This is a genomic window from Gramella sp. AN32 (assembly GCF_023718305.1).
GTDB lineage: Bacteria > Bacteroidota > Bacteroidia > Flavobacteriales > Flavobacteriaceae > Christiangramia > Christiangramia antarctica.
On the sequence record NZ_QEYO01000004.1, the window covers coordinates 230,685 to 288,355 of the forward strand.

The window sequence follows — 57,671 nt, forward strand, 5'->3', positions numbered from 1 at the left end:
GGACCGCAGCTAGAAAAGCAGTGATATTGCAAAGAATGGTCACAAAGGCAAAAAATTGACGAAGTGTATTATTAAAACGCTTTTCCAAAAATTCCGGTATGGTAAAGGCTCCGGAAGCAAGCAGAAAAGGAATAAAAAACCAAATTAATAAACTAAAGGTCCAGATGTTTCGCCATTCACTAGTTGCTACCACAATACCATAGGTAAATGCAGCTCCTACCATTCCAATAAAATGTTCCGAAGAAATATTGGAAGCAATGAATGAACCACCTACTGCATACCATGGTAAAGATTTTCCCGCAAGGAAATAATCTTCTGAATTGGTGCTCTTATGTCTTCCAACCCATAAACCTATGACGGTCAATACAACAAAATATAATCCAAAAATGATATAATCTAACCATTCCAGCCCAGCTTCTGCTGAACTTTGTATTCCCGGTATACTACTTAACAAGATATGGTTCATGAATTATACTTTTAATCCTGCGCCCTTAGCTACAGCGAATAATTGATTTACGAACCAATCATTAAAAAAAGCCGGTTTAGGACCTCTGATAGTGGCATGGGCTATTACACCTTTGGCTTTAAGAATTTCCTTCCAAAGACAATGGTTCGCTACATCTTTTTCATAAGCTGTTAAGCGTGAGAAACCTGAAAAATAAGACACTGCTTCCTGATAGTGATCATCTGCAAGTAAATCCCAGGTATTCCGGAAAATTTCCGGCATGTAACAAGCTGGCATGGTACCGCAACACCCGGCCTGATATTCCTCAGGCAGAAAAACACCGCTATTTCCACCAAAAACTCCATCTAATCCCGAATCAGGATGAGCTAGTAATTCTCTACCTTTGTGGATAATATTACCGGATTCCAGTTTTATATATTTTAAATTGTCAAGATTATGAGAAAGTTTTGCCAGAAAATCAACGGGCAGGGATATATCAGATAATTGATGATCTTGAAGAATAATGGGAATCTCCAGGGCTGAGTTGAGCATTCCAAAATAAGTTTCCACCTCTGAAAGTCCGGCTCTCCATCTACCAAAGAAGGGGGGCATGCACATAACGGCATCGGCACCCTTGGAGGCCGCATATCTAGACATGTTAACAGCACAATAAGCTGATGGATGATTAACAGTTACGATCACCGGTATTCTTTTCTTAACTTTCTCAATAACAAAAGCTAATAATTCCATTTTTTCATCGTCAGATAGTAAATGACCTTCCGAGGCATTCGCAAGCGTTACCAAACCATGGGCTCCCTGGTCAATACAATAATTGATCAGTTTTTCCTGACTTTTATAATCAATGCTTTCATCTTTATTAAAACAGGTGGCCAGAATGGGATAAATACCGTGAAAGTAGGGTTGGGATCTCATAATGTGATTGTATTTTTTAACTAAATAATTTTATAAGTGAAACTAATGACGAGGCAATCAAAAAAACAGTAACCGTTTTTTTGAAAACCCCATTGGATAATTGCCGAAATGACCAGAGGCCAAATGCATATCCTATTATGGAAGGCAGTAGGACTTTTAATAATAAGCTCCAGGTATCATTGGAGAAATCTTGTTGCCAGCTCATGAGTATTACTCCCATGCCCATGATAACAAAGAGGTATGCCAGCATCGTCGCTCTAGTGGCAATTTTATCTTTTAATGTAGCATTAAGGTGTAATGCTACCAGTGGTCCATTAATACCGGTTGAGGGCGTGAGCACCCCACTTAAAAAGCCACTAAACCAGACCATTCGGCGATGAGCAAACAGACTCTGGGTTTTTGATAACGATAATAATGAGGCTATCAGAATTACAACCAGAGTTGCTTTTTTTAAAATTACTGAGTCTACCCATTCAATAATAAATAATCCCAGAATTAGTCCTACAAAAGCGGTCAATGCCAGTCGAATTAAAATACCCCGATCAATCATTTTTAAATTTTTCCCTGATAGCATTGCAATAACCGCAGTTGTTAGGGACATAGATAAATTTAAAAATACGAGTGTCGTAAAATTCATATTGTTAACCAATAACAATGTGGTGGCAACAGCAAAACCAAATCCAATTACACCCTGAACCCAGCCGGCTATAAAAAACACCAAACAAATAAGAATGATTTCAGACATGCTATCTATGGTGTCATTTTCGAGGTAAGTGAAAGACCACCGTCCATTAATATGGTGGAACCGGTAATACTGGTATTGTTCAGGTCACTCAATTGCCAGATTTGCCGAACGACCTCCTCCAGCGGAATCAAACGATGAACCGGAATGGCCTCAAGATGTCGCTGACGCAATTGCCCATCCTTTTCCTGATTAGCTTGAGATAGCCCGCCTGAAACTATTCCAGGAGCGACCTCATTGACTAAAATGTTGTATTCGGCCAATTCTAATGCTAAAGTCCTAGAGAGCATACGAACTGCAGCCTTGGATATACAATAAGCTCCAATTCTTACAGTGGGGCGTTCAGCTGTCCAACTACCAATGAAAGTGATTCTTCCTGGTAATTGCATCTTCTTTAGAAGTCGAGATGCATGTACTGAAACATAATATGCCCCCCAAAAATTAACTGCTATTTGCTTTTCAATATCTGTAGCCTGCAATTCATCACTAGTTAATGCTCCTGCAACAACAATTCCCGCGTTTGGTATAATAATTTGCGGCACGCCCCACCGATTTTGTACGACTTTCAACCAGTTAGAAACAGCTTCTTCACTAGTAACATCCACCTGTTGATAAAAGACCTGGTGACATCCCTGCTGTTGTAATTGTTGTAATTTTGGTTCAGCCTGATCTGGAGATATTTGATCGGCAATTGCTATCCGGCACCCTTTTTTCCCAAAGTATGCAGATGTTGCAAAACCAATATCCCCCAATCCTCCAGTGATTAAAACTATAATGTTTTTCATTTACCGCTTAATCTGCTAAGTTTGGATTAATATTTACTTCACCTTGTGGGATTGGCCAATAGTTATCAATTCCTTCACGGAAATTTTTTGTGGTTACATACCACCTGCTGAAAGGATCTTCCGGAGCACTGGCATCTTTTTTACGAATTTCTGTTTCCGCATCAGGATAAGGATGTCCATAAAAATCACCTACTAATTCTTCAGATCCAACACCCCATCTTAATATATCCCAATACCTTAATCCCTCTAAAGCTAATTCAACTCTACGTTCATTCCTTAAAATAGGACGGAGTAAAGAAGAATTTGTTTCGGTAACTGGGGGCATATTAACTGAAGATCTGCCCCGCACTTGGTTAATTGTTTGATCTAATAAGCCTTGATCAATAGCATCTCCTGCTTCAAGTTTTGCTTCTAAATAACTAAGAAGAACTTCAGCATATCTAATCACAGGAATATCTGCGCCGTTAGCTCCATAATAATCTCCAGTAATCGATTCATCCATATACTTTCTAATACTATATCCAGTCTTAGAATTCAATCTCATTATTCTATCTGGTGAATTGGAATCTGGATGAGAAATGTATTGTATACCATCCCTAATTGTAGAGCCATTATAATAAATGGAATAGCTCAATCTCGGATCTCTGTTTTCACCAATATCCTCTGGATTATATCTTGGATCATTATATGAAAATTCTGTTCCATCAGTAAATTGATAGGATTCCACAAGATCTCCAAGTGGATTGATAAAACTATATCCGCCAATAACACGTGGACCATTATATTGCATGAATCCATTGGCTAGTAATTGAGGGATAAATTGGATGCTAAAAATATTCTCAGCGCTATTTTCATTAGATTCTATAAAAAGGGATTGATAATCAGGATCTATGATGTTGTCACCAAAATCAATAATTGTCTTGTATGTATTTGCAGCATCAGCAAAATAACCTTCTGCAAGTTGAATACGACCAAGAAAAGCTAAGGCTGCCTGTTTACTCGCCCTTCCTCTTTCACTATTAGGAATATCCTTAAATTGTGGTAAATCTTGGATTGCCACAGTAAGTTCATCAATAACAAAATCCACAAGTTCCTGATGTGATGCTTTGGAGACATTATTAGCTTCTTCTTGGGTAAGAGTTTTAGTCACTAAAGGAACAGATCCAAAATACTGAGAAAAATAAAAATATTGAGAGGCCCTAATAAATCTAGCCTCCGCGATAAAGCGGTTTAGATTTTCAGATTCTAATGGTGCCTTGTCAACATTTTCCAAAAAATTATTAGTTCTAGCGACACGCCTGTATCCATTATCCCAATAATTGGATAAGATCCCGATTCCACCCGCTGTAAGAGTCCCATTAGATAATCTATTCCATCCAAGATTTTCCCCCTGACCATGGTAAGCATTATCGCTAGCTAATTCAAGATACAATAATCCATTTCCAGACCACCAGTCATTGGCACCTCCACCCCATGCATTAGCAACAATGTTTCCCCTATAAACAGCTGACAAAGCTAATTCTACATTTTCTTTACTATTCCAAAAAGTGGCATTATCAAACTCATCTAAAGGAGATTTTTCTAATTGGTCTTCACAAGCAATAAATGATGATGCAAGTGAGATATATAAAAGAAATGATATTAATCTATATGTTTTCATAATATTTTTGTTTTAAAATGAGAGATTAAGGCCTAAGGTGTAGGTAGTATAAATAGGATAAAATTCACCATCAGTGCTTATTTCAGGATCCCATCCTTGTCTGTAATTACTAAAAGTACCTAAGTTCTCACCACTAATGTAAATTTTTAAATTAGCTATCCCTGTACTTTGTAAGAAGTCCTCAGGTAGGTTGTAACCTAATTGAGCATTTTTTATTCTCATGTATGAGGCGTCAAGTAACCAATAAGAGGATAATATTGTATTAGGAGTTCCACCTCCAGGTACAGTTTCTAAACGAGGATAAACTGCGTCTCTATTTGGATTTTCGGCAGTCCAGTGACCTTCGTATTGCCAACGCTGGATATTTCCCGTAGTGTTATAAAAAGCCCAGCCAGCATATCCAGAAAGCCTCCCTTTTACACCCGCAAAACCCTGTAGCAGCATACTAAAGTCAAAACCTTTGTAGCTGGCTCCTAAATTAATTCCATAGGAGTATTTCGGAATTCTACTGCCTAAATAGGTCCTGTCGTATGTATCATCTACTTTTCCATCTGGCACTCCTTCCGGACCACTTAAATCTTTATATCTTACATCGCCGGCTTGTACATTCGGGTTTATTTCAGATTGATCTGCATAAGTGTCCACATCGTTTTGATCTACGAACAAACCTTCGGCAATGTATCCATAATAAGTTTGGATGGGATAACCTACAAATAAAGAACTACCATTTCCAACAAGTCCATTTGGTTGCTCAACATTCCCAACTCCAAGACTAAGTACTTTATTATTGACAATGCTGTAATTAGCCCCAATATTATATGAGAAATCCCCAAGATTATTATTATGATTTAACGTGAATTCCCATCCTGTATTTTCTAATTCTCCGGTATTTTGTTCAGATATTCCAAAGCCTAAAACTCCTGATACGCTGGAGGCAGGACTATACAAAATATCATAAGTATATCTATCGTAATATGCAGCAGAAAAATTTAATCGATTTTTAAAAAGACCTACTTCTAATCCTAAATCTTGAGTCCGTGTTGATTCCCATTTTAAATCACTGTCTTTTATCGTACTAATAGCAACTCCTTGTGAAATTGTTCCTCCAAAGGAATAAGCGTAAGATGTAGAGGAATTAAGAGTATTTTGATAAGCATAATCTGAAATGTTCTGGTTTCCTAATACCCCCCAAGAGGCTTTTAATTTAAGTTCATTAATCCAGGCAAAATTATCTTCAATAAACTTTTCTTCACCTATTCTCCAACCCACGGCTACCGATGGGAATATGGCATATTTATTTGATGTGGGAAACCTTGAAGAACCATCTCTTCTAATTACTCCTTCAATAAGATATTTACTTGCGAAATTATATTTTAATCTTGCAAATTGAGATTCCAGGGTAGTTTCAGAACCCGATCCACTAGCTCTCTGGTTGTCAGGACTACCAACGTCCAAAACGGACAAGTCATTGCCAGGAAAATTATCTCTAAATGCGTAGAGATTTTCGCGGTCATAATCCTCAAATGAATATCCTAGTAGAAGCCCAATCTCATGTTTATTGAATTTTTTATTGTAATCTGCAAGACCCTGAATTGTGTAATATGAGTTTTGATTAAAATATTCACTTAGTTCATTTGGGCCTAATAATATATTTTCATTTATACGCTGGGTCGATCGAAATCTTTTTGCCCTTCTATAATCCCTAATGTAAGAGGTGATAAACGACATTTTTAGATTCGGTATTATAGAATAGTCCAATCTTAAATTCCCGTTTAGATTCAAAGAATTTTCTGTATTGAACGAATCACTATCTAAATTAGAAATGGGGGTTCCACTTCCAGCCAGCCCTTGACCATAATCACCATTTTCGTATTTACCCACGAATGTTCCAGGCAATCTGGCAGCTTGTTGAATTATTTGCATCATATACCCATTAAATCCTCTTACTCCTGCGGGGGAAAGAGGCTCATTAAGGTCGGAATTAATCGCCGATAACCGAGTCGTCAAGTTCAGTTTATCACTAATTTTTGTATCCAAATTTAGTCGGATATTGTACCTTGAAAAATCATTATCTATTACCAACCCGTCTTGATGTAAATACCCGAGAGATAATATATAGGTATTGCGATCCGTACCACCACTTATTCCTATCCGATGACTATTTTGAATCCCATCTCTAGATAATACAGATCTTAAAAAATCAGTATTTGGGTATTCAGGATCATTTTGCGCACGATATAGATCAACAATATTTTGTTGATCCTGTGTGAGGACAGAAGAATTATTTTCGGCTTCAAAATAGGCTTCCTGATACTCCCAGGAATTAACATAATCGGGAAAGGCAGTAGGTGTTTCAATCCCTAAATACCCTTCATATGTAATTTTCGGTTTTCCGGAAGTCCCAGATTTAGTAGTAATAAGTATAACACCATTTGCAGCCCGGGAACCATAAATAGCTGCAGAAGAAGCATCCTTTAATACGGAGATCGTTTTTACGGTACTAGGGTTGACATCATTAAAGTTATCTACGGGTATACCATCAACAAGAATCAAAGCTTGCGGACTAGCTCCAAATGACCCTACACCTCTTATGCTAATACTTCCGCTTGGTCGTCCAGGACGACTAGTGTTGTCGGTTACTGTCACCCCTGCCATTTGACCAGTAAGAGCCGTTCTAAGTTGCGCTATGGGGCGATCTTCAATATCCTCACTTGAAATTTGTGCAACCGAACCAATTAGTTCTTTTCTATTTTGGGTACCATACCCTACAATGAGTATTTCATCCAGCCCTTCAGAACTTTGCTTTAAAGTGATATTAAAAGTAGTTTGTAAATCTACCGCTATTTCTTGCGGTTGATAGCCCAGAAAAGAAAATACCAAGACAGCATCCTTAGGTTCAGAAACACTTAAGGAAAACTCACCATCAAAATTGGTGGCCGTTCCCATTGCTGTTCCCTTAACCATTACAGAAACCCCGGGTAAAGGTATTCCCTGATCATCGATAACTGTACCAGTTACAACCTGTTGGGTCTGAGACCAAACCTGACAGGAAAATATGTAGACCAGAACTAAAAAACATGTACGTAAATCATTTTTCATAATAAATGTTTTTGTAAAAAGGATTAGTGTAGAGTAAACCTTGATTTGTACACGTTCAGGAAGAAGTTTTATTTCATTTCAGATAATTTCTTTTTAAGAGTTTTTAACTTTTCAAATATAACAAAAAAAAACAATTCAAATAAAAAACTAACGTAAATAATCCTTAATTAATTAAGAATTATTCATTTATTAAATGTTTTTACAGGATTATTAAATTCAATTTTAACAAAAAGCAATCGAAACAAGAATTTAAATAATAAGTAAAATATTAATAATAAAGGCTTGTCTTAGAATACTAGACAATAGTAATCTTGATCCCAAAATTTTCTAGTTCGCTTTTACTGAAATTGGAGATCTGATTATCGGTAATTATTTCATCAATATTGTCAAAGCCACAAATTCTCCCAAACCCTCTTTTTCCAAATTTTGAGGAATCAACTAATACAATAGTTTTTTGAGATACCTTTATCATTTCACGATTAAGACGAGCTTCTGCTACATTTGCGGTAGTCAGGCCAAATTCCAGATCTATACCATCTACACCCATAAAAAGTTTCGTACAGGAAAAATCTTTTAAATTTTCTTCTGCAAACATTCCGGTAACTGAGGAGGATCTTTTCCTAAGGATTCCCGCTAACTGAATAACTTCAATTTCACGATGTTGATTAAGTTCAATTGCTACATTTAAAGCACTTGTAATAACTGTTAGATTCTCAAGAGGGCTAATATTTTTTGCAAGTGCAAGCACTGTGGTTCCTGATGCCATTAATACAGAATCATGAACCGTAATAAGCTTAGAAGCAGCAATACCAATCCGCATCTTTTCGTCAAGGTAAAGCTTCTCCTTTTCGTTTAAATGTCGATCTATAGCATAAGGATTAGAAAGTGTGGCACCTCCATGCATACGGTACAGCATTCCCTTTTCTTCTAAAAATTTTAAATCTTTGCGAATGGTCACAGATGAAACATCAAGTTCCTCACAGAGCATTTGGCTTTTAACCTGTCCTTTATGATTAATTTTGTGAATAATTTTCTGGTGACGCTCTACAGTATTCATGAAGTTTAGAAAAATTAATTAAATAATCTTAAAGCTTACTCAACAAGTACCGATGCTTTAAAGGGAGCCGCTGGTAAGCCATAGGTATTCTTCAATCCAGTTTCGACACAATCCCCATAACCGTAGCTTAGAAATCTTGGTTGTAGACCATCAATAGACAAAAGCACATTTCCATCATCACTTATTCGAGCCTTAGCAGTTTTGAATTTTTTTCCATCATCACTTAGATAAAATCCTTTCAGGTTCTTTTGCCGAATGAATCCCGATGCTGCATAATTAAAATAGACTTTGACTTCACCAGTTTTTTTTTGCAAAACGGCTTTTTTGAAAATTGGACTTTGATATGGTATGAGTATTTGATAAGTATCCGCAAGAGCCCAATATGCCAGACGATCTCCCACCACCTTCTTTTGAGACGGATGAACATCCTGGCAATCACCCACATCCATAGTAACCACCATACCAGTCCCAGAAACACTTAGATATGTTTGTAACTGCGCTTCCCGTACACGAGCCGCATCCCCGCCAGGAACAGGATTTAATGCATCATAGGAAAAAGGAGCAATCTGAACAAAATAAAATGGCAATTTTGAATCATGCCATTGCAATCGCCAGGAATCAATTAACTCCACGAATAATTCCTTATAATTGGTAGTTTCTCTATCAGACTCACCCTGATACCATAGAAATCCTTTAATCGCATAATCCTGTAGGGGCGAAATCATTCCATTATATAAAGATGTGGGCGTGGTGCGTTTATCTTTACCCGAATCCCCCAAAACTTTAGGAATAATTAATTCGGAGAATTTTGTAGCCGAATCCTCCCCAAGCCATGCCTGAACTTTGGATCCGCCCCAGCTTGAAGTTATAATACCTATAGGCACATCCAGCTTGTCACGAAGTTGATCCGCAAAAAAATAAGCTACTGCACTAAACTCCATGGCATTTTCTGGACTGGATATTTTCCACTCGCCACTCATATCAGATGCTGGACGCAAAGTTGGGTTTCTATTGACTCTAAAGAATCGTATTTCATGATGGTCTGCATTTGATAGAGCATCAAGTGCCCCGTCAATTGGAGTATTACGATAACCCTTCAAGGGAATATTCATGTTGGATTGCCCAGCAGCAAGCCAAACCTCTCCAAGTAAAATATTATGAATTGTATCTAGATTACTTCCCTGAATATATATATTGTAAGGTCCGCCAGCTTCCTTAGTTGGAAGCATTACACGCCATTCACCCTTCTCGTTAGTTTTTGTTGCTACCTTATATTCCCAAGAAGTCGTTATTTGGATTTTCTGCCCTGGTTTATCTAAACCCCATATGGGAACCGTATCATTCTGTTGTAAAACCATATTATCTGAAAAGAATTGGGGTAATTGCTGAGAATGTCCCATTAATCCTAAAAAAAATAAGACATAAAAGAAATTTTTATTCATTTTTTAATATTAAATAATACATACTAAGGTTTCATATTATTCTTAAATATTTCACTTTTTTTGTTAAAATAAAAAAATAAAAACAATAATATAATGTTTTAAAACTTTTTTTAGTTTCTCTTAGGGATAACATTTAAAGGCAAACTAATATGGAGAATTTAAGCGCTAATAATTATCGCAAGCTGTTTACCTTACTATGCTCAAAACTCTATTAAGACTACTTATAGACCAAAAAGCTGTCTTGTTCAGGTAGTAAACTGTTCAGAAGGTATCTCGATACATCTTGCTAGGAAATAGTATTACCGCACGAGCTCACTGGAATGAACTATTACAGTTGACTATAGCAATAAACAGGGGGATTTCTGGCGATCCACTTTTGGAATCTTGAAAAGACTTGATGAAGTAACCGAAGGACAACCCTCAAAAATATTCCTTTTAATTGGTATTAATGATATTCAAAAAGCTTTCCCGATACTTTACCCAATGTAATATTTATAGCTAATGAGTGAATCAACAGAAAACGAACTTTAGAATACCTTACCGGGGCTTTTTAGATTAATTCTCTTACGGCACAAGGTTCGTAGGAGACAATATTAATAATTTGAGCCGGGAGAGATTGTATTATTAGGAGAAAACCTGCCACATATGTGGTTAAATGATACAGATTATTACAGGGAAGAAACTAAGCTGAAGCAGTAGCCGTACATTTTAAGCTCGATTTTCTGGATGATGATTTGTTCAATACTCCTGATTTTTTTCAAAGCAATACTTCTGCTACATCGCTCCAGGCAGGATCTTTTATTTTCTGAATTAGACAGAAAAACAACAAAACAAATAAAAGGAATTCTTTCCACTAGCGGTATCCAAAGGGTCATCAACCTAATAAAATCTTGCAATCCCTGGCAGAAAGCGAAAAGTTTAAATATCTAGCGAGTGAAGGTTTTGCCAATTCTTTTGACCAGGCAGATTCAAATAATTTGAAAAAGGTTTATGAATATATATTCAACCAGAAACTATCTGGAAAAAGGAGAATCAGTATTACTTACCGGAACCACAGGCTGCGGAAAGAGCTTCTTCACCCCGGCTTTAGGTCATCAGACCCGTAGCCAGGGAAATAAGGTGCTATACCCAGAAGTTACTGATGAAGCCCAAAAATACTCGAATTGATGGAAGCTTCTTAAAATTCTTTGATAAATTGGCAAAGGCCAACATATCCTTTTTACCAAAATCCTTGAATAGGGAATCAACATCACCCGAATATCTATTGATAAGAAGATAGATTAAATCTTGTTTTGTTTTTTATAAAACATTTAATTTTTAGTTTCTTTCTGATATTTTAATACATAAGAATTTGTACCATCACTTCCATCTAATGCAACCCCACTTGGACAATAAAGGTATTCAGGTTCATTATTAGCATCCAATAACAACTGAGGTCTTTCAAACTTTACTTTTTTACCACCATAACGTACATTAGCTCCTTTTGGGAAACTCCCTTTAAGATAAAAATCTTGATAATTATGGAATCCAGATAAAGGTTTTGCATTAAATTTAACTCCGTCTTTTGATACCCAAAGCAAACCACCCCCTTTTTCAAGAATTCCATGATTATCAGTGGTCATTAAGCAAATTTGGTTTTTCCATAAAAAGGCATAACCATCTTCTATTCTCACTTCATTAGTAGTAATTGGATTTGGCTGAATAATATACGGTCCCACTAATTTTTCTGAAATAGCAAGCCCCATACTTACTTTTGCTCCCGTCCCTTTAGCCCCTGCCATTGCTTTAAAATATAAAAGATATTTTCCGTTAGGATGTTTTATTAAACTAGGGTTATTTACCCCCACACCACTACCAGAACACCAAATAGCATTGTCGTTTGGGGGGCTTAACAAAGGTTCGTTTTTATTTGGAATTTCTTTCCAAGGGCCATTTAGGCTATTACTTATAAGCATTCCTATTTTTTGGCTAGGCCCATGGTTTTTTGCTCCATCGTTAGCAATATATACCAAAACATATTTATCATCAATTTTTCTAAATATTAGGATTGTGAAATCCTGCAGCATTCCAAAAACCATCTCCTTTTCCCTTTCCCACTACTTCTACGAACTGAAAAGGACCTTCAGGTTTTTTGGCTACATAATGTGCTATTTCGCTATTATATCGCCAAGCGGTTTTAAAAGGAGTTTCAGAAGACCATCTGGCAGAAAAAAGATGTACATTTCCTTCTTTGTCTCTTATTGGCGAGCTTCCCCAAACATCATAACCCGGTTCGTTTACGGCTTCTCCAACAAATTTCCAATGATCTGACATGGCAGTAGGAGTTTGAAACTGTTTTTGAGAGCCTTCACTTTTCTTGCTTTTTGCCACTTGACAAGAAATAAAAAAAGGTATTACAATTACTAAAAATGTTATACTAATATATTTCATTAATGTAAATTTTTAAGATTGTTGTAAATTCTATGTACTTAATTTATTGTAAAACACATGGTATAACTTATGTAGTTTAACACCTTTGTTATCAATAATTAAACATTAAAACTTCTCCTTTTTCAGTTTCTATTTCTTTTACAATGTCTTGATAATGCAGCTTTAAAGTGTTTCCTAATTTAGATTTAATGATTAACGTTTTTAACTTACCTAATTCCCATTCCATATCAATTTCAAAACCTTTTTTAGCAACAATTCCTTTAATGCTTCCAGAAGCCCATGCGGTTGGTAATGCGGGTAATATATGAACCTCATCATTATGACTTTGCATTAACATTTCTGTAATTCCAGACACCACCCCAAAATTACCATCAATTTGAAAAGGCGGATGCACATCTAAAAGATTGGGCAACGTTGATTTTTTTTGCAAGGCTAAAATATTTTTATAAGCTTTTTCTCCTTCTAACAAACGAGCATAAAAGTTAATAATCCAGGCTCTGCTCCACCCAGTATGTCCACCACCATGGGACAATCTCCCTTTAAGTGTTTTTTTAGCAGCTTCAAACAATTCGGGTGTTTTTGATTTTGAAATTTGATTAGATGGATGTAAAGCGTATAAATGTGAAATATGTCTATGTCCTGGTTCAGCTTCTTTAAGCTCTTCTACCCACTCTAACAATCTTCCATCTCTACCAATTTTAAGCGGAGGCATTTGTTCTATTTTATTTTTTAAAAGATTACTAAAATCTTTGTCAATCCCTAGGATATCTGCTGCCTTAATGCAATTACGAAATAATTCAAAAATAATTTCACGATCCATGGTTGGTCCCATATTTAAGGTAGCTTTTTCACCATCTTTGGTTAAAAAGTTGTTTTCTGGGGATACAGATGGTCCTGTAACTAAAAGTCCTGTTTTAGGATCTTTAACCATAAAATCAACAAAAAATAAGGCAGCTTCTCTCATAATAGGATAAGCTTGATTTTGTAGATATTCTCTATTCTCTGTATATTCATAATGGGTAAATAAATGCTGACAAGCCCAAGCAGCTCCCATAGGCCACATCCCGTATCTTGCTTTTCCAAAAGGGGCGGTAGAATGCCAAGCATCACTGGTATGATGTGCTACAAAACCCCTTGCATTATATATTTTTTTAGCAGTTATACGCCCCATTTCTCTTAAATTACCTATATATTCTAAAAAGGGCTCATGGCATTCGGCAAGATTTGTCATTTCTGCCATCCAATAATTCATTTGAATGTTGATATTGATATGGTAATCGGAATTCCAGGGTGGGGTAAATCCATTTGCCCAAATTCCTTGTAAATTCGCTGGTAAATTACCGGGTCTAGAACTGCTAATTAATAAATAACGTCCAAATTGATATTGCAACTGTGTTAAGTAATTGTCTGTAGCTCCTTGCTCTACTTTTTTTAACCTAACATCCATTGGTAATTCTTCGCCTGTTTTGTCAGATATTTTAAAATCAACTCTGTTAAATAGAGATTGGTAATCTGAAATGTGTCTATTCAAAAGTTTTTCATAAGAAACACCTTTTAATTTATTTAATGTAGCATCACATTCTTTTTCAGGATCTAAACCTCTATAATTGCTCGTGGCAACCACTTTAATTAATACTTCATCTGCATTGGCAATTATTAATTTATCGTCTTCAACTTTTGATACACCTCCTTTATTTTCAAAATAAACAATCGCATGAAATTTAACACCATGACCATCACCAACATGTTCTGAAAATTCAATACGATTTTCTGACACCAAAATTTTAGTCTGTGCGCTACGTTTTATCCACGATGAGATATTAATTTTCCCTTGTTGATTAGCAGAGTATTTATAAAACATTGCTTTGTCTGGAAAACTAGAAAAATATTCTCTTTTAAAATCAGTATCATTACTTTTAAATGTTGTGGTTACTAATGATTTTTGAATATCTAATTCACGCCTGTAATCGCTTACCGAATCTAAACCTGGAGTTTCAACAAATAAGTTAGCCAACATTTGATAGGTGCTTTTTCCAGTGGGCAATCTATTTGTTAAAATCCTTTTTTGAACCATTTCTTCAGCAGCCATATATTTACCATCAAATAACATTTTTTGAATGGTATCAATATACTTTCCTGCATCTGTTTTATCTCGATTGTAATCTTTACCCCCGGTCCAAATTGTTTCTTCATTTAAACAGAAAATTTCCTTTTTTGGTGTACCATAAATCATAGCTCCTAAATTTCCATTTCCTATAGGAAGTCCTTGATTCCATTCATCTGTAGGTTGTTCAAACCATATTTTTAAGGGTGTTTTTTCCTGAGACTGACTCATTAATGTACCACAACATAAACTAACAAAAAAGACTAAAATTTTTTTCATGTATCAATATTTGATTACAAATAATAATTGTCCAAATACACATCGATTAAAGCCAACTAAAATCTCAATTACATTCTATAAATGTTGTATATGAATCAATTTAAGCTCAAAATGTATTATTAAAGAAAGATTATTTTTATACCATAAAACCCTACATTCAATGCTTTAAGCTTTTATCAATCAGTATTTTGCAATGGCATAAAAATAGTATAAGAATCATTCCCTCTTTTTATTGCAAGACATAGAACAGCGGGATTATTATTTTCTAAATAAACAAAAGGACGTTCCATACGATTTGGAAGTAGGAAAGAACCATCCTCAAGTAGTATCCTCTTACTAGTTATCTTATAGTTTTTTGCTTTTTCCCAATTCACCCCATCAATAGACATCATTAATCCTATGTAAGAATGTGCATGAAAAACAGCATAAAATTTATTTTGTTTTGTATCATACCACATAGAAACATCTTCTGTATCCAAATTACCTATAACAGGATTAGGCTGTATTGTAAAAGGCCCTGTTGGAGAATTAGATACAGCAATTGCTTGATTTCTTATGAATTTTTTTTCATTGGGTTTATCTCCTTTAACTATTAGATAGTATTTACCATCTTTTCCCTGACTAATTGCTGGGTTTACTGCTATGGTTTCAATAGGACCAGAAGGCTCTATCAATGCTTTATCCATTCTTTTCCAAGGCCCATTAATGGATTTAGAAACTGCTACTCCTGTTCTTTGATTTTTACGAAGTATTCCTCTTTTTTTGTTCTTTAATGACGCCGTGCTTAAGCTTATTAAATCTCGGTGTGTATATTCTTCACCTCCTAAATTTGTAGCAATGTAATACAAGTAGTAATTACCATTAAAATATTTAATTTTAGGGTTATGAGCTGTAATTTCATCCCAATTTCCATTATCCTTGCCTTTTAAAATAGTTTCTTTATATTTCCATGGCCCGGTGGGAGTCTCTGAAACAGCATGAGCAATTTCAGAAAAGGTTAACCATGCATTAAAAGTGTATTCTCTTTTCCATCTTGAATAAAACAAATGATATTTACCTTTTTTATCTTTAATAACGGAGCCACCCCAATTGTAATATAGAGTATCACGAAAAACACCTTCTTTTTTTAAAGGTTTGATCATTTTACCAATATTTAGAGTGTCTTTTATTTGTTGTGATTCAACATGTAAAGGATAACTCAACAATAATATGAACAATATTTTTGTAAGAATTTTAAAAGTTTGTTTGTTCATTTTAGTCATTTTTTTTCTGACTAAAAAGCCAATCAATCAATCCTGGGTTTTTCCATGCTAACTCATACGATTTATGTCCTACACCTTTATAAATTGTTAATCGAGCTTGGTGTTTTTTAAATCTATTCAACGCTTTAACCATCTCCATTGAGCCAGATAATGGCACCGTTGTATCTTTATCTCCATGAAAAGCCCAAATAGGAAGGTTTTTAATATTCTGAGCCATAGATGGATCTCCTGCACCACAAACGGGAACGGCTGCTGCAATCATTTTGTGGTAACGTGTAATAAAATTCCAAGTACCATATCCTCCCATTGAAACTCCTATTACATAAACACGATCTTTATCTACTGAGTTTTCTAAAATTACCTTGTCTAAAATCTCTTTTGCTAATTTCATAGGAGTACTAAGTGGAATTTCCTTCATATTGTAAGATCCGTTTTTCCAAGGCACATTTACCCATTGTTCGTTGCTAGGACATTGTGGCATCAAAATAATACACGGATGTTCTCGTTGTACTTCTTTATCTATCCATCCTGCCACCCAAGGGCATAATTGTTTTAGATTGTCATTTCCTCTGGAGCCCGCTCCATGAAGTGAAAGAACCAGTGGATATTTTTTATTAGGATTGTAATCTGCTGGCAAAAAAAGTCTGTAAGACATGGTATTCCCTTTGTCATCGGAATATTTATAAGCTGTTGTGTTTTTTACATAAAACTCTCTATCGTGTTGTGCGATGCTGTTGCCCTCCGAAAAGCCATCAACATATGATATTTGACCCAATACAAATTGTGTGAATAGACAAAAAAATAGTAGTGTAAAATATTTCATTTTTATTTTATTTTTCTAGCTATTTTTTTCGCCAATACTTTGTATCCTTTTTCGGTAAGGTGCACACCATCCCTTGTATATTTAAAACTCTTGTTCATCAATTTATTTACATCTATCAATTCTACATCCTGCTCTTGGGCTATTTCTTTAATAGCGGGAATCACCCATTTATGTAACTGCTCTATACGTTCTTTTGTTTTTGGGTCTCTGTTTTTAGGATGCTCGTAAATAGGTAGCGGAGTTAACACGTATATTTCTGCATTTTTATTCTTGTTTTTGTAGGTATTTATCAATTTAACGTACTGACTTTTAAACTCTTCTTTTGGAGTTCCTGTAAATTCTGTTTTTCTATTTTTATCTAAACACCACTTTACATTTGCATCGTTTGTTCCAAACATTATCAAAGCAATATCTGGAGTAAATTTTAATGATTTTTTATATTGCTCTGTCTTAAAATATGGATAGGTTGTTCCCTGAAGCAATGTCGCACCTCCTTTTCCAAAATTTTTTACCTGATATTTATCCCCTATTCTTTCTTGTAAAAACTTAGGATATTTAGCTTGTGTATTGCTATCTCCAATACAAGATACTTGTTTTATATTTTTGTTTATGGTCGGCTTTTTTTTCAGATATCCCAATTTTTCTAAATACACATCTGTTTGATAGGTTGTTAAATTAAAGTATTTGTTTCCTGTTCCTTTTCTAAAAAAATCACCATTAAAAAAACCATGACCAGCATTTTCTACAGCTATTAATTCACATTCGTTCCCAGCTTTTTTCATTAAATTGGTAAAGCGTTCCGCATTTTCAAAAGGTACCGTTTCGTCTTTAGTTCCATGAAACAATAATACGGGAGGCATATTCTTTTTTATTTGATGACAGGGAGATATTTCTGTTTCTCTACCAGCAACTTTTCCATATCCATATCCTTCTTTAGTAGTATCTAAAACAGGATTATACGCTACCACAGCATTAGGAACAGAACTAATGGATAGATTTTCATTAGGGTTGTCTAACCCCTCTATTAACGCTGTTGTTATTGCAATATGTCCTCCGGCAGAGCCTCCACTAGCAACAATTTTAGTAGGATCAATATTTAATTCTTTTGCATGTTCACGAACCCAACGAATGGCAGATTTTGCATCTTCAACAGCATCAAAAGGCGTAGTTCCGTGTGTGTTTTTTATTCTATATTCTGCAGATATGGCCAGCATTCCTCTAGAGGCAAAATACTTGCTTTGCTGATAAAATTGTTTTGGATTTCCAGAAACCCATCCACCTCCAAAAAAGAACACAATAGCCGCAGTTGGTTTTGTAGTCTTTTGGGGGTTAAAAATATGAAGTGATAAACTGTCTCCTTGAATTTCTTTATAAACAACTTTTTTGTCTGGAACAATGTTTTGAGCTATTAGATTTAGGGCTGTAAAAATTACAAGTATTAAGCTTAAGATTGCTTTTTGTGATTTCATTATTTCATTACATTAAATACTCTTTTATCTGTTTTAAATATGCTAATTATATCTATTATACTAAAAAGAGTATATTTTATTAACTAAATTTTTAAGGGAGTATTTATGTAAAAGAGTTGTATTAATAGAATTATTACATTTAGAATACTTCTATTTTTGATTATTAAATATAAATGTTTCATAAGAATTTAAACTACTCAAAACTAATTTTAAATACATGAGAACTACTACCATAACCAGGTTTCACTTGAACACCTGTAGCCAAATATAAATAAGCTGGTTTGTCATCAATAAAAAGTATTTGTGCACGTTCTAGATGTCCGTCTTTTTTACCTCTATATGAAATAGCATCTTTTAAATACTCTTCTCCAACATAATGTTGTAAATCTTCATAAGCACGTACAGTCTTTTCAGCAGGAAATGAAAAACCATCCTCAGATTTCCATAACAAACCACCACCTCTATTTCCTAGAGCACCTCTAAAATCACGGCTTAACATATAAACAGAATCATTCATAGTAAATGCAAATGCATCTTCAAGAGGCATTTTAGGATCGGTTACTCTTGTAGGGGTATGTATATATGGCCCTTCTACATTATCAGCAACTACGACCCCGTATACATAAACATATCCTTTAGTCTCTTTTTTAACCACAGATTTATGATATAGAAAATATTTACCATTATATTTTATTAAGGATGGGTTAGAAACTCCAAGCTTGGCAGTATAATTCCAAGTATTAGGATCCTGAGTTTTACGTAAAATGGTACCATCTGGCTCTGCTCCTTTAGCAGGTCTCCAAGTATCGTTAAGATCGTCAGCAACATACATTACTATACGTTGTGTTTTTAAATCGTTATCCTCATTTACAATAAAACAAAGTTGATACTGACCCTCTATATTACTAATAGTTGGATTATGTGGAGAATTGAATAGACCATCCTTATCTGGTACTGCTACACCTACATATTCAAAAGGCCCTTCAGGATTGTCACTTACATAATGCCCTATTTCACAATCTTTAAACCAACCACTAAAATCAGATTGTGTTTTGGTTGGCCATTGAGCTGCAAACAAATGTGTTTTTCCGTTTTTACCTTGTACCGGGGAAGATCCCCAAACATGCATTCCTTCTTGTTGAGCTGCATCTCCAATGTATTCGAATGTCATTTTATCAGTACTGACTTTAGCTACTTCATTGGCATCATTATTTTTTGTTTTTTTAACCTTGTTATTACAAGCTAAACAAATAAGTACAAGTGCAAATAGTGATATTTGATTAAATTTCATTTTGATTTGATTTTTTGTAATATATTTATCCAAGAAGCAGTTTGTAATTTTATAATTATTATTCTTTTACTTCATCTTCAACTTCACTTCCCCACCAGTCTTTATTCGGTTCCCAATTTTGGCTTAACATTTGTTCGCGTTGTTTTTCTAGTCTAGGTAATAATTTTGTTTTCTGGTTCTCTAACCATTTTTCACGAGCTTCTTCATCCCATTCTGGATCTACTTCTGCATAGTGTGTGTCTGTAGAATCTAACCAATCTAACAACTGAGTTTTCATCTGTTTTGTAATTTCAGGATGGTTATCTGCAACATCATTACGTTCCCCTAAATCAGCTTCTAAATTGTATAACTCGGAATGTAGATCTTCCCAATAATAAATCAATTTCCATTTTCCTTTTCTGATGATTGAACTTGGTTCTCCACCTTGATTTCCATAATGCGGATAATGCCAATAAAGTGGCCTTTCTTCAATATCTTCTCCAAGCAAAAGGGGTTTTAAACTTACACCATCCACATGTGCTTTTGGTTGGAGCGGTAAACCTGCCAAATCTAATAATGTGGGATATAAATCTGTACCTGATACAGGAACTTCAATATTAGCTCCGTTTTGTTTTATCCAAGGAACATAAATAAAATATGGGATTCTAACTCCACCTTCCCATTGGTATCCTTTTCCTCCCCTTAAACTAAGTTGGTTGGTAGAGAAGTTATCCCCAGAAGTAACCCCTCCGTTATCTGATGTGAAAACAACAATTGTATTCTTATCTAAATTTAAATCTTTTAATGTTTTCATCACCGTACCAATAGCTTCATCTACATGCTCAATTAAACCAGCATATACCGGATTGTCCTGATATTTTCTTGCAGGTAAAACCCGTTCCATTTCAAATCCACTTTCATGAATACCCATTTTTTCTGCCTTGTTACGGTATTTTGTCCATTTTTCTTTAGTTGTTTGTATCTGACCGTGAACTGCATAGAAAGAAAGGTAGGCAAGAAAATGATTGTTTTTATTTTCTTTTATAAACTTACTGGTTTCATTTGCCAATTTCATAGACAAGTTCAATCCTTTTTCTTCTGGTAAATTTGGTAAATTTGGGTTTTTATATGGAGAAAAATATCCACCACTAGGACTTCCCGCAGCGTTTCCACCAATATTAACATCAAACCCATGATCTGTAGGCAATGATCCCTGTTCCTTGCTACCCAGGTGCCATTTACCTGCAAAAAAAGTAGCGTATCCTTGTTCTTTAAAAGCTTCTGGTAATGTTACAGCATCGAAATCTAAATGATGTTTATACTCTGGGGGCAATAATTTGGTATAGCGTTTACGTTCTTTCCAGGATTGCCCACTATTTCTATCTCCTTCAAACTGGGTAATTCCATGTCTTGCAGGGAATTGCCCTGTCATTAAACTTGCTCTGGAAGGGCTACAAACCCTGGAAGCCGCATATCCGCTTGTAAAAACAGTTCCTGAATTTGCAATTTTGTCGATGTTTGGGGTTTCATAATATTTACTTCCCATCACACTTAAATCGGCATAGCCTAAATCATCAACCAATATAAATAAGATATTAGGCTTTTTAGGGGCTTTCACTTTTTTGCTACCTGGATCACAGGATAAAAACAAAAATAATATTGTAACTATTATTACTATTTTACTCATATATTTAATTTTAAATTGGTGTAATCCACATACAATGGCCTCCACCTGGCGCCATTACCGCTTTTACCACATCACCTTTTTTTAGTTTCCCTTTTCTTACCCGGTAGGCTTCAGGATTGGTTTTGCAATGGGTTTCTTTAGTGTCTTCATAGTAAGTCACCTCGTATTCCTTGCCTTCCTCTAAGAAATCGAGTTTTATATCCAGTGTTCCCCCTTGTTGGTTATAAACACTCCCAATAAACCACTCCTTGCCATGCCGCCTTGCGGTGCTAATGTATTCATCCATTTTAGAATGGAGGATGAGGCTCTCGTCCCATTTTCCAACCGGCATCTTTTGAATAAATTCAAATAAATCGGCCTTAGCTGCATAAGCCTCCGGGGCGTCGGGGATGCAGACCAGGCCACTGAAAATGATCAGCGTACGTGCCGCTTCAGAAGCTACCGTGGAAAAATAAGAGTTTGTTTGGCGTGGCCCTTTTTCGCGTAATCCGCGGTTGATGCCCGTTAGATCAAAATTACCATTATTCAGGTCTAAAGGCCCGGTGATGGCATTTATAAGGGCCATTTTAATGAAGGATTCAGGGGTAAAAGCACGCCGTGAGTCCTGTTGGGCATGCCCGTATTCCCGGGTGATGGCATTAGGATAAGTGCGACGTATGCCGGTTAAGGGTACGGGGCCGTCGTGAAAATCTATCAACAATTTGCTTTTTGCGCTTTTCTCTATGGCATCCCTGGTAAATTCCACATTATTGCCCATAAAGCCGTATTTGATGCCTTTCATTCCCAAAGACTGATAATAAGGAAAAAGCTCGTCATCGCCATACTCCCCGTGCCTCCTGTCGTAGTACAACATTAAATCTACCTCTTTTTTTTCCGCATAATCGATCACTTTTTCAAGGTTCAGCTTATCCGATAGCTCAAAGTTTCCTTTGGTGACTTTCTTATACCAGGCATCATCGATAAGGAAATAATCAATATCATTTTCAGCGGCAAAATCAATAAAACGGAAATAACTTTCGGTATTGATACCATACACAAAACCATCTGGCGCAGTGTAGCCGTGAACACGCCAGTCCCATAATGTTTTTCCCGGTTTTATCCAGTCTGTATTTTCCAGTTTGGAGGGTGTTGCCAGATTCACAGGAACGGTATTCACCACAAGATCGCCGGCCGATTTTCCAAAGAGGATCACCCTCCACGGGCTTGTCCATTCTTTTTCATTTAATGCTACCTTGTTTACAGATTCGATCTTTCCTTCTGTCTGGGTGATACCAAGGCGCATGGACTCAATCCCCTTTGCGGCATATAAATCGGATTCTAAAAGAGCCATATGTAATTGATTGGGAGATTCAACAACCAGGGGAATACTAATTTTTCTTTTTCTCGCACCCTCCTCTTTTAAGAAATCGGTTAATCCACCGAAATCCACGGGGCCAAGAGGTTCACTTTCACCGGCAGGGGTGTAATAGTTACTCCCTTGGGGGAAAGCGTATTCAATTTTCAAATTGGCTTCCTGTGGTTTTTCACCTTTATCCAGGACAAAACGGAAAGCGACCCCGTTGTTATAAGCCCTGGCCAGTAGTTTCCCGCCTGTACCATCAACATCTATATCTAACTGCAGTTCTTTAAAATTGTTACGGATATTACTTTGCTGTCCCCAAACCGGTTCCCAGCTGGTATCTTCAGAAGTTATTTTTGATTCCAGGATGGAGATATGGGCATTAGGAAGTATTGATAATTGCGATGAACCCACAATTTCCTGTCCCTGCCATTGCAATTGATATTCCAAAACACCGGCTGTATCGCTAAACTCAATTTGTACTGATTCATCAGGCGATTGCACCCGAAGTTTGCTGTTTTTTTCGTTTTCTGAACAGGCAGATAATAAAAGTGCTATCAGTAGAAAAAGCATCCCTATTTTGTATCGTGTACTCATTAATTCTTTAATTTAATTTCTTCTGCAGAATGGCCAATTATATCTATTTTGAACCCCGGACTAATTTAAAACCCTGTATAAAGGGCAGCTCTCCTTTTTGCCTGTTAGGCTTGCCGATCTTAACACCCCATTCGGGCATTTCTCCTGTTCCGCTTTGGGTGAAAGCTTCCGGACGATAAGCGCCACCGGCCGTTGGGCTATTTTCCAAATCGTATATTTTGGTAAAATGAATCCCATCATCTGCATACCGGATAGTATTGGTAATATGTTCCGGCCCAACTGTTCCGATCATTGCTGCCACGCCTTTGCCTTGGGGCCATACCAGCACTTCATGATTACCGGGAATAACCGGGTTTTCCTCATGCTTTACATACGGACCTTGCGGATGGTCGGCAATGGCGACCCCCATCTTTGTTTCTCGTGCACTTTTCCCTAATTGCCGTCCTTTGTAATACAACAAATACCTTCCTTCTCGAACGATAAGGCAGGCGTCATCAACAAGGTGGCTGTCAAACTCCTCTCTATTATTACTGTTCTTAAGCACCGGATTGCCGGATATTCTTTTCCAGGGGCCATTGGGTGAAGTGGAAACCGCAATTCCAATTTTAGAATCCGGACTATAAGGTTTTTTTTTATAGTCTTTGGAAACTCCTGTATAGAACAACCAGTATTTACCTTCGGCTACGAGAATATTAGGGGTAAAAACACTATTTTCTTCCCATGTTTCCGGTTTACCTTTTCCCAGAGCCATACCCTGTTCTTCCCAGTTTTTTCCATCGAGCGAGGTAGCATACCAAATAGTGGCATCGTAACCCGAAGAAATTTTGCCTTTTGAATACCAGACGTAAAATAAATCTCCAACTTTTATAATATCGCTGGGATCTCTACGCATAACATCGTTTTCCTTCCCTATACCTTTCAGGTTATAGTCTGAGGTTACTACTGTTTGTAAATCCTGTGCCAGGACTGAGATAGACAACAGTAAAAAAACTACTACAATATTTCTTCTTAAAATATTCATTTAATGAGGTGTTTCACTTTTAAAATCTTTGTTTTTCTGCGGCATCTCGGCATTCGATTTTTTTTGCCAGCTTTTTAACTTCTCCAGTAGCTCCCCTGCCTTTTGAGGATGCTTTTCAACAAGGTTTTCGACTTCCCCCAGATCTTTTTTGAGATTGTACAGATATATACTATCGCTTTCAAAATCCTGAATGAGTTTCCAGTCCCCTTCTCGTATAGCTGCTCCCATGTCCTGACCTTCTTTTCTATAATGTGGAAAATGCCAGTAGAGAGGTCTATCCTTCAATTCCTTTTGATGTAAAAGCTCTGGCAACAAACTGATTCCTTCCATATGATCAGCAATCGTTGATTTATTATTTACAACCTCCATGATTGTTGGGAATAAATCTATGCTTGTTACCGGTGTTTCACTTTTTCCAGGTTCTATTTTTCCGGGCCAGCTTATGACAAGAGGAACTCGTACTCCTCCTTCGTGTAAGGATCCTTTATTACCTCTAAGTGGCGGGTTACCCCACAAGCCACCATTATCTGAATAAAAAACCACCATGGTGTTTTCCAACAAATCGTTTTGTTTTAGATGATTCATTAGCTTACCCACATTTTGGTCTAGTTTTTCAATCATAGCATGGTAGGTATTTCCATCGTTCTTTTTAACTACTTGCTGCGGAGCTTTCAATGGCGTATGTACTGTATAAGTGGATAAATACAGAAAGAAAGGTTTGTTTTTACTTTTCGTAATATAATTAACAGCTTCATCTCCCATTCGATCAGTGAGATATTCGCCTTCTTCCTTTTCAGGAATCGTAGCATTATTATAAGGCGCAAACCAGCTACTGGGTTGTCCGTAGGCACAGCCACCAATATTTACATCAAAGCCCTGATGCTGGGGCTGGAATTTCTCGTTAATAACACCTTCACTATTGCTACGGGCAGAGCCGGAACCCGATAAATGCCATTTCCCAAAAAAACCCGTTTTGTAACCATGGGATTTAAGTGCTTCAGCCAGAGTTACTTCTTCTAATAGCAGATGATCTATAAAGAAAGCTTCTTTCAATGATTTTCCTTTGTGCTGACGTTCGAGATATTGAGCCATTGGTAAACCAGGAATGTGACAGGTCAATTTAAGTTCGGCTGGAGATTTACCGGTTAGAATACTTGCCCGGGTAGGGGAACAAACAGGTGCCGCAGCATAGGCCTGGGCAAATATCCTCCCATTTTTAGCAAGCTGATCAATATTTGGGGTATTCAAACCCTTTTTGTAACCCATATACCCCACATCAGAATATCCCAAATCATCTACAAGGATAAAAACTATATTCGGTGAATCGGGTTTAGTATTATGCTGACATTCTCCCTGGGCAAGGGAGAGTAAAACCAACAGTGATATACAAACTCTTAGAATCATTATTATTCGGATTATTCAATAAGTGGCTGAATTTGTTTCCAGTCATCCATTCCTTCATTTTCCTGAACCACCCCAGGTGTACTCCTTCCATCGAGAATAATTTTTTTAAGCGCGGCTTTTAACTCCGCCGCTTTCTCTGCATATTCAGCTATAAGATTGTGTGTTTCTTCAATATTTTCTTTTAAGTTGTACAATTGCATAGGCGGTAAATCAAGATTTTGTTGCTTGATATCCTGGGGCCGGGGATAGCTCCATCCTCCGGAGCCAGGGCAAAGATTTAACTTCCAATCCCCCTGCCTGATAGCAAAAGATCCGTTTATGGAATGATGCACGGTATATTCCCGAATATCGGCATCATTTTCACCTGTTATCAACGGCAACATACTGTAACTGTCTTCTGCTTCGGTATCAGGAATTTCATACTCCGTTAATTCCGCACAGGTGGCAAAAAAGTCGGTGGTACAAATGGTTTTTTCAGAAACTGAATTTTTCAGTGCTTTTGCAGGCCACTCCACAATAAATGGCACGCGGTGACCGCCTTCAAAAATATCGGCTTTTGTGCCTCTGAAAACATAGCTGGGATCATGGTCTACTTTGGCAAGCTCTTCAAAATCGGCTTTTGGCGAACAGCCATTATCACTGGTAAAAACCAACAATGTATTTTCTGAAATACCTTGTTTTTTAAGTTCCTCTCGAATCTGACGGACCACATCGTCCACCTGCATCACAAAATCACCATACATATTCGTATTGCTCCTGCCCAGGAATTCTGTGGTAGGCAAAATAGGGGTATGTGGTGCGGGCAGCGGGAAATATAAAAAGAAAGGTGATTCCGCTTTGGCATTTTTATTAATATAATTCACGGCCTTATCGGTTAAATCCTGCAGTACGTTGGTATGTACAAAATCATCAGAAGTAAGCCCCTTTCTCCATATTCCTTTTTCATCTACCGAAATTGTAGTTTTTGTTGGCACCATAGTAGGCATGTCATTTTCCACATGTACATAAGGCGCCATGTCCAGCGAGCCACAAAAGCCAAAAGAATAATCGAACCCATGTGTTTTAGGACCATTTTTTACCGGTGCAGTAAAATTCACCTCCGGCCGGGCATTCAGGTTATCAATATTTTGTGCAATACCCTCCTTCTCAAATGCCCAATCCCAGCCCAAATGCCATTTACCAATATAAGCTGTAGCATATCCCTGTTTCTTCAGCATTTCCGCAATGGTAGTACGTTCCTGGGTAATAAGGGATTTCGAATATCCGCTTAATACGCCACTCTTTAACTCACTTCTCCAGTTGTACCTTCCTGTTAATATTCCGTACCGGGTGGGCGTACATACGGCTGAAGAGGTATGGGCATCGGTAAACATGAGGCCATTGGCAGCCATAGCATCTAAATTCGGTGTAGCGATTTTTCCTTCGGGATTAAAGCAGTTAAGATCACCATAGCCCAAGTCGTCCGCGAGAATATAGATAATGTTAGGGAACTGGTCTTTCCCTTGCTTTACTTGCGAATGACCACAGAATTGGGTAAGAATGAGCAGTACGGGAATGAAATTTATAAATTTTTTCATGGTTCAGAAATCTTTTGAGTGGGTCGGTGAGCGAATGAATACATGCTTTATTTAAAAATTATCTTTGAAATTTACAGGATAAATGACGCTTTTACTACCTCAAAAGTAGCGTTCTATGATACTTTTTTTGCCTTATTGCAGGTAGAAAGACCAATTGAGTAAAAAGGGCAGCTATACCTTATTGTCCTTTTAAACTAAAAACTAATTCAACACATGATTTTTAACTGAAATATTTTCTAATGTTACCGCTTACAATTGAGTAAATAATCCTCGGACCAAGCCCCGAGGCATTTCAATCTTATTTGATAATTAAACCCACTTGAGATTAAACATTAGAACTTCTAACTCTAACCATATTAAAATTACTATTTCTTTTTACTTTTCTCAAGTCTTAGCATTGCCGCCGGATTAGCATACTCTATGAGCTTATTCTGCATTAGCTGCCTATGTATATGGTAGGTCACATCCATCCAACCTCTCTCTTCAACCCATAAAGGTGGCATTAGTCCTGATTCCCATTCTTCAAACTCATTTAGAATATTTTGCTGAATTTCCGGTTTGCTCCCAGACAAATCTGTAGTTTCTTCCAAATCCTTTTCCAGATCGTATAATACGCTACCATAACCTTCCAGGGATATCATTTTATAATTGCCTACCCGGGCGGCAGATTCTTCAAGCTTTCGCCAAAATAATTTTTGGTGTGGTTCTCCCCTCTTTTCTCTTTTTAAAAATGGGAGAAGGTTTACTCCATCAAGTTTTAATGTACCAGGGATACTAATTCCTGCTGCTCCTACTGAGGTTGGGAAAATATCCAATGCTGAAGTCAGTCCATCAAATTTTCTTCCCTGTTTTATCTGAGAAGGCCAGCTTATCACAAATGGCACGCGATGTCCACCTTCAAATTTATTTCCCTTCCACCCTTTTAAAGATCCATTCTTCGATTGATTATTATAAGCACCGCCATTATCGCTAATAAAATATATTATGGTATTTTCAAGCAAACCTAAATCCTTTAACTTTTTTCTGAGTTTCCCCACATTTTCATCCAGAGACCAGGTCATGGCTGCCAATTCCTTGCGCGGGTGATCTTTATATTTTTTAAGATCCTCTTGCTTAGCTTCCATGGGAGTATGTACGGCGTTAAATGACAGGTACATAAAAAACGGATGCTCTTTATTTTCCTCGACAAATTCCACCGATCTGTCTCCAAGAACATCGGTCATATAGCCTTCAAATTTCACACGTTTTCCATTATGCTGAAGCATTTTCATTTTTGATGGCTCTTCTAAAGGAAAATAAGAGCGACTTCCGGAAAGAAACCCATAAAACTCATCAAAACCTCTATTATTAGGATGGTCAGAAGATTCACCTCCCAAATGCCATTTCCCTAAGGCAATGGTTTTATAATTATTATTTTGAAAAACGGTCGCCATGGTAGTAGCGCTATCAGCCAGGCCAATATCCCCTGAATTACCATAACCGGTGCCATTAGCTTCAAATCCCATTCGTTGCTGATAGCGTCCCGTCATTAAACCTGCACGTGAAGGAGCACATACGGTCGCGGTTACATGGGCGTCGGTAAAAACTACCCCAGCATTGGCCAGGGCATCAATTTGAGGTGTATCAAGATCTTTGCTCCCCATAAAGCCAAAATCTATATAACCGGCATCATCGGCAACTATAACAATTACATTCGGTGGTGGTGTTTTGGTATTCGATTCAAAACTGGCTTTATTCCTATCATTGCTTTTACACGAAAACAAACACAATAACACACTAATAACAAAAAAGTTTTTAAATTTATTTCTCATGTTACTTTCTTTTAAGAGCCTCAAAACCACTTTCAAAATCAGGGTTCAATTTTTTCGGGATTGGTGCTCCCACAACTTCCCTCCATTTATTTAAAAGAGCTAATAGTTCCTTAACTTTTTCAGGGTTTATAGCAGCAAGATTACTTCTCTCCCCAACATCATCTTTTGGATTATATAACTCCCTTTTTAATCCTATTGAGAAGTCTCATTTTCTTCTACTTTTAATTCTTTCAGCCAGTAATTCACCATTTGCTCATCGGTATAATCGTTGGGCAGTCCTCTCTCCTTCAACATCCTGCTTCTTCTTTTTAGAGCTTCTTCTGATGCCGCCTTTATTTCGGCAGGAGCTTCAGGGTATGAGCCCAGGTCATAATTTTTGACCCATTTGTTTAGGATCTCTTTATATTTTTGAAGCTCTTTCTGATAGGCTTCGACCTCAGCAAGATTATCCATCTCGTAAGGGTCTTTAACCAGGTCATAAAATTCCTCTTCAGGACGTGCATCACTAATAAATTTTTGTTGTTGCTCAGTAAGTTTTCCCTGTTTATTCAAAACCCGCAACAATGGTAGTGCGGGATAACGCATTTCCTTATAAACATTAGACTGAGTATATGGTCTTTCCGGATAATAATTCCTGATATATTTAAATCTTTTACTGCGAACTGCCCTGATCCTATCTACTGTTTCATCCCTCCTGTCGCGCATAGTAAAAACATAGTCCCTTTTATTTTCATTCCGAATAAAGTCCTGTCCCTGCATATAAGAAGGAGGTTCAATTCCTGCTAATTTCAGGGTAGAAAAAGGAATATCTATATTGCTCACGAGTTCTTTTGAAACGGTCCCTGCAGCTTTCCCTTCAGGCCACCGAACCATTAAAGGAGTGTTCGTCCCAGAATCATATAAAAATTGTTTGGCCCGCGCATGCGGTCTTCCCTGGTCTCCAAAAAAGAAAATTATGGTCTTGTCAAGCAGATCATCTTTTTCCAACTGATCCAGTACTTCCCCTACCTGACGATCTGCAAGCTGAACAGTTTCCAAATACATGGCCCAATCTTTTCGGATAAGTGGATGGTCTGGATAGTAAGGTGGTATTTTCACCTTATCCGGATCAACAGGATGTATACTATCCCGATGAAATGGGCGATGCGGAAAAAATATTTGTATTTGAGAAAAGAATTTAGTGTTATCTGGCCGCTGTCTCCAATGTCCTCCATCGAACATCTCAGATGTATGTTTAAAGTTATAATCGGTCTTAGCCTTCCGGGCTTCAGGGTTTCCATTCCCGTTAGTCACAAAATATCCGGCCTTCCTGAAGTATTCGGTTATAGGTTTTATACTATCAGGCAATTCTTTTTTATAGCTTGTGCGGTGCTGATGGGCATTGATACTCACAGGGTACATGCCGGTTATAATCCCTGAACGACTGGCCGAACACACTGCTGCGGTAGTGAACATGTTTTTATAAACCACCGATTCGGAAGCCAGCCTATCTAAATTTGGTGTATAGATATTTGTTCCGTAAGATCTAATATCCGTTCCCAAATCATCAGCAACGATCCAAAGTATATTATAATCATCTTTAGCAATTGTTGGGCTTTGGTCAGTTTCTTTTTTTAAGTCAGATTGTGCATTCCCAGTAACAGAAAATAGAATTAGTGCCACCACAGAAAATTGATAACTCAAATAACTCAAAACTCCTATAAACTTAACTTTATACATAAGTGTTTCAATTTTTCGATTGGCTAAGCTTTAAAAAAAAATCATCCATTTTTCTACTTCAATAAATTCTCATAGAGATTAACCAGTTCTTCCAGTTTTGAAGGTTCTTCTTCAGCCAAATTATTTTGCTGGCTCCTATCATCTTTAAGATTATAAAGCTGATACTCTGATGAAATACCTGTTTCTATACCAACATTTTGGTTAACCGCATTTCCTTTGTAGGGTGGAATCATCAACCAGTCCCCGCTGCGTAAGGCAGTTCTCGAATTTGCTTCAATTATTACATGGTCACGCCCCTTTTTTGATTTCCCTAAGAACGTACTCATCAAATTCTGGCTATCGGTTTTGTTTCCTTCTACCTCAACAAAATCGGCCAGAGATGCTGATAAATCAACCTGACTTACAATAGCATCTGACACTCCCGGTGTTATTTTCCCTTTCCAGTAAGTAATGAAGGGCACACGAGTACCTGCCTCAAAAAGACTGTATTTACCTCCCCGCAAACCACCTTTCGGATCGTGATCACCTAGTTTCTCTACGGCATCATCATAATAACCATCATTTAATACCGGCCCATTATCACTGGAAAATATAATCAACGTATTTTCCAGAACCCCTTCATCCTCGAGGGTCTTTACAAATTCACCAATACACCAATCTGCTTCTAAGATAACGTCACCTCTTGGCCCCATACCCGATTTACCCGCAAACCGGGGATGTGGCGTTCTCGGCACGTGCGGTTGCTGCATCGCATAATAAAGAAAAAAAGGTTCTTTTTTATGTCTTTTTACGTAAGCCTGCGCTTTTTGCAAAAAATGATCAGCCATATCGATATCCTTCCATTTGGCAGCTTCTCCACCTTTCATAAACCCAATTCTTGGCATTCCGTTTACAATACTATTGTTATGGCCATGATGCCATTTCAAAGTCAACATTTCCGGGTTTGATTTCGCCGTAGGTTCTCCTTCAAAATTCTTTTTATAACTTACCTGGATAGGGTCATTTTTATCCAACCCGACAACGTTTCCGTTTTCTATATATACGGTAGGCACCCTATCCTGGGTAGCTGCCATAATATAAGATTCATCAAAACCTACTTCATTTGGGCCGGGCTTAATGGTGTCATTCCAATTTACATCGCCTTCTCCTAATCCCAGGTGCCACTTTCCAATAATGGCGGTTTGATATCCTGCTTTAGAAAGTAACTTAGGTAATGTTTGTTGTTGTGGAGAAATTAGCAAAGGAGCATCACCAGCTAAAATTCTGGCTCGCTCATTACGCCAGGGATACTCTCCTGTTAGTAAAGCATAACGACTGGGAGTACAGGTTGCAGAAGTAGCATAAGCATTGGTAAATTTCACCCCTCCGTTTGCCAGGGCATCTATATTGGGGGTTTCAATCTCTGTAGCCCCGTATGAACTCAAATCTCCATACCCCAGATCATCCATATAAATAACAACAATATTGGGTTTTTCTTTGGTAGTTCCTGTAGGCTTTGCAACATCTTTAGATGAATCTTTGCAACCCAGGTTTATCAACATTAGAAATGTGAGTAATAAGAGATAATTAGTTTTAAAATTTATCATAATTCGTTCAAAGTTTTGTGAAGTTAAGCTATACTCCAACTTCACTATTAATAGGCCTGGTCGCTTTTACTTGTTCGTTTTAATTAAAAATAATTAGTTCTAATTCTTAAACTTCTATTTTTCTAAAGATAGAATATAAGAATAGCTATACGTGTCGTCCAGCAACCTGTATTGATCGTGAGGTAATCGTCCCCAACTGTTATCACCCCCTACTCCGCGCTGTTTTAGGTCTATATGCAGGAATACTTTATCCTGAGGTTCTAAATCTGTAGGATGACGTTGCGCTTTCTCCATTCCGGGATCCAATTGCTCTGTAGGAATATTCAAAGCACTGAATCCAATAGGTTGCACTCCTTCAACCTTTAATTTATCACCATTATGATTTTGAAGGCTTACCCAGCGAACATCGGTATGATAACCGGCCTCTTGCGGACGGATATAAGTCCAGGTATATTGATTTTCAACTTTGTCCTGATATTTTCCTACGAATGAAGCAGTGTTCCTATCCGAATAATTTTCCCAGGGGCCTCTCCCGTAATATTCCAGTTCGTTAAACTCCCCTGGCAGCAACATGCGCATGCCAAATCTTGGCAATTCCGGCAAGTTATTTTGGGTCATATCTATGCTGGCCGAAACCTTGATTTTACCATTAGGCTGAATTAGATACTGCACTTTATAAGGAACTTCAGTGCTATCAGATAATTTATACTGCACAGTGATAGGCAATCCTTCTGAGGTTTGTTTTCCTACCACAACATCTTGTACTTGCTTGAGGTAAGTAGCTTCTTTCCAGAAAGCTGCTTTTTTAGGCATATGGTTCCCAAAATCATTATCGGTGGGGGCTCGCCAAAAATAGGGCTCAGGATATTGAGCTATCATATTTTGTACTTCCCCTTTAAAATGATACTCCTGAAGTGTTCCCTTTTTTAAATTAAACACGCCTTCAACACCCTGAGTAGAAAAGCTAATTGTTTCATTTTCCTTTTTAATCTGAAGTTTTCCTTCAACTTCCTCTTTGGCTTTAAAATAACTTCCCTCTCCTATTTTAAACTGTTCCCTGGCTACTTCATGGCCTTTGGGTACTAAGGGAGATTCATTTTTTGTATAGGCATACACGTTTAGGAAATATTCATGATCTTCAAGCTTTGGAAGCTGTAAATCGACAGTCTTTTTTTCTCCCGGCGCAAGCGAAAGCTCAAACCTTTCCCCGAAGTTTTTCTCTCCATCAGCTAGAAGTTCCCATTTAAAATAATAATCATCAAGATTGGTGAAATTAAACCTGTTTTCAATCTCCAAAGTATGCTCTCCTTCCAGCTTAAAATAGACGTTTTGATGTACTTTTTTAACTTCCTTAAGAGCAGGGTGTGGTTTCCTGGCTGCATCCACTAGCCCATTGGCATTAAAATTCTGATCATTTTGAAGGTTTTCACCACCTAAGTCGCCACCATAAGCCCAAAACATTTCACCATCTTCGGTATAGGCTTCAAGTCCCTGGTCTACCCAATCCCAAATAAAACCACCTTGCATATGCGGACTACTGTCAATTATATCCCAATATTCCTGAAAATTCCCATTACTGTTACCCATGGCATGCGAATATTCACACATAATAAAAGGCCTCTTTTTATCATTAGATGCCGCATAAGACTTCATATATTCTATTCTTGGATACATAGAAGCTACAATATCTGTATTCCTTTTTTCCCCGGCCTGTTCAAACTGAACCATGCGTGTAGTATCTCTTTCTTTAATCCAGTCATAAGCATCAAAAAACACCGGCCCATTTCCACTTTCATTTCCTAAAGACCATATAATGATAGAGGGGTGGTTTTTAGTACGCTCTACCATTCTTTTTATCCTGTCCATATGCGCTGACCTCCATTCTGGCAAATATGCTGGATGTACCGACTTATCAAATTTCCCTTGCAATTCCGCACCCATGCCGTGGGTTTCAATATTAGCTTCGTCTACCACATACATTCCATATTTATCGGCCAGACGATAAAGTTCAATACCGTGTGGATAATGGCTCATCCTTATAGCATTGATATTATTTTTTTTCATCAACTCAATATCTTTCACCATCATCTCCCTATCGGGAACATGGCCTTTAGTCCCGTGGTGTTCGTGCAAATTCACACCTTTAACAGTAATAGGCTCCCCGTTTACCATTAGCTGAGCATTTTTAATTTGCACTTTTCTAAAACCGGTTTTGCCTGAAATTACACCAATACTATTTCCTTTTTCATCAGAAAGGGTGAGCACATAAGTGTAAAGATTAGGAAATTCCCCACTCCATTTTTCTACATTTTCAATGCTGGTATTAAATTGTACATTTTCATCAGCTTTTAATTTCTTTTTTTCTTCTGAAAAAACCTCTTTCCCCTCAGCATCAAAAAGTTCAATTTTTACTGCCGGATTTTTTATTTTGCTGCCCTTAAATTTTCGAAGATCTACATTTACATTGAAGATTCCGTTTTCATATTGCTCATCCAAATCACTGGTTACCCAATAATCCCAGATGGTGGTTTTGGGCATAGCCTGTAGGTAAACATCGCGTTCAATACCACTTAACCTCCAAAAGTCCTGATCTTCTAAATAACTTCCGTCGTGCCATCTAAAAACCTGAACCGCAAGAAGATTTTCGCCATTTTCTAAAAACGAAGTAACATTGAATTCAGCCGGGGTTTTTGAGGCTTTGGTCATCCCAACTTCTTTTCCATTAAGGAAAACCCTGGCATACCCTGAAATAGAACCAAAATGCAGGATAATTTCTTTTTCATCCCAATCTTCAGGAATGGTAAAATTTGTCCGGTAACTGCCTACCGGATTATAAATTTCTCCAGTAGAGTTTTCAGCATTCTTTGGAATATTTATATTTTTGGCAGGAGCCTGATCCGGTGCACTAGATATTGCAGTGTTTCCAATGAAGGGAGGGTTCTTAGGAAAAGGATATTTTACGTTGGTATAAATTGGGATATCAAACCCCTCTAATTCCCAGTTTGATGGAACTTTAATATCTGCCCAATCCTTATCATCAAGCCCCGGCTCATAGAAATTTTCAGGCCTATTGGAAGGATTTTTTACAATATCAAACTTCCAGGTACCATTTAAGCTATTATAATAACTCGATTTTTCTTTATCATAACTTTTAGCATTTGCCAAATTCTCAAACAGAATAAATTGCGCCCGTGCAGATTCTTTGTTTCTATCCACTACACCAGGGTTTTCCCATTCATTAGGCTGGGTTTGGGCAAAAACCCCCGTACACACCAGGCATATGAGGTATAAGAATTTGAATTGTTGCATATCTTTTATTTGCATATTAAAGTGGTAATAGATTTTTCCGGGATTGTAATAAGATTACCTGAAGCTATAGATGTCTTCTCAAGATCTCTATCTGAAGAAGTAACGTAAGAAGATAATATATCTAAATGAGTATCTTCTTCTTTTACCTGAATAGAAAGTTCTTTATTTTTTGAATTTACAATCACAATAACTTTTTCACCATTTTCCGGATTTTTATAGGCTGAAAACAGAACATCTTCATCAGATGCCGGTGAGTTTATTTTAATCCTCTCATATCCCGGCCTTATAAAACTGCTGTAATTTCCAAGCGCCCAAAGCATTTTACTTTCGTAAAAATTGCCGTCTTCTTTTTTCTTATCAATATAAACCAGGCCATCCTTATAATCATATGGAGATATCGCTAACCACCAGTGCCACGCAGAAGCCTGGGCAATGGTAAGGTCTGTGTTAATTACACGCGCCACATAAAGTGCGGGATCAATACCTAAATCACGTCCTTTCCCTCTTATTTCACCATCATTTTTACCCAATATGCAGTATTCCGACATCCAGTACTTTAGATCCGGTATATTTTGAATAGCAGCATTTAATTCTTTTCTATGGTTAAGCATATTGGGGTATGGTGAAGTTGTAAAATAACTGTGCCCTGAAATTGCCTTGCTGACATTCTCCAGGTTCCCGATATAATTTTCTGAAGTTTTATTAAAAAAATCCTCTATTTGCGTGGATCTTCCTGGTTTATTTCCTTCTTCATACAGGTAATTGATTTGTCCGGCTTCCGGAACATCTATTTTTGCCTGAATATTTCGTTGAGTTAACTCTCTATCTAAAGCTTTAATAATTCCGGCAATTTCATTATTCCAGAACGGGGTACCTTCCTGGTTGGCATTTGTCCAGTCCCACTGTGGTTCATTCACCGGACTAAGATAATCTACCTGAAGCCCTTTTTGTTGAAGTCCTTCCACAACATCAGCTAAATAGGTTGCAAACTCACCATATTTTTCAGAAGATAAATTTGACTGATCGGGCTTACTCGCATAGGCTTTCCCATTCCTGGTCATGGTAACCGGAGGAGTATTGGTAAAAAGAAGTAAGTCTTCTACGCCACGGGTTTTAGCCGCATGGGCAAACCATGCCTGCCCGGTCATCTTATTCCAATTATATTCCCGGGTTTTATTAGGTTCGATAAAAGATTCACCTCTTCTCCAGGGGTCACCGATACCGCTTTCTGCACCCTGAGCCTTACTACCGCCTCCTAAATTATATCTCCATAACGACAAACCAATACCTTTGGGATTCCCCTGCTGGTCTAAGTCTTTGCTAAAAAGAAGATCTGCGATGGCATTTTTCTTTTCTGAAGGCCAGTTTCCTACAAATTGTGTAGACCAGGCATCTGATGCTCCAAAATTATCTATGGTTTGATAGGTTATATCGCTATTAATATTTAAAACTATCTTCTCTCCTTCAGCTTCATTTTCTCCATCATTTGAATTTTTCTTCACTTCCGGATTTTCCCGCCAGGCTGATAAAATGGTTAAAAGCAGGATTGGAATAGAACAAATTGCCAGGGCCTTGAATGGGAATTTTCCTTTAAATTTCATTGTATACGCAGTTCTGTTTATTTTACTAATATTTCATCAACGAAAAGATTCTTATTATCTATCAATTCTAATGTTATGGTATTAGCCCCACGGTCTATTGGAATAGCTGTTTTTACTGTGTTCCAGGCATTACCCAGATTAGCAGTATTTGGTAATAAAAACTTGTTTTCCACTACTTTATCATTCACAGTAAGTTTAACAAAACAACCCGCAGCGTTTTGATTTTTAGTGCTATAACGAATAAACAGATTAACATTTCCGGTGCCTCCGTCATTTTCCTGGTACCAGGAAATAGCAGCTCCTGGTTGCTTTAAACTAACATAGCCTTTACCATTATAGCCGCTCCCTTTTGTTAAAACTTCACCATTATTGATATTGGCTGTTTCTGCCTGTTCTCCTGCCTGGCTGTACTCTGTCTCTCCATTATTCCAGGTAAATCCTTCATTTACCCCAAATTTTTCTTCCAACACCTGAATTACTTCATCATCGACCACTATCAATGCTTTTACAGTGGTTTCCAGTTCTACTTCAAAACTTTCTTTATATATATTGGAATCACGTGTAGGGGTATTACCGTTAGTAGTGTAAAAAATTTCAATTTCCGGCTCTACTATATCACCTCTCAGGTTAATAAGTTCTGTATCTATGCTTACTTTGTTAGATGTAATCAGTTTTTTCTCCCCTAAAATAGCGCTGGCTAACAAATTAACATCCCCCGATTTATTTGTAGTTTCTATATAAGCTCTGGTTAATCCATAAAATGCCTTTCGGTTATCGGGGCCCACATGAGGTTCCACGTCTACAGGGCTTCCATTATCTAATGCTTTTATTTTACCTGCTCCCAGAACTTTGAAATACGTTCTATTCTCTCCGTAAGGATATGGCTCGTCTTTAGAGTCTGTTGTAGTTACCCTAACCTGTACAATATCCCTGTTTTTATCCTTTAAGGGTTCACCATCGACTGATAATTGAATTTTTGATGGCTTATCGGCAGTTCTTATTATTTCTTCAGAAACTACCTTTCCATCCTTATAACCAACTGCCTTTAAAGTTCCGGGTTCCCATTCTACCATCCATTCGCATTGCATTTCATCCCAGGCTTTTCCAGGTTGTTGTTTTCCTAAAGATTTATCGTTAAAGAACAATTCAACTTCATCACAGTTAGAATATATCCAAATCGGTATTTCTGTACCTAAATCAACTTTAGGGTGCGTCCAATGTGGTAAAATATGGATCATTGGCTTACTGGTCCATTGGCTTTGATATAAATAATACAAATCCTTTTCAAAATTCGCCAAATCTATTGCGCCTCCCATAAAAGCCTTAAATGGCCAGCCTCCATGAACGTACCCAGCTTCACCAATATAATCATGCCCTGTCCAACGAAACGAACCTGCATAGGCTGGAATATCACGAAGCTGCGCAATATTTAAACGTGAAGACACCCTTACCGTCGCATTATCATAACTTGAATTAAAAATTTGTTTTCGATTTCTACGCTTCGAATCTTCAATCCAATCATGAGTAAATACTTCTTCTTCTGTTAAATCGGGTAGCGAATAAGGTCTCTGGTTTTTATTTGGATACCCGTCCCTAAACCAGGATTTTGTTCTGTAATATCCTCTTACCTGCCAGGTATGCGTATTTTCTGTGCCGATAAAAACTTTTCCATTTTGCTCTTCTTCCAAATTCTCTACATATCCTTTCTTTTCACTACTTCCGTTAACCCCTAATACATCCATATATTTTGAACCGGAATGACCAGAAGTTACCGGACGTGTAGGATCCAAATCATGACAAACCTCTACAATTTCTTTTCCTACTTCACCTCCGGTTTCATTACCAACGCTATAAATAATGACGGAAGGATGGTTTCTATCTCGTTTTATCCAATCAGTTAAATCACGTTTCCACCATTCTTCAAAAAAGCGGGCGCCATAATCGTTTTCTGCTTTTTTCTTCCATCCATCAAATATTTCATCCATTACCAACATACCCAATTCGTCACAAATTTTATAGAATGAAGGTGTTTGCGGGTTATGTGCTGTTCTTATGGCATTCACTCCCATATCCTTTAATTGTTGAATTCTAAAACGAAGGATTTTATCGGGTACGGCTGCGCCTAATGCACCGGCATCCTGATGGTTAGACACCCCCCGTAATTTTATGTTTTTACCGTTTAGCCACATACCGGTCTCGGCGTTCCATTCAATATCGCGAACTCCAAATTCGGTTTCAACTACATCAACTATTTCGTCATTCAGGGATAATTCACTTTTTAAGGTATATAAATATGGGTTTTTAGTAGACCAGTGCTCAGGTTCGGTAATGGTTAATTCGGTGTCCGATACTGAATTTGCATCAATTTCTATTTCATTTGAAGTACTAGCTACGGTGTTACCATCTTTGTCTAGAACTGATATAGATAATACTCCTTTTTTGGTTGATACATTTTTACTTTCAACATCTGTTTGCACAAAAACCTTATCCCCTTCTGTCCTCACAAAAATGCCATCTCGGGCAATGTGGGTTTTATTTTTTACATCTATCCAGGTGTGTGCATAAATCCCACTTCCCGTATACCAGCGTGCTGCAGGCTGCTTACTATTATCTACCCGTACTGCAAAGCTTATTTCATCAGCGTTTTGAGCAATTTCACTAATATCGTATGCAAAAGAAATCCAACCGTAAGGCCTGGTTCCTAATTTTTTCCCGTTTGCCCAAACGCTACTATTCATAAAAACACCATCAAAGGCAATTTCAACATGTTTATCCTTCCAGGAATCTGGTACAGTAATGGTTTTTCTATACCATCCTATACCGGCAGGTAAATATCCTAATCTTGCTCCCATTGGATTATCTTCAGCATATTCTCCTTCAATACTCCAATCGTGGGGCAGGTTAAGGATTCGCCAGTCCTCATCGTGAAACGCTACTCCTTCTGCTGCCGGTACATCTTTTTGGATGAATTTCCAGTCGACATCAAAGCTCGATCGTAATCTGGTGTCTATCTTGTCAGTTTGGCTGTTACAACTTATAATTAAGAAACTAAGAAAGAAATACAGTATAAAGTTAATCTTGGAATTATGATAATTCTTATTAAGTTTAAACATTTTATTTTGGTAACCTGATATTAGTGTTTCCATAAATTTATTTTTCCACCTCTATTTAATGTGAAAACACTGATTTTTGAAGTGGTCTTTTTGAAAAGCCAGGCCCCTGCCACTTTATTTGTAAGCCGGAGTTTTCTTTCTCCTTTTTAAGATAGATACTAACTGGATGTTTACCTTTTTTCAGCATTATTGTTGTTTTTTTTTCTTCCCCGGATTGATAATCATAATCGGCATCAAATAGCGCGGCATCATGCAATTTAATAAAGGTGCTCTCCTTAGGAATTAAGTAAAAGGTATAGGCACCATCCTGAGGTACTTCTATAAAACCTTCGAGAGAATAGTATGCGTAGGAATTGTTAGCAAAATCCATGTTTTTTAAGCTTGTAGTAGTCCCCTGAGCTAATGAGTTTAACAACTCCATTTTTGGCAACCAGGGAAAATCTCCATTAAAAGCTTTCCAAACAAGACCTTTTGAGGTAGTTTTTATATTTACCGCCGGTACAGCTATACTATCATATGGTCTTGGAGCTGTTGAATTTGGCCGACGAACCCGCAAAACTTTTGCCTTCATTTCCTCTTGCAATTTCTGCATAGATCCGTTTTTCGCCAGATTGTTGCGCTGTTGTGGATCTTTAAGAATATTATATATTTCAAAATCATCATGATGAGACTGGATATTATAACGTAACCCCAACATTTCATCCCTTCGGATCATCTGCATTTGTTTCCGTCCTTTGTTTTGATGTTCAGGTAGAAATTCCGGGTAATCAGGAGTTTTACCTTTATGAAAATATTCAACATACACCAGGCTCTTTTCCTGATCATTTTTACCGGTAAGTGAAGGCAGGAGTGAAACACCATCGGTATTCACAGGCGCTGGTAACCCGGCAGCATCGGTAAAGGTAGGCAGCCAGTCGTAAAAGATACTTGGTGTGTTGCTTACGGTGTTTTTTGAAATATGCCCGGGCCACCGTGCAATTAACGGTACCCTTATCCCACCTTCCAAGACATCTCTTTTAATGCCGTCGAACCGGCCAAAGCTATTAAAGAAATCCGGGGTGTTATTCACATATTCTTCAGGCAGGTAAGATTCCCTGGAAGGTCCATTATCAGAACTAAAGACTACCAAGGTATTAGCATCGATATTCAGGTCTTTTAAAAGCATGAGCAGGTCACCAACCCCATCATCTATTCTTCGGGTACTTGTAGCGTAACGTTTATAAGTATCGGGCCAGGGCACTTCAGCAGTGGCAGGATCATTGTCATCATCATAAGTAGCATTGGCATAATCGGGATGTATATAACTATCGGGCTCACCACTGGCTGTATTAATCATATGGCCGGGCTTACCGATGTATTGCAAGCCTCCATCCAGTCCGCCGCCCTCCGGATACGCCTGAGTTGGCAATTCCAAAACTGCGTGGGGAGTATCATAGGCCAAGTACATGAAAAATGGCCGATCCTTTTGTTGCGCCTGCTTAGTAATCCAGTCTTTAGCTACAGCCGTCCATAAATCGCCGGTATAAGATTTATCTAATTGATCACTTATTTCCTCCCCATTGTTCCATACATCCTTCTTGCCCCTATATAATCCTTCCTTAGGATAATGCTCATGACCATCTCCATGCCGCATATAACCATAGAAATAATCAAATCCTCTTTTAGCAGGTTCTGCAGGCCATTTGTTTTCTTCTATTTGCTTTCCCTGCAATCCCCATTTTCCAATTGCTGCTGTGGCATATCCTGCTTTCTTCATTACATTGGCCATAGTATGATTATCGGCAAGTGCTTTATCGAATTGGTTATCCCGAACCTCTGCATGACCCTGACTGCGCCCTGAAAGAAGGGAAGCTCTGGATGGTGCACAAACCGGAGCAGCCGCATAATGTTGGGTTAAAATAGCTCCTTCCGTAGCCATTTTATCGAGGTTTGGAGTAAAAGCCCAGGGTTCGGAACGATCATTATTATTTTTTCGTTCATTTTGGTAAAAGACGCCAATATCACCATAACCTAAATCATCTGTTAATATAAATATGATATTGGGCTTTTTCGAAGAAGCCTGAGAACCGGTTTGGCCTTGTGTTTGTTTTCCTCCCAGTAATAGGGCGCTAAGGGCTATATAATATAGGATTTTCATGTTGGGAACTAATATTTTATTTCTATAAACGTTGGATTAAAAACATACACAGTAAAATTTGATCACACTCAGAATATTCAGAAAAACGAAACAGGCCGTTTTTACCTTAAACCTGATTGCCATGGAAACATCTATTACATTTATGAAATAGTCCCTTTGTGCGACAAGAGAAAAAACATAAATGATAAATGATCACTGTTAATTTAATACCTGATGAATATTTATTCCGCCACAAATAATTATTCTTAAAATTATAAAAAGGATTCAAGTTACCAGTCTCAAAAACTACTGAAAGATGTTGCAATATGGGAGAGTTTTATTAATTCCTACGACTGCAACATTTATAGGGGTATTATGATACTCCAGAGACCATCATTCCTTTAAAACATTATTTACTTTAACATCTTCAATATTTAGCAGCCAGGATTAATATTAAATAGTCATTTTTTTATTACATTTTTGCCTGTTCATTAACAAAAAATGAAGTTAGTTATAGGGAGCTATAGTATCAAAAAGAAAATCAACCATTAATTACTCTTCAGTTTTTCCAGAAGAACAGGTAATTCCAACAATAAAATTAAATATGAGATACCCCTTCAGCACACTTCTCTTTTCAATTCTAACCTCTATTTCTATAAGCGTTATGTATGGCCAGGAGAAAACTGAAAAGAAAAAACCTAATATTCTTTTTATTTTTTCTGATGACCAAAGATCTGATGCCCTCGGTGCTTCAGGAAACACCTATATTAAAACACCTAATATTGATCAATTAGCAAAAGAAGGTACACGCTTTGAAAACACCTATGTAATGGGAGGGCATCATGGGGCTATATGCGCCCCCAGCCGAGCCATGCTTTTAAGTGGAAAAAGCCTTTTCCATGTATATGATAAACTTAATGGAGTGACTACCATGCCCATGTATTTTAAGAAATTTGGTTATGAGAGTTTTGGCACTGGCAAATGGCACAATGAACTAGCTTCATTTGAAGCTAGTTTTGACAAGGGCAAGAATATACTTACCCAGGGAATGGCAAATCATTATAAAACTCCAGCTCGAGATCTCGACGATTCGGATAAATTAACAGATCCTGAAATCAGATCCTTTTCAACAGATCTTTTCGCAGATTCTGCTATAGAATATTTAAATGAATATGCTAAAGAAGGCAAAGAAAACCCTTTTTTCTGCTATGTGGCTTTTAGTGCACCACACGATCCGAGATCTCCACGGGAAGATTATATAGGTATGTATGAAGATCAAAACCTTCCCTTACCAGGGAATTTTAAAGTTTTACATCCATTTGCCTTTGACAATATGAATATTAGGGATGAAACCCTAGCTCCCTGGCCTAGAACTCCTGAAATAATACGGGCATCCATTGCAGATTATTACGGCCTCATAAGCCACATGGATGACCGAATTGGGGATATTATAAATACACTGAAAGAGCAAGGTTTATATGACAATACAATTATTGTCTTTGCTTCAGATAATGGCCTCGGTTTAGGGAGCCATGGCTTATTGGGAAAACAAAACCTTTACGAACATAGTACAAAAGTTCCCCTTATAATGAGTGGCCCAGGTATTTCAAAAGGACAATCTCAAGATGCGCTACTCTATCTTCATGACATATTCCCTACTCTTGCAGATCTCATTGAAGTACCCTTACCTGAGGATATTGATGGGTTAAATTTTGCCCCTTTGCTAAGAGGGGGCTCGATAGAAACCCGTAATTCTTTATATACCGCCTATCGCCACACAGTTAGGGCCGTGCGCACTAAAGAGTGGAAACTCATCAAATATCCAGAACGTGACTACATGCAGCTCTTTAACCTGAAGGAAGACCCTTTAGAACTCAATAATCTGGCTGAAGATCCTAATTATAAAGACAAGGTGGAAAAACTTGAAGTTGTTATGCAAGAATGGCATGAAAATTCGGATGACCCGGAAACAATGCACCCCGAAAAAATTTCACCCCTGGAGTATGACTATACCAAATTAAAACAGCATCCAGATAATAAGCAACCTGAATATACCTTAGACAAATATTTTAAAGACGTTCATCTATCTAAAGCAAAAAAAACAGATCATTGATAATTTAAGTAGATTTTAAAATAGGATTAGAGCAAATCATGTGCGAAGCCATGACCTTTATATTTCCATCCTTAATTCTAGGTCTAACAATCATCTTGTTGAATTATAGACAAAGCTATTTTAAACTAAACCTGTTACGTTCCTAATGAAATTATTTAATAAAGCGCTTTTTTTATCTTTTTATATTGCAATGAGTCTGACCTCATGTAATAATGCTACAGAAGGTTCAAAAAATAAGAAGGAAGTTATCACTTTTGAAACCTTATTAACTGAACTTACCGATAGAAGCTCTTTAACTCAAAACCCTGGTGGCAAATGGAAACAATATCAAGCCAGTAGTTATCAACGACTTTCTAAAACCCCAGAGGACACAGCAGGTTGGTATGCTAATAATGATTGGAATCATTTTCAAAGTATAGACACTATAAACGGGCGTGTGGAACAAGTGCTTTTAGATGTTAGTGGCCCAGGGGTGGTCACCCGTATTTGGAGTGGTGGCAACCCTAATCGTAAAGCAATTCTTAGATTTTATATCGATGGAGACAGTATTCCTGTTTGGGAAGCAGATCAGGCGGGAGCGCTCATAGGAGAAAATAAAATGATAGGTAAACCTTTGTCAAGCTTATCAGTAAATAAAGAAAATGAAGCAGCCAAAAATCCTGCAAAATTAGGACATAACCTTTATGCTCCTATCCCCTTTTCTAAACATATAAAAATAACCTATCAAGGTCCCGTAAAAAGGCCTCCACCAGGAAACGGGCTTTTTTATAATATCAATTATCGTATCTATGAGGATGCTAAAGCCATAGCAATGGAAAGCATGACTTCTCAAACAACAACTAAATATAAGGAAGCACTTAACACAACAAATAAAAACCTAAGTGACTTTATGCGATTAAATGCTGCCGGAACGAAAACTTCAAAAGAGACTAAAGTCCAAAAAGAAGAATTTTATCTGGAACCAAAGCAATCTCAAAAACTAGAAATTAGTGGAATGGCTGCGATACACCGTATAATGTTATCCCTCAATACGAAGAATAAAGATCAGGCAGTAAAAGATTTATCCATAAAGCTATCTTTCGATAATAAGGTAACATTAGATATGCCTGTTGGGTTTTTCTTTGGTAGTGGCGATCAATTATTGCCCGTTGCAGACTGGTACCATAAAATGGATTCAAGCGGTACAATGGCGACATTTTGGGTTATGCCATTTAAAGAAAACTCTGTTGTTTCAATATCTAATAATGGTACAGAAACTATATCTGCAGATTTAGAAATTGGATATAGCAAAACAAAATGGACAGATAATACGTTTTATTTTCATGGAAAATATCAATCCCTTTTAGGATTTGACACTACAGCCAAAGAAGGTAAAGACTACAATTTTATAAGCCTAGAAAATTCAGGAATATATGTTGGCGATATACTACAAGTGACTAAAGAAGTAGCTGGATGGTGGGGAGAAGGTGACGAAAAAATTTATGTTGATAATGAATCATTTCCTAGCCATTTTGGAACTGGAACTGAAGATTATTATGGCTATGCCTGGGGAGGTCAGTATCCAGATCCGTTTGCAACTCCTTTTGTAGGACAGCCTATTGGAGAAGCTAACCGGAAAGATATTGACGGTGGACGTTCAGTAAATACACGTGTACGGGCTCTGGATGCAATACCTTACATGACTTCTTTACGTTTCGACATGGAGTCCTGGAACTGGCACGGCGGCTCTGTAGATTATGAATGGGCATGCTTCTGGTATTCAGATCTAAATTAAATCATGGTTTAAAACAAAGGTTCTAAATAAAAAACATTCAAGGAAGTTACCCTTTTCAAGGTACAGTTCAAATCTAATACGAACCGGAAAGCACAAAATCAAGTTTTATTTAACAGATCTTATAAAGCTTAACCAAAAACTAAATTAGAATCACACTGTATTTAAACAATTAATTTTAAGAAATACTATATGGATAAAAGAGAATTTTTAAAACTTTCTAGCCTAGCAGCTACTGCCATGATGTTAAGTCCTTATATGTCATGCTCTAACAACCCAGGTAATCCCGCCTATTTACAAGGCTATGGTGATTTGTATGCTGAAAATCCCCACGCAGCATCTTTAAAATGGTTCCGGGATGCTAAATTTGGGCTTTTTATTCATTATGGGCTTTACTCGTTACTTGGAAGGGGCGAATGGGTACAGATCAAGGAACAAATTAGGGTCAAGGAGTACGAAAAATTAAAAGATAAGTTCACCGCTGAAAATTTTGATGCCGATTTTATAACCGATCTGGCTCTTGAAGCCGAAATGAAATATGTAAATATTACCACAAGACATCACGACAGCTTTTGTCTTTGGAATACCAAAACCACAAATTTTAATAGTGTAAATTCCCCTGCCAAACGTGATCTGGTGGAAGAACTAGCAAATGCTTGCGCTAAAAAAGGATTAGGTCTCTGTCTATATTTTTCTCACGGAAGGGACTGGAGACATCCTCACGCACCAAATAATGACAGATGGGGCAGTTTTGCTCGTCCGAAGTACGACCCTGAGGAAACCTACTATAAATATGGAGAAGAACATGATCTAAATATTTATTTGGATTATATGCACGCTCAACTCAAAGAACTATTGACTAATTATGGCCCCATAGCAAGCATCTGGCTCGACGGCCACGGAGTGCCGATGAATGGTCCTACCGAAGAATTTAAGATCCAGGAAACCTACGATCTCATTAGAAAGTTACAACCTGCTTCTTTAATTTCTGCCAAATGGGGGTATAATGGGAAAGAAGATTATTTTGCTCCAGAATATCACTGGTTAAAAAATGAGCCAGAACAAACCAAAAAAATGGTAAACTCCGGTAAGCCTATAGAAATATGTACACATATAGCCGGATGGGGTTATGACAAAAGTAAGGACGGTAAACATCGTGGAAAAGATTCTATAATTGAGAACCTTGAATATGCTGGTGATTACAATGCAAACCTCTTATTAAACATTGCCCCAAAACCGGATGGAACTATAGACAAGCAAGATATTGCAACGCTCAAAGCTGTTGGAGAGCATATTAGAAAAAATGGTTTTCCAAAGTCTTAAAATACAGGAATAACGAATCTGGATAGCATAATTAAAAATATACAATCAAAGGGCTATCCAATCTAAAATAAGTAAATAGCCCTTTGTAACAAACACTTGTAGATTAGCATTGTACTGTTTAGTTAGGCGCTTTAAGATATAAACAACTTTACAACCTGAATCAACCTAAGAACTGGTAAAAAAGCACGAGTTAATAGCCACTATTTCAAGCAACAAATTTAATAACAGGCTCCTTTTTTCTTAACAGACTAATAATAATATCGCCAGAGCTCCTATATCTGAAATGTTCTGCCTAGCGAATATTTTTGAATTAATCATGGTGGTCTATTTCGGATCTTTTTATACCAATATTTTATCTTGTATAAATTAGTAGTTTTTTACATTGTTTCTAAATTTAAGCCATGATCAAAAAGTAAAGTGGCCACTTCTTTGGAAAAACAGCCTTTATTGCATATTTGGATCATCTACATTAGGCTGGATATATTATTGTGACAACACCTAATTAATTTCTATGACAACCTCAATCTCCTGCGCATAAAATGAAAATAGGGCAATTAATAATTACAAGAAAATTCACGAAATGATGGTTTAAAAAAAAGAGGGTTCAGTAGCACTGATCCCTCTCCTAAAAACTAAAACTAAACTTTAAATTGGCTAATCCAGATTACTTTTTAATTAGTCTATATTTATCAATTTATTTTTCCCTTCTACTTTAAATAATAGTCCCTGAACTTCTTTCCACTAGAACCTATTTCACCCGTATTTAGATTGATCATGTTCCATGAATTATATAGAACCAGGCCATTTACACCATTATCAATTGCAGCTTCAATTCGCGTTTTTCTATTGGCGAATTTTTTAAACATGTTAACTTCAGAATCCCAAACTGGGAAACCTTTAGATTTTTCTATATATTCCTGCCATCTGCCGTGATTAAAACCAAGGTTATGTGTTGTAGAGATATCTACATAATCAAGTATACGAGTCTCATCTAAATATTTAATCCCCGCTGGCAATCCCCAGACATCTGAACCTAATAATTTTGCACCGCCCACATTTCCCTTAATGGAAGCATATATATAATTTATCTGCTCAGCACTCCATATCCTTCCTGGAGCTGCATCTTCATTAAATGGAGAAATAAAATCCAATTCGAATTCCTCCGCAAAGGAGATAATTCTATTAACAAGGATATCACTCTTCTTTTGATCCCCAAGTACAGGTGACAAATCGCCTAAATCTCCATTCGCGATACGTTGACCCCCAGCGTGATTGGCAGGATTTGCAAAAATAAGGAGTTTTTCGGCTTTACATTTGGCAACAAGGAAATGGAGAAGTTGCTTTTGTTCTTTTGTAATATGCCCTTCTGGAAAAATTGGAATACGAATTCCATCCACCTTGAATTCATATTTAAATCCTTTCACCAACATATTAATTTGATCTTTAGATGAAAGTTTTTCCTGAATAAAAGCTTGCTTTACGTCCCCTAAAATCGTTTCTAAATTTCCCTTATATTCTTTCTCTACTGAAAATTTAGCCGCGGCATCAAAGACAATAATTTCTTCTTCTTTGTCTGGTGCTGAACAGGATAGTATCAACAAAAAACATAATAACTGACTTACAAAAAATACTTTTTTCATATTATATTAATTTAAAGGTTGTTAAAATAAGACCTCACAATTCTTTATCAGATTGGAGATATGTACTTTGGTTAAAAGTGAAAACTTTGGAAGGGGTACGTGCGTTGTTAATTACTTCTTCCATTTCTTTAATCTTTTCAGGATATTTATTGGAAAGGTTATTCTTTTCTCCCGGATCTTTATTAAGGTCATAAAGCTCTAATGGGGCATCTGGATTTTCCAACACGTTATATTTAACTGCTTTCCAGTCACCCATCCGCACCGCTTGTCTACCTCCTGCTTCATGAAATTCCCAGTATAAATATTCATGACCCACCTGATCCTTGGGTTCTCCGAAGAGTGTAGGAAGGAAAGAGATTCCATCAATATCTTCTGGTTCTTTCTCCCCGACTATTTCTACAAAGGTTGGGAAGATATCCCAGAAAGCCGAAATATGATCGGTACTACTTCCCTCCTGAATATTGCCAGGCCATTTTACGATCATCGGGACGCGAATTCCCCCTTCATATAAATCCCGTTTGGTTCCACGAAATGGCCCATTACTATTAAAAAATTCAGGATCATTACCTCCCTCGGTATGTGGACCGTTATCTGAAGTAAAAACTACAATAGTATTATCTGTAAGTCCTTCTTCTTCAAGTTTCTCTACAATTTCCCCAACCTGATCATCAAGGAGAGATACCATAGCCGCATAGGCTTGACGTGGATTTTGTTGAGTGGCATACTTTCCCGACCCGTCACCATATGCTTCCCCTTCAGCTCCGAAAAAGGCTTCGCCCTGTTCAAATTTGGATTCAAATTTCTCCATATACTCCTTTGGCGCTGCTAATTCCGCATGAGGTATAATAGAGGCGACAAATAGAAAGAAGGGTTTTTCTTTGTTGTTATCTATGAACTTTAATGTTTCCTGATGAATAAGTTCAGGAGCATACACTTTTTTTGCAGCATCAAAATTATTTTCCAGAACAATAGAGTCATTATTTGACCAGAGGTGCTCAGGATAATAATTATGTCCTAATCGCTGGCAATTATATCCATAAAAAGTGTCGAAACCCTGTTTAGTTGGGTCCCCCTCAGAACCCGGGAATCCAAGGCCCCATTTTCCAAATGCTCCTGTTTTATAGCCTGATTTTTTTAAGGATTCGGCCAAGGTGTAAGTTTCATCCGGAATTGGATACTGCCCTTCCGGCTGTATTTCCTTATTCCCACGCACCACCGTATGACCCGTATGCATTCCGGTTAAAAGTGCAGAACGGGAAGGGGCGCACACCGTGCTTCCGGAATAATGCTGGGTGAACAGCATGCCTTCAGCAGCAAGCTTATCTATATTGGGGGTTGAAAATTTTTCCTGGCCATATATACTTAAATCACCATAACCTAAATCATCTGCTAGTATATAAATAATATTGGGCTTGTTTACCGGCCTTTCATCAGTGATTGAGGTATCGCTTTTATCTTTATCCTTAAAAGCACAGGCATTTAAGAAGCTTATAGCGGTAAAACAAATTATCATTAATATGTATTGCTTCATCTAAATTTGAAATATGGGGGATCAGGGAACAGGGTTATTCCTAATCAAATCACTATTAATATTATATTTCTAGATTAGTGGTTTATCTATACCCATTATTTGTAGGGTCAGATTCCAATAAATTAGGGTTTAGTAATATTTCGCTCTCTGGGATAGGAAGTAAAACATGATACGGTTGAATATTGTCACCTGGATTGTTCCAGGGTCTATGTTCTGTATTTTTTACGGTTTCGAGAAGAATCCCCCATCTTATAAGGTCCATCCTACGATGACCTTCTGTGGCAAGTTCAAATTTTCTTTCATCGTATAAATTTTCTCTAAATTCTTGCTGGGACATTCCACTCCAGGGCATGTCAGGTTCAAAAGCTCTCTCCCTTACCTTATTCACATATTGGTAAGCCGCATCTGGCCCATTTAATTCATTTTCCGCTTCCGCTGCCATTAAATAAACATCTGCCAGACGAAATACTATATAATTCTCATTATGATTTCCCCTGGGAGATTCATTGTTTAGGTTCCAGTTTTTTCGGAAATATGGAAAGCTTAATTCGTAACCTAAATATTCAGTAACTATTGTTGCATCATATCGAAGGTCACCTTCCTGCCAAGTACTCTGATCAGCTATTTCCGGTAAAGGAATTGCCCATCCATAACCAGTCATCCCCTGATTTAAAGCATCTAGGTCATCCCTCAATAATTGCCAATTTGGAGGTGTTCCCGCATTTCGATTTTTTGGCTCATCCCTTAAACGCGGATTATAGTCATCTGTACGCTGAGTGTTACCATCGCCATACACCGGATCTGTAGTAAAATCTACCACAAAAATATGTTCTGCATTGTATTGATTACTAATATCCTCCTGATCAAATACGGCTGCGAAATCCTCTAAAAGTCGATGAGGTGAATTATCTATAACAAATTTGCTTTCTTCAAGAGCCAGTGCCCATTCTTCATCGAAGAGGTGATACTTTGCTTTTAAAGTAGCGGCAGCCCATTTAGTAGCCCTACCGAGATTTGAATCATCGTAATTACCTGGAAGTAATTCAATAGCACGTTCCAAATCGGCTTTCATGTCAGTTCTTATTTGATCTTTTGAGGTACGTCCTAGACTGCCCAATTCTGCAAGGGGTAGCAATTCTCTGAAATAAGGTACATCCCCCCAGAGGTTGGTCAAATGGAAATAAGCGAGTGATCTCATGAAAAGGGATTCACCCAATACCTGATTTCTTACCTCTTCTGAAATTTTTTCGTTTCCCTCGATATTAGAAATAACCAGGGATGAATTCCTGACAATTTCATATAAACCTCCCCAGGTTCCATTTCCATCGGCAATCCCCTCATCTATGCGATAATTGTGAATATTACCATTTACATTCCTGCTAGGTCCAACTTCATCTGCTCCATTTACCAGATAATTGTCTAATCCTCGTGTCTTATAAAGACTCCCTCTATGCAATATTCGATATAGCCCGTTAGAAGCTAATAATGCTTCCTGATCGCTATTGAAAAAATTATCGGTAGCGATTTGATCTCTTAAATCCTCTTCAAGAAATGTTTCACAGCCACTCAGAATGAATAAAACCGAAAACAATACTGCTACATTTCTAACTAATCTATTATTTCTCATTTGTTTTAAATTAAAATTCAACTTTAATACCCGTAACTATACTTCTTGAATAAGGATACTGCCCACTCGCGAACCCTTGGGAAACTGAATTGAACCCACTACCCGCACTAAAATTATTTACTTCCGGATCACCTAATCTAAATTTAGACCAAAGGGCAAGGTTTCTACCACTAGCGTAGATATTAATGGATTTAAAGGTGTTGCCTAGATTCATTTTATCCACTGGTATATCATAAGACAGTGTAACCTGTTTCAACCTGAGGTATGAACCATCTTCTACGTTTAAGGTACTGTTGGGGTTAAATAGACTGGTAGAAGTTCCTGCACGTGGCACATTGGATAATTCATTTTCACCTTCTACGTATCTATCTAGAACTCTATTATCTAAATTTTCATCCCCTCTCCCATAAAAGGAGGTTTGAGACCTGACATTAAAAATGTCATTCCCGTAAGAACCATGAAAAAAGACATCTAAATTGATATTCTTGTAGGTAAATGAATTTCTAAACCCACCATAGAAATCTGCTTCAGGACTTCCTATGACTGAATAATCTGCGGTATTGATGGTTCCATTCCCATCCACATCTCTAAAACGTGGGCTACCTAAAAATGATCTTCCCTGCGTACCATCATCAATAATTTCCTGTGGATCCTTGTAGGTTCCCAGGTATTCTGCTCCAAAAAATACTGGCATTGGCTGTCCTACAATTAATCTCGCTGAACTTCCTCCCTGGTTTCCCGTAGATTGTATATTAATAAACTCCTCAGCTCCAAGATCAAGAACTTTGCTCCTGTTTTGGGAAACAGTAAGTGTCGAACTCCACTGGAAATTTTCCTTATCTATATTTATAGTATTTAATAGTAACTCAAAGCCTTTGTTTTCCACACTACCTACGTTTTCCAGAATCCTGTTACCTGCCGTATTGGGAAGATCTCTAAAAAGCAGCAGGTCATTTGTAGTTTTCTGGTAGTAATCTGCTTCGAATGAGATGCGATTTTTTAACAATCCAATCTCAATTCCTAAATCTAACTGTTCTGTAGTTTCCCATTGTAAATCTTCCGAACCAGGTCCGGAAAGGATTATTGCAGGGTAAAGGTTTTCATTAAAATAATTAAACTGCGAATTAAAAATATCAAAGGAGTTATACGCATTTACACCCTGCTCACCTACTTTACCAAAACTCGCTCTTAATTTTAATCTGTTTATGGCGCTTACATTCTCCATAAAATCTTCTTCATCAATATTCCAGGCAATTCCGGCAGAAGGGAAAAAAGAATATTTATTTCCCTTTTCAAAAACCGAAGAACCATCCTGCCTTCCTACCAGGGTAAGTACATATCTGCTATCATATGAATACGTCAGACGGCCAAGAAAGGATACTAAAGTACGCTGATTATAGCCAGAATTTACCTCATAAGAATCTGGATCTGAACCAAGTGAAAGATTATTATATTCTACAACATCATTAGGAAATCCATCTGCTGATGAAGAAGTACTTTCGGAAACTATTTTCTGCCATGTAAAACCACCCAAAAGATTCAATGAATGTTTTCCCAGATCTTTCTTATAGGTAAAGGTATTCTCATTAAGGATATCCTTAGATTGATTCGTGTCAATATCGGCAAATCCACCTCTATTATTATTTAACAGCCTCTCCGGTAATAGACCTGGCAAGTATTGATTACTTTTATAAAAATTTTGGGTAATTCCCAAAGTACTTTTAAGTTTAAAATCTGTGAATAACTCATATTCAAAAAAGGAGTTTGCAATTATATTAGTGACTAAATCATGATCTACCCTTAGTTGAATATCGGCTTCAGGATTACGCTGAAGACTTCCTGTAACAGGATGAATCCCTGTAAAGTTTCCTTCCTCATCATAGATGGTTCTTGTAGGAACTACGCCAGAAACGATTCCTCCAAAACCAACCTTATTATTTTCTTTCTTTTGGCCAGTAAGGTTTAAACGAAAACCTGCTTTAAATCGGTCCGAAATATCGTAATCTAGATTACTTCGAAAGACTACTCTTTCTATACCCGATCCGCGAATTATCCCTTTTTGATTAAAATAATTTAAAGATGTATAATAATTGGTGTTTTTTGAATTACCCATGATGGACACATCTAAATTATGAGTTACTCCTAATTGAGATACCACATCAATCCAATCTGTAGTAGGAACTTCACTTGGATTCTCATAAATCAATGGCAAAGAAGTATCCCGCATTCCAAGCTGCAAAGAAGTGCCATTAAAATCTACAGGATCGCCCGGTACAAACTGAGCTGCCTCATTGATGTAATCTATATATTGTTCCCCTCCCAATATATCTATTTTGTTCGCTAAATTATCCAGACTCACATAAGAATTTACCGTGATTGTAGGTTTCCCTATCGGTTGTCCTTTACCATCTTTGGTTGTAATGATTACCACGCCAGATGCCCCTCTCGTACCATAAATAGCAAGAGCTGTAGCATCTTTTAGTACTTCTATGGAGGCAATGTCATTAATATTTAAATTGTTGAGATTAAAACCAGTCCCAACAATAAATCCATCGACCACAAATAAAGGATCATTGTTTCCATTTATTGAACTGTTACCTCTAATCCTGATAGTAGATCCACTGCCTGGGGCACCATCATTCGAGGTAACTTCAACCCCAGCGGCCCGGCCCTGTAAAGCCTGATCAACTCTTGATACGGGTTGATTCTCCAGGACTTCTGCCTTTACCGATGAAACTGAAGAAACCAGATCTTTTTTACTGGTAGTACCATAGCCGATCACAACTACCTGATCCAGCATTTCATTGTCGGCAGCCATAGTGACATTTATATTTATTTTATCTCCTACTTGAAAAGATTGTGCAGCAAATCCCAAATAAGAAAATTCTAAAATGTCAGATTCTGATGCTTCAATACTATAATTACCATCAAAATCAGTAACTACCCCAACATTAGAGTCCTTAATTATGACATTTACACCCGGTAATGGAATATTCTCCTCATCGGTAACTGTTCCCGTAATGGTTTTTTGTGCCATTATTGAAAAACTACAGAGAAATAGAACAATAGATAATTTTAATTTCATGTTAAATAATATTAGTTAAAGAACCATTTTCGATTCATTCCGCAATTGTAAGTGATCAAAACTAAACAGACTTTTAATAGTAATTATATCAATATCTAGATTAAAATGTTGCAAAAGTTCTAATTCTTTAAGTTTAAAAGACTAATGCAACATTTTGCACCTCTTTTTTCAACATCTGTTTTTGTTAAATTCGTTAACACTGATTTTTATTCAGATATTAGCAATTTTAGAGCACGAATTTTTCTATATTTTTCGTTTTCTTATGTTCAAATGATATTTTTATAATAAAAAGCAGCAAGTATTTAACGTTTATGAATTCTTCATATAAACATTTATTTCTGATTGTCTGGTTGTTTCATCTAATTTTAGTTGGAGCGCATGGACAAAATTCTAATAAGCCTAGCTTATTCCACGAGTTACAAATTGACGGGAATGTTTTCAACAAAAAAACCAATGTTACATTTGAGGATTCGATGGGATTTTTATGGATTGGAACAAATAGCGGTTTATATCGCTATGATGGTTATAACCTAAAGAAATATCAATATGATGTATTTGATGAAAACAGCCTGCCCAATAATAATATTAATTCAATAGCAGAGGATAAAAATCAGAATTTGTGGTTGGGCAGTGAAAGCTATCTTATTTTCTATAACCGGAAAAAAAATACATTTAAAGGTTTCTTTAAAAACAAGGCTGCTAAAGTACTACTAACTACTGATAACAGTAGTTGGTGTAGCCTGGGAAAAACGGGGTTGTTTAAAATAAAGATTTCCACTAATCCTACGGAAGAAAACTTTTGTGAAATAATATCCTACAATGGGAATGATTTCCAGATCAACCAGGTTAGCTTTATGCTAAATGATATTCATAATAGAAAATGGATTGGCTCTCCTGAAGGAATATTTTTATTGAAAGATGGTAAATTAATCCCTACAAATATTGATTGGGATATAAGAGAGCTAAAATATTATTCTCCCAATTCTTTTCTCGCCGTAACTAAAAACGGAGTTTCCATACTGGAATATGAAAAAAATGGAGCGAAGTTGGAAATCCTTGAGATCTACTCAAACTTTTTATCAAAAAGTAATTCAGAAGCGCTCCCTACCTCCGTTGCTATCAATCCTGAAAATAAAACAGTTTGGCTTGGTTCTACTAAGGGCTTATATAGAGGAATCCGACAAAATAATCAGTATTCCTGGAATTATATTAATAAAAGTCAAGTAGCAAAAAATAGTTTACTGAGTGATCACATATACTCCACGAATATTGATTCTTATGGAAATTTATGGATTGGGACCTTAAAAGGTGTAAATAAATATATAGGCAGGAATTCAGTTTTTGAATACCATCCCCTTCCTGATAATTTGGAAAATGATTTTGTTCATGCGCTCTACTCTATAAATCAAAACAATTTATTGATTGGATTGGAAAAAAACGGTCTTCATCTTTATAATATAAAGAAAAAAAGATTTCTAAAAAGCCCTATAAAAAATACTACGGAAGCAATCAAAAAAGATCACCTCAATGAGGGTTTTTATATCTCCAGTAATAATCATCTTCTTAAAACCGGCAATATATCCAATCAGGGTATATTAGAGTTCGATACGATAAAGAGTTACCAGCGTTCCGTCAAAGATATTCTCCCTGTTAATAATAACAAAATTTGGGTAGGCTTATGGAGCGGCGGCATGGATATAGTGAACACGGCCACTTCAATTGGGGAATTTGAAAACATGGTTATCAAAGCCCTAAAGCAATATAATATTTCTGTTTTGATGCGTGACAGTCATGGAAATATTTGGATAGGCACCAGGGGTGAAGGACTATACTTTGCTAATACAATAGATGAGACCTTGCAAAGTTACCTTCCGAGCAAAGAGTCAGGATTAACTTCTAAC

The 57,671-nt window shown here is 37.1% G+C and carries 36 protein-coding genes (2 of these 36 cut by a window edge); 5 read left to right on the forward strand and 31 right to left on the reverse strand.

Annotated elements, in window-relative coordinates; translation table 11 throughout:
• From DHD80_RS07015 to DHD80_RS07050, 8 genes are all read right to left on the reverse strand, one after another.
• Window positions 1-466: the beginning of a sodium/solute symporter gene (locus DHD80_RS07015; RefSeq protein WP_251740446.1), read on the reverse strand. Its footprint begins 1,292 nt before the window's first position; only the first 466 of its 1,758 coding nucleotides appear in the window; the start codon lies at window positions 464-466; its stop codon lies beyond the left edge, outside the window.
• A gap of 3 nt (window positions 467-469) precedes the next feature.
• Window positions 470-1,378 (reverse strand): dihydrodipicolinate synthase family protein, encoded by a 909-nt coding sequence (locus DHD80_RS07020; protein WP_251740447.1) that lies wholly within the window; start codon window positions 1,376-1,378, stop codon window positions 470-472.
• Window positions 1,379-1,394: 16 nt separating this feature from the next.
• Window positions 1,395-2,123, reverse strand: a complete 729-nt coding sequence (locus DHD80_RS07025) for a sulfite exporter TauE/SafE family protein (protein ID WP_251740448.1) — start codon at window positions 2,121-2,123, stop codon at window positions 1,395-1,397.
• A 5-nt stretch (window positions 2,124-2,128) separates the two neighbouring features.
• The gene (locus DHD80_RS07030; protein ID WP_251740449.1) at window positions 2,129-2,905 is read right to left on the reverse strand and encodes an SDR family oxidoreductase; all 777 of its coding nucleotides are present in this window, start codon (window positions 2,903-2,905) and stop codon (window positions 2,129-2,131) included.
• Between the two features lie 7 nt (window positions 2,906-2,912).
• Window positions 2,913-4,565 (reverse strand): RagB/SusD family nutrient uptake outer membrane protein, encoded by a 1,653-nt coding sequence (locus tag DHD80_RS07035; protein ID WP_251740450.1) that lies wholly within the window; start codon window positions 4,563-4,565, stop codon window positions 2,913-2,915.
• A gap of 12 nt (window positions 4,566-4,577) precedes the next feature.
• A complete protein-coding gene (locus DHD80_RS07040; RefSeq protein ID WP_251740451.1) occupies window positions 4,578-7,664 on the reverse strand; it encodes a TonB-dependent receptor in 3,087 nt (1,028 codons plus the stop codon).
• A 295-nt stretch (window positions 7,665-7,959) separates the two neighbouring features.
• The gene (locus tag DHD80_RS07045) at window positions 7,960-8,721 is read right to left on the reverse strand and encodes a DeoR/GlpR family DNA-binding transcription regulator (RefSeq protein ID WP_251740452.1); all 762 of its coding nucleotides are present in this window, start codon (window positions 8,719-8,721) and stop codon (window positions 7,960-7,962) included.
• Between the two features lie 35 nt (window positions 8,722-8,756).
• Window positions 8,757-10,163, reverse strand: coding sequence for a sialate O-acetylesterase (locus DHD80_RS07050; RefSeq protein ID WP_251740453.1), 1,407 nt, complete (start codon window positions 10,161-10,163; stop codon window positions 8,757-8,759).
• 990 nt (window positions 10,164-11,153) lie between these two features.
• On the opposite strand from DHD80_RS07050, the gene DHD80_RS07055 reads away from it, so the two are divergent.
• Window positions 11,154-11,330, forward strand: a complete 177-nt coding sequence (locus DHD80_RS07055) for an ATP-binding protein (RefSeq protein WP_251740454.1) — start codon at window positions 11,154-11,156, stop codon at window positions 11,328-11,330.
• A gap of 143 nt (window positions 11,331-11,473) precedes the next feature.
• Here DHD80_RS07055 and DHD80_RS07060 read toward each other — a convergent pair whose 3' ends face one another.
• From DHD80_RS07060 to DHD80_RS07150, 19 genes are all read right to left on the reverse strand, one after another.
• Entirely contained in the window at window positions 11,474-12,229 is a 756-nt protein-coding gene (locus tag DHD80_RS07060) for a glycoside hydrolase family protein (protein WP_251740455.1), read from the reverse strand.
• Window positions 12,198-12,593: a hypothetical protein gene (locus DHD80_RS07065; RefSeq protein WP_251740456.1), complete on the reverse strand. Its 396-nt coding sequence runs from the start codon at window positions 12,591-12,593 to the stop codon at window positions 12,198-12,200. Before DHD80_RS07065 ends, DHD80_RS07060 begins: the two co-directional genes overlap by 32 nt.
• Window positions 12,594-12,684: 91 nt before the next feature.
• On the reverse strand, window positions 12,685-14,976 hold the full coding sequence (locus DHD80_RS07070) for a glycoside hydrolase family 95 protein (protein ID WP_251740457.1): 2,292 nt from the start codon (window positions 14,974-14,976) through the stop codon (window positions 12,685-12,687).
• 176 nt (window positions 14,977-15,152) lie between these two features.
• Window positions 15,153-16,229: a glycoside hydrolase family protein gene (locus DHD80_RS07075; RefSeq protein WP_251740458.1), complete on the reverse strand. Its 1,077-nt coding sequence runs from the start codon at window positions 16,227-16,229 to the stop codon at window positions 15,153-15,155.
• A 1-nt stretch (window position 16,230) separates the two neighbouring features.
• Window positions 16,231-17,061 (reverse strand): prolyl oligopeptidase family serine peptidase, encoded by an 831-nt coding sequence (locus DHD80_RS07080; RefSeq protein ID WP_251740459.1) that lies wholly within the window; start codon window positions 17,059-17,061, stop codon window positions 16,231-16,233.
• 2 nt (window positions 17,062-17,063) lie between these two features.
• Window positions 17,064-18,530, reverse strand: coding sequence for a GDSL-type esterase/lipase family protein (locus DHD80_RS07085; protein ID WP_251740460.1), 1,467 nt, complete (start codon window positions 18,528-18,530; stop codon window positions 17,064-17,066).
• A 193-nt stretch (window positions 18,531-18,723) separates the two neighbouring features.
• Window positions 18,724-19,854 (reverse strand): glycoside hydrolase family protein, encoded by a 1,131-nt coding sequence (locus DHD80_RS07090; RefSeq protein WP_251740461.1) that lies wholly within the window; start codon window positions 19,852-19,854, stop codon window positions 18,724-18,726.
• Between the two features lie 25 nt (window positions 19,855-19,879).
• Window positions 19,880-21,487, reverse strand: a complete 1,608-nt coding sequence (locus DHD80_RS07095; protein ID WP_251740462.1) for a sulfatase — start codon at window positions 21,485-21,487, stop codon at window positions 19,880-19,882.
• 10 nt (window positions 21,488-21,497) lie between these two features.
• Window positions 21,498-23,423 (reverse strand): glycoside hydrolase family 97 protein, encoded by a 1,926-nt coding sequence (locus tag DHD80_RS07100; RefSeq protein ID WP_251740463.1) that lies wholly within the window; start codon window positions 23,421-23,423, stop codon window positions 21,498-21,500.
• Window positions 23,424-23,466: 43 nt separating this feature from the next.
• On the reverse strand, window positions 23,467-24,444 hold the full coding sequence (locus DHD80_RS07105; RefSeq protein ID WP_251740464.1) for a family 43 glycosylhydrolase: 978 nt from the start codon (window positions 24,442-24,444) through the stop codon (window positions 23,467-23,469).
• Window positions 24,445-25,848 (reverse strand): sulfatase, encoded by a 1,404-nt coding sequence (locus DHD80_RS07110; RefSeq protein ID WP_251740465.1) that lies wholly within the window; start codon window positions 25,846-25,848, stop codon window positions 24,445-24,447.
• Between the two features lie 11 nt (window positions 25,849-25,859).
• On the reverse strand, window positions 25,860-27,425 hold the full coding sequence (locus tag DHD80_RS07115) for an arylsulfatase (protein WP_251740466.1): 1,566 nt from the start codon (window positions 27,423-27,425) through the stop codon (window positions 25,860-25,862).
• 365 nt (window positions 27,426-27,790) lie between these two features.
• Complete coding sequence (locus tag DHD80_RS07120) at window positions 27,791-29,236, reverse strand: sulfatase-like hydrolase/transferase (protein WP_251740467.1); 1,446 nt, start codon at window positions 29,234-29,236, stop codon at window positions 27,791-27,793.
• A gap of 192 nt (window positions 29,237-29,428) precedes the next feature.
• Entirely contained in the window at window positions 29,429-30,955 is a 1,527-nt protein-coding gene (locus DHD80_RS07125) for a sulfatase (RefSeq protein WP_251740468.1), read from the reverse strand.
• Window positions 30,956-31,008: 53 nt separating this feature from the next.
• Entirely contained in the window at window positions 31,009-32,541 is a 1,533-nt protein-coding gene (locus DHD80_RS07130) for an arylsulfatase (RefSeq protein WP_251740469.1), read from the reverse strand.
• Between the two features lie 114 nt (window positions 32,542-32,655).
• Window positions 32,656-35,850, reverse strand: a complete 3,195-nt coding sequence (locus DHD80_RS07135) for a glycoside hydrolase family 2 TIM barrel-domain containing protein (protein WP_251740470.1) — start codon at window positions 35,848-35,850, stop codon at window positions 32,656-32,658.
• 5 nt (window positions 35,851-35,855) lie between these two features.
• Window positions 35,856-37,451: a glycoside hydrolase gene (locus tag DHD80_RS07140; RefSeq protein ID WP_251740471.1), complete on the reverse strand. Its 1,596-nt coding sequence runs from the start codon at window positions 37,449-37,451 to the stop codon at window positions 35,856-35,858.
• A gap of 17 nt (window positions 37,452-37,468) precedes the next feature.
• A complete protein-coding gene (locus DHD80_RS07145) occupies window positions 37,469-40,597 on the reverse strand; it encodes a glycoside hydrolase family 2 TIM barrel-domain containing protein (protein ID WP_251740472.1) in 3,129 nt (1,042 codons plus the stop codon).
• Between the two features lie 22 nt (window positions 40,598-40,619).
• Entirely contained in the window at window positions 40,620-42,701 is a 2,082-nt protein-coding gene (locus DHD80_RS07150; protein WP_251740473.1) for a sulfatase-like hydrolase/transferase, read from the reverse strand.
• A 583-nt stretch (window positions 42,702-43,284) separates the two neighbouring features.
• On the opposite strand from DHD80_RS07150, the gene DHD80_RS07155 reads away from it, so the two are divergent.
• The 3 genes from DHD80_RS07155 (at window position 43,285) to DHD80_RS07165 (ending at window position 47,887) form a co-directional block, all read left to right on the forward strand.
• Window positions 43,285-44,793 carry a sulfatase-like hydrolase/transferase gene (locus DHD80_RS07155; RefSeq protein WP_251740474.1) on the forward strand — a complete coding sequence of 503 codons (1,509 nt, stop codon included), beginning with the start codon at window positions 43,285-43,287 and terminating at the stop codon, window positions 44,791-44,793.
• Window positions 44,794-44,938: 145 nt separating this feature from the next.
• Window positions 44,939-46,567, forward strand: a complete 1,629-nt coding sequence (locus DHD80_RS07160; protein ID WP_251740475.1) for a glycoside hydrolase family 172 protein — start codon at window positions 44,939-44,941, stop codon at window positions 46,565-46,567.
• Between the two features lie 189 nt (window positions 46,568-46,756).
• Window positions 46,757-47,887 (forward strand): alpha-L-fucosidase, encoded by a 1,131-nt coding sequence (locus tag DHD80_RS07165; RefSeq protein ID WP_251740476.1) that lies wholly within the window; start codon window positions 46,757-46,759, stop codon window positions 47,885-47,887.
• Between the two features lie 707 nt (window positions 47,888-48,594).
• On the opposite strand, the gene DHD80_RS07170 is transcribed toward DHD80_RS07165, so the two are convergent.
• From DHD80_RS07170 to DHD80_RS07185, 4 genes are all read right to left on the reverse strand, one after another.
• Window positions 48,595-49,527 (reverse strand): hypothetical protein, encoded by a 933-nt coding sequence (locus DHD80_RS07170; RefSeq protein ID WP_251740477.1) that lies wholly within the window; start codon window positions 49,525-49,527, stop codon window positions 48,595-48,597.
• Between the two features lie 34 nt (window positions 49,528-49,561).
• Window positions 49,562-51,058: an arylsulfatase gene (locus DHD80_RS07175; protein ID WP_251740478.1), complete on the reverse strand. Its 1,497-nt coding sequence runs from the start codon at window positions 51,056-51,058 to the stop codon at window positions 49,562-49,564.
• A gap of 82 nt (window positions 51,059-51,140) precedes the next feature.
• Complete coding sequence (locus DHD80_RS07180) at window positions 51,141-52,685, reverse strand: RagB/SusD family nutrient uptake outer membrane protein (protein ID WP_251740479.1); 1,545 nt, start codon at window positions 52,683-52,685, stop codon at window positions 51,141-51,143.
• A 10-nt stretch (window positions 52,686-52,695) separates the two neighbouring features.
• Window positions 52,696-55,770 carry a TonB-dependent receptor gene (locus DHD80_RS07185; protein WP_251740480.1) on the reverse strand — a complete coding sequence of 1,025 codons (3,075 nt, stop codon included), beginning with the start codon at window positions 55,768-55,770 and terminating at the stop codon, window positions 52,696-52,698.
• Window positions 55,771-56,081: 311 nt separating this feature from the next.
• On the opposite strand from DHD80_RS07185, the gene DHD80_RS07190 reads away from it, so the two are divergent.
• Window positions 56,082-57,671 carry the start of a hybrid sensor histidine kinase/response regulator transcription factor gene (locus tag DHD80_RS07190; RefSeq protein ID WP_251740481.1) on the forward strand. Its footprint extends 2,508 nt past the window's final position, so 1,590 of the gene's 4,098 nt are visible here — the first part of the coding sequence; its start codon is at window positions 56,082-56,084; its stop codon lies off the right edge, out of view.

Coding starts and splice junctions, on each gene's coding strand:
- DHD80_RS07020 (WP_251740447.1), bottom strand. CDS start 1,378: ATGAGATCCCAACCCTACTTTCACGGTATTTATCCCATTCTGGCCACC.
- DHD80_RS07025 (WP_251740448.1), bottom strand. CDS start 2,123: ATGTCTGAAATCATTCTTATTTGTTTGGTGTTTTTTATAGCCGGCTGG.
- DHD80_RS07030 (WP_251740449.1), bottom strand. CDS start 2,905: ATGAAAAACATTATAGTTTTAATCACTGGAGGATTGGGGGATATTGGT.
- DHD80_RS07035 (WP_251740450.1), bottom strand. CDS start 4,565: ATGAAAACATATAGATTAATATCATTTCTTTTATATATCTCACTTGCA.
- DHD80_RS07040 (WP_251740451.1), bottom strand. CDS start 7,664: ATGAAAAATGATTTACGTACATGTTTTTTAGTTCTGGTCTACATATTT.
- DHD80_RS07045 (WP_251740452.1), bottom strand. CDS start 8,721: ATGAATACTGTAGAGCGTCACCAGAAAATTATTCACAAAATTAATCAT.
- DHD80_RS07050 (WP_251740453.1), bottom strand. CDS start 10,163: ATGAATAAAAATTTCTTTTATGTCTTATTTTTTTTAGGATTAATGGGA.
- DHD80_RS07055 (WP_251740454.1), top strand. CDS start 11,154: ATGAATATATATTCAACCAGAAACTATCTGGAAAAAGGAGAATCAGTA.
- DHD80_RS07060 (WP_251740455.1), bottom strand. CDS start 12,229: ATGCTGCAGGATTTCACAATCCTAATATTTAGAAAAATTGATGATAAA.
- DHD80_RS07065 (WP_251740456.1), bottom strand. CDS start 12,593: ATGAAATATATTAGTATAACATTTTTAGTAATTGTAATACCTTTTTTT.
- DHD80_RS07070 (WP_251740457.1), bottom strand. CDS start 14,976: ATGAAAAAAATTTTAGTCTTTTTTGTTAGTTTATGTTGTGGTACATTA.
- DHD80_RS07075 (WP_251740458.1), bottom strand. CDS start 16,229: ATGAACAAACAAACTTTTAAAATTCTTACAAAAATATTGTTCATATTA.
- DHD80_RS07080 (WP_251740459.1), bottom strand. CDS start 17,061: ATGAAATATTTTACACTACTATTTTTTTGTCTATTCACACAATTTGTA.
- DHD80_RS07085 (WP_251740460.1), bottom strand. CDS start 18,530: ATGAAATCACAAAAAGCAATCTTAAGCTTAATACTTGTAATTTTTACA.
- DHD80_RS07095 (WP_251740462.1), bottom strand. CDS start 21,487: ATGAGTAAAATAGTAATAATAGTTACAATATTATTTTTGTTTTTATCC.
- DHD80_RS07100 (WP_251740463.1), bottom strand. CDS start 23,423: ATGAGTACACGATACAAAATAGGGATGCTTTTTCTACTGATAGCACTT.
- DHD80_RS07105 (WP_251740464.1), bottom strand. CDS start 24,444: ATGAATATTTTAAGAAGAAATATTGTAGTAGTTTTTTTACTGTTGTCT.
- DHD80_RS07110 (WP_251740465.1), bottom strand. CDS start 25,848: ATGATTCTAAGAGTTTGTATATCACTGTTGGTTTTACTCTCCCTTGCC.
- DHD80_RS07115 (WP_251740466.1), bottom strand. CDS start 27,425: ATGAAAAAATTTATAAATTTCATTCCCGTACTGCTCATTCTTACCCAA.
- DHD80_RS07120 (WP_251740467.1), bottom strand. CDS start 29,236: ATGAGAAATAAATTTAAAAACTTTTTTGTTATTAGTGTGTTATTGTGT.
- DHD80_RS07125 (WP_251740468.1), bottom strand. CDS start 30,955: ATGTATAAAGTTAAGTTTATAGGAGTTTTGAGTTATTTGAGTTATCAA.
- DHD80_RS07130 (WP_251740469.1), bottom strand. CDS start 32,541: ATGATAAATTTTAAAACTAATTATCTCTTATTACTCACATTTCTAATG.
- DHD80_RS07135 (WP_251740470.1), bottom strand. CDS start 35,850: ATGCAACAATTCAAATTCTTATACCTCATATGCCTGGTGTGTACGGGG.
- DHD80_RS07140 (WP_251740471.1), bottom strand. CDS start 37,451: ATGAAATTTAAAGGAAAATTCCCATTCAAGGCCCTGGCAATTTGTTCT.
- DHD80_RS07145 (WP_251740472.1), bottom strand. CDS start 40,597: ATGGAAACACTAATATCAGGTTACCAAAATAAAATGTTTAAACTTAAT.
- DHD80_RS07150 (WP_251740473.1), bottom strand. CDS start 42,701: ATGAAAATCCTATATTATATAGCCCTTAGCGCCCTATTACTGGGAGGA.
- DHD80_RS07155 (WP_251740474.1), top strand. CDS start 43,285: ATGAGATACCCCTTCAGCACACTTCTCTTTTCAATTCTAACCTCTATT.
- DHD80_RS07160 (WP_251740475.1), top strand. CDS start 44,939: ATGAAATTATTTAATAAAGCGCTTTTTTTATCTTTTTATATTGCAATG.
- DHD80_RS07165 (WP_251740476.1), top strand. CDS start 46,757: ATGGATAAAAGAGAATTTTTAAAACTTTCTAGCCTAGCAGCTACTGCC.
- DHD80_RS07170 (WP_251740477.1), bottom strand. CDS start 49,527: ATGAAAAAAGTATTTTTTGTAAGTCAGTTATTATGTTTTTTGTTGATA.
- DHD80_RS07175 (WP_251740478.1), bottom strand. CDS start 51,058: ATGAAGCAATACATATTAATGATAATTTGTTTTACCGCTATAAGCTTC.
- DHD80_RS07180 (WP_251740479.1), bottom strand. CDS start 52,685: ATGAGAAATAATAGATTAGTTAGAAATGTAGCAGTATTGTTTTCGGTT.
- DHD80_RS07185 (WP_251740480.1), bottom strand. CDS start 55,770: ATGAAATTAAAATTATCTATTGTTCTATTTCTCTGTAGTTTTTCAATA.